The sequence below is a fragment of the Polyangium fumosum genome (assembly GCF_005144585.1).
GTDB classification, from domain to species: Bacteria; Myxococcota_A; Polyangia; order Polyangiales; family Polyangiaceae; genus Polyangium; species Polyangium fumosum.
In genome coordinates, this window is the sequence record NZ_SSMQ01000039.1 from 57672 (window position 1) to 113299 (window position 55628).

Annotated in this window: 46 protein-coding genes (1 of these 46 only partly in view); 22 read left to right on the plus strand and 24 right to left on the minus strand. The window is 68.6% G+C overall.

The genetic code is table 11. The features are described from left to right. The 4 genes from E8A74_RS30990 to E8A74_RS31005 form a co-directional block, all read right to left on the minus strand. Positions 1 to 2219: the 5' portion of a TAT-variant-translocated molybdopterin oxidoreductase gene (locus E8A74_RS30990; RefSeq protein ID WP_136932716.1), read on the minus strand. 766 nt of this gene lie to the left of the window's left edge; the window shows 2219 of its 2985 coding nt (coding positions 1-2219); it begins with the start codon at positions 2217 to 2219; the stop codon falls past the left edge of the window. Next, a complete protein-coding gene (locus E8A74_RS30995; protein ID WP_136932717.1) occupies positions 2216 to 2869 on the minus strand; it encodes a cytochrome c3 family protein in 654 nt (217 codons plus the stop codon). Before E8A74_RS30995 ends, E8A74_RS30990 begins: the two co-directional genes overlap by 4 nt. A gap of 263 nt (positions 2870 to 3132) precedes the next feature. Further along, on the minus strand, positions 3133 to 3837 hold the full coding sequence (locus tag E8A74_RS31000; protein WP_136932718.1) for an aspartyl/asparaginyl beta-hydroxylase domain-containing protein: 705 nt from the start codon (positions 3835 to 3837) through the stop codon (positions 3133 to 3135). 55 nt (positions 3838 to 3892) lie between these two features. Then, positions 3893 to 4726 carry a heme oxygenase-like domain-containing protein gene (locus E8A74_RS31005; protein ID WP_136932719.1) on the minus strand — a complete coding sequence of 278 codons (834 nt, stop codon included), beginning with the start codon at positions 4724 to 4726 and terminating at the stop codon, positions 3893 to 3895. A 95-nt stretch (positions 4727 to 4821) separates the two neighbouring features. Between E8A74_RS31005 and E8A74_RS31010 the strand changes: the two genes are divergently transcribed. Continuing rightward, a complete protein-coding gene (locus E8A74_RS31010) occupies positions 4822 to 6612 on the plus strand; it encodes an NAD(P)/FAD-dependent oxidoreductase (protein WP_136932720.1) in 1791 nt (596 codons plus the stop codon). After that, the gene (locus tag E8A74_RS31015) at positions 6609 to 8378 is read left to right on the plus strand and encodes a S53 family peptidase (protein WP_170229502.1); all 1770 of its coding nucleotides are present in this window, start codon (positions 6609 to 6611) and stop codon (positions 8376 to 8378) included. The genes E8A74_RS31010 and E8A74_RS31015 overlap by 4 nt, the downstream gene beginning before the upstream one ends. Before the next feature lie 320 nt (positions 8379 to 8698). Here E8A74_RS31015 and E8A74_RS31020 read toward each other — a convergent pair whose 3' ends face one another. Next, a complete protein-coding gene (locus E8A74_RS31020) occupies positions 8699 to 9004 on the minus strand; it encodes an NHLP leader peptide family RiPP precursor (RefSeq protein WP_136932722.1) in 306 nt (101 codons plus the stop codon). Positions 9005 to 9090: 86 nt separating this feature from the next. Then, positions 9091 to 10209 (minus strand): anthranilate phosphoribosyltransferase, encoded by a 1119-nt coding sequence (locus E8A74_RS31025; protein WP_136932723.1) that lies wholly within the window; start codon positions 10207 to 10209, stop codon positions 9091 to 9093. Positions 10210 to 10573: 364 nt separating this feature from the next. Between E8A74_RS31025 and E8A74_RS31030 the strand changes: the two genes are divergently transcribed. Both E8A74_RS31030 and E8A74_RS31035 read left to right on the plus strand, forming a co-directional pair. Continuing rightward, on the plus strand, positions 10574 to 12001 hold the full coding sequence (locus E8A74_RS31030) for a hypothetical protein (RefSeq protein WP_136932724.1): 1428 nt from the start codon (positions 10574 to 10576) through the stop codon (positions 11999 to 12001). A gap of 8 nt (positions 12002 to 12009) precedes the next feature. Beyond that, positions 12010 to 12537: a hypothetical protein gene (locus E8A74_RS31035; RefSeq protein WP_136932725.1), complete on the plus strand. Its 528-nt coding sequence runs from the start codon at positions 12010 to 12012 to the stop codon at positions 12535 to 12537. Between the two features lie 276 nt (positions 12538 to 12813). On the opposite strand, the gene E8A74_RS52895 is transcribed toward E8A74_RS31035, so the two are convergent. Next, positions 12814 to 13122 carry a hypothetical protein gene (locus E8A74_RS52895; RefSeq protein ID WP_170229503.1) on the minus strand — a complete coding sequence of 103 codons (309 nt, stop codon included), beginning with the start codon at positions 13120 to 13122 and terminating at the stop codon, positions 12814 to 12816. A 641-nt stretch (positions 13123 to 13763) separates the two neighbouring features. On the opposite strand from E8A74_RS52895, the gene E8A74_RS31045 reads away from it, so the two are divergent. The 5 genes from E8A74_RS31045 to E8A74_RS31065 all read left to right on the plus strand — a co-directional run bounded on the left by E8A74_RS31045 (position 13764) and on the right by E8A74_RS31065 (position 19735). After that, complete coding sequence (locus tag E8A74_RS31045) at positions 13764 to 14363, plus strand: hypothetical protein (protein WP_136932727.1); 600 nt, start codon at positions 13764 to 13766, stop codon at positions 14361 to 14363. 213 nt (positions 14364 to 14576) lie between these two features. After that, entirely contained in the window at positions 14577 to 15767 is a 1191-nt protein-coding gene (locus E8A74_RS54140) for a hypothetical protein (protein WP_211365481.1), read from the plus strand. 162 nt (positions 15768 to 15929) lie between these two features. Further along, positions 15930 to 17870 carry a B12-binding domain-containing radical SAM protein gene (locus E8A74_RS31055; RefSeq protein WP_136932728.1) on the plus strand — a complete coding sequence of 647 codons (1941 nt, stop codon included), beginning with the start codon at positions 15930 to 15932 and terminating at the stop codon, positions 17868 to 17870. Continuing rightward, positions 17867 to 18895, plus strand: coding sequence for a radical SAM protein (locus E8A74_RS31060; RefSeq protein ID WP_136932729.1), 1029 nt, complete (start codon positions 17867 to 17869; stop codon positions 18893 to 18895). The genes E8A74_RS31055 and E8A74_RS31060 overlap by 4 nt, the downstream gene beginning before the upstream one ends. Before the next feature lie 63 nt (positions 18896 to 18958). Next, positions 18959 to 19735: an SIMPL domain-containing protein gene (locus E8A74_RS31065; protein ID WP_136932730.1), complete on the plus strand. Its 777-nt coding sequence runs from the start codon at positions 18959 to 18961 to the stop codon at positions 19733 to 19735. A 117-nt stretch (positions 19736 to 19852) separates the two neighbouring features. Here the strand turns inward: E8A74_RS31065 and E8A74_RS31070 are convergent, their stop codons facing one another. Continuing rightward, positions 19853 to 20401, minus strand: a complete 549-nt coding sequence (locus tag E8A74_RS31070) for a hypothetical protein (protein WP_136932731.1) — start codon at positions 20399 to 20401, stop codon at positions 19853 to 19855. A 136-nt stretch (positions 20402 to 20537) separates the two neighbouring features. Further along, a complete protein-coding gene (locus E8A74_RS31075; RefSeq protein WP_136932732.1) occupies positions 20538 to 22103 on the minus strand; it encodes a sigma 54-interacting transcriptional regulator in 1566 nt (521 codons plus the stop codon). Between the two features lie 233 nt (positions 22104 to 22336). Here E8A74_RS31075 and E8A74_RS31080 point away from each other — a divergent pair, with 233 nt between their 5' ends. Next, positions 22337 to 23743: a cytochrome-c peroxidase gene (locus tag E8A74_RS31080; RefSeq protein WP_170229504.1), complete on the plus strand. Its 1407-nt coding sequence runs from the start codon at positions 22337 to 22339 to the stop codon at positions 23741 to 23743. A 3-nt stretch (positions 23744 to 23746) separates the two neighbouring features. Here the strand turns inward: E8A74_RS31080 and E8A74_RS31085 are convergent, their stop codons facing one another. Then, positions 23747 to 27943 carry a serine/threonine-protein kinase gene (locus E8A74_RS31085; RefSeq protein ID WP_136932734.1) on the minus strand — a complete coding sequence of 1399 codons (4197 nt, stop codon included), beginning with the start codon at positions 27941 to 27943 and terminating at the stop codon, positions 23747 to 23749. A gap of 118 nt (positions 27944 to 28061) precedes the next feature. Next, positions 28062 to 28646: an HPF/RaiA family ribosome-associated protein gene (locus tag E8A74_RS31090; RefSeq protein ID WP_136932735.1), complete on the minus strand. Its 585-nt coding sequence runs from the start codon at positions 28644 to 28646 to the stop codon at positions 28062 to 28064. A gap of 201 nt (positions 28647 to 28847) precedes the next feature. On the opposite strand from E8A74_RS31090, the gene udk reads away from it, so the two are divergent. Continuing rightward, positions 28848 to 29477, plus strand: a complete 630-nt coding sequence (gene udk / locus E8A74_RS31095; RefSeq protein ID WP_136932736.1) for a uridine kinase — start codon at positions 28848 to 28850, stop codon at positions 29475 to 29477. 55 nt (positions 29478 to 29532) lie between these two features. Next, entirely contained in the window at positions 29533 to 30777 is a 1245-nt protein-coding gene (locus E8A74_RS31100) for an ATP-grasp domain-containing protein (protein ID WP_211365482.1), read from the plus strand. A gap of 24 nt (positions 30778 to 30801) precedes the next feature. Here the strand turns inward: E8A74_RS31100 and E8A74_RS52900 are convergent, their stop codons facing one another. From E8A74_RS52900 to E8A74_RS31115, 4 genes are all read right to left on the minus strand, one after another. Then, positions 30802 to 30963 carry a hypothetical protein gene (locus E8A74_RS52900; protein ID WP_170229505.1) on the minus strand — a complete coding sequence of 54 codons (162 nt, stop codon included), beginning with the start codon at positions 30961 to 30963 and terminating at the stop codon, positions 30802 to 30804. A 590-nt stretch (positions 30964 to 31553) separates the two neighbouring features. Continuing rightward, entirely contained in the window at positions 31554 to 32099 is a 546-nt protein-coding gene (locus E8A74_RS31105; protein WP_136932737.1) for a cysteine hydrolase family protein, read from the minus strand. Positions 32100 to 32201: 102 nt separating this feature from the next. Continuing rightward, positions 32202 to 32519, minus strand: a complete 318-nt coding sequence (locus tag E8A74_RS54145; RefSeq protein WP_211365483.1) for an SWIM zinc finger family protein — start codon at positions 32517 to 32519, stop codon at positions 32202 to 32204. Positions 32520 to 32529: 10 nt separating this feature from the next. Then, a complete protein-coding gene (locus E8A74_RS31115; RefSeq protein ID WP_136932738.1) occupies positions 32530 to 33072 on the minus strand; it encodes a hypothetical protein in 543 nt (180 codons plus the stop codon). 406 nt (positions 33073 to 33478) lie between these two features. Between E8A74_RS31115 and E8A74_RS31120 the strand changes: the two genes are divergently transcribed. The 3 genes from E8A74_RS31120 (at position 33479) to E8A74_RS31135 (ending at position 37776) form a co-directional block, all read left to right on the plus strand. After that, positions 33479 to 35866, plus strand: a complete 2388-nt coding sequence (locus E8A74_RS31120) for a hypothetical protein (RefSeq protein WP_136932739.1) — start codon at positions 33479 to 33481, stop codon at positions 35864 to 35866. Between the two features lie 117 nt (positions 35867 to 35983). Then, the gene (locus E8A74_RS31130) at positions 35984 to 36760 is read left to right on the plus strand and encodes a B-box zinc finger protein (RefSeq protein ID WP_170229506.1); all 777 of its coding nucleotides are present in this window, start codon (positions 35984 to 35986) and stop codon (positions 36758 to 36760) included. Then, entirely contained in the window at positions 36757 to 37776 is a 1020-nt protein-coding gene (locus tag E8A74_RS31135; protein ID WP_136932742.1) for a site-2 protease family protein, read from the plus strand. Before E8A74_RS31130 ends, E8A74_RS31135 begins: the two co-directional genes overlap by 4 nt. A gap of 3 nt (positions 37777 to 37779) precedes the next feature. Here the strand turns inward: E8A74_RS31135 and E8A74_RS31140 are convergent, their stop codons facing one another. From E8A74_RS31140 to E8A74_RS31150, 3 genes are all read right to left on the minus strand, one after another. After that, positions 37780 to 40173 (minus strand): hypothetical protein, encoded by a 2394-nt coding sequence (locus E8A74_RS31140; protein WP_136932743.1) that lies wholly within the window; start codon positions 40171 to 40173, stop codon positions 37780 to 37782. Between the two features lie 166 nt (positions 40174 to 40339). Further along, complete coding sequence (locus E8A74_RS31145; RefSeq protein WP_136932744.1) at positions 40340 to 41179, minus strand: DAPG hydrolase family protein; 840 nt, start codon at positions 41177 to 41179, stop codon at positions 40340 to 40342. Next, entirely contained in the window at positions 41176 to 42525 is a 1350-nt protein-coding gene (locus E8A74_RS31150; RefSeq protein ID WP_136932745.1) for an FAD-binding oxidoreductase, read from the minus strand. Before E8A74_RS31150 ends, E8A74_RS31145 begins: the two co-directional genes overlap by 4 nt. A gap of 78 nt (positions 42526 to 42603) precedes the next feature. On the opposite strand from E8A74_RS31150, the gene E8A74_RS31155 reads away from it, so the two are divergent. Then, positions 42604 to 43491, plus strand: coding sequence for a LysR family transcriptional regulator (locus tag E8A74_RS31155; protein ID WP_136932746.1), 888 nt, complete (start codon positions 42604 to 42606; stop codon positions 43489 to 43491). 250 nt (positions 43492 to 43741) lie between these two features. Beyond that, the gene (locus E8A74_RS31160; RefSeq protein WP_136932747.1) at positions 43742 to 44068 is read left to right on the plus strand and encodes a hypothetical protein; all 327 of its coding nucleotides are present in this window, start codon (positions 43742 to 43744) and stop codon (positions 44066 to 44068) included. Here the strand turns inward: E8A74_RS31160 and E8A74_RS31165 are convergent. Both E8A74_RS31165 and E8A74_RS31170 read right to left on the minus strand, forming a co-directional pair. Next, positions 44030 to 45379 carry a nucleobase:cation symporter-2 family protein gene (locus E8A74_RS31165; protein ID WP_136932748.1) on the minus strand — a complete coding sequence of 450 codons (1350 nt, stop codon included), beginning with the start codon at positions 45377 to 45379 and terminating at the stop codon, positions 44030 to 44032. The two genes, E8A74_RS31160 and E8A74_RS31165, sit on opposite strands and share 39 nt — an antisense overlap. A 45-nt stretch (positions 45380 to 45424) precedes the next feature. Then, positions 45425 to 46876: a S28 family serine protease gene (locus E8A74_RS31170; RefSeq protein WP_170229507.1), complete on the minus strand. Its 1452-nt coding sequence runs from the start codon at positions 46874 to 46876 to the stop codon at positions 45425 to 45427. A gap of 245 nt (positions 46877 to 47121) precedes the next feature. Between E8A74_RS31170 and E8A74_RS31175 the strand changes: the two genes are divergently transcribed. Continuing rightward, entirely contained in the window at positions 47122 to 48693 is a 1572-nt protein-coding gene (locus tag E8A74_RS31175; protein ID WP_136932750.1) for a benzoate-CoA ligase family protein, read from the plus strand. 9 nt (positions 48694 to 48702) lie between these two features. On the opposite strand, the gene E8A74_RS31180 is transcribed toward E8A74_RS31175, so the two are convergent. The 3 genes from E8A74_RS31180 to E8A74_RS52905 all read right to left on the minus strand — a co-directional run bounded on the left by E8A74_RS31180 (position 48703) and on the right by E8A74_RS52905 (position 51724). After that, on the minus strand, positions 48703 to 49314 hold the full coding sequence (locus E8A74_RS31180) for a TetR/AcrR family transcriptional regulator (protein ID WP_136932751.1): 612 nt from the start codon (positions 49312 to 49314) through the stop codon (positions 48703 to 48705). After that, the gene (locus E8A74_RS31185) at positions 49311 to 50642 is read right to left on the minus strand and encodes a cytochrome P450 (RefSeq protein WP_136932752.1); all 1332 of its coding nucleotides are present in this window, start codon (positions 50640 to 50642) and stop codon (positions 49311 to 49313) included. Before E8A74_RS31185 ends, E8A74_RS31180 begins: the two co-directional genes overlap by 4 nt. A 104-nt stretch (positions 50643 to 50746) precedes the next feature. Further along, the gene (locus tag E8A74_RS52905; protein ID WP_170229508.1) at positions 50747 to 51724 is read right to left on the minus strand and encodes a hypothetical protein; all 978 of its coding nucleotides are present in this window, start codon (positions 51722 to 51724) and stop codon (positions 50747 to 50749) included. 196 nt (positions 51725 to 51920) lie between these two features. Here E8A74_RS52905 and E8A74_RS31190 point away from each other — a divergent pair, with 196 nt between their 5' ends. Continuing rightward, entirely contained in the window at positions 51921 to 52775 is an 855-nt protein-coding gene (locus E8A74_RS31190; RefSeq protein WP_136932753.1) for an AAC(3) family N-acetyltransferase, read from the plus strand. On the opposite strand, the gene E8A74_RS31195 is transcribed toward E8A74_RS31190, so the two are convergent. Next, on the minus strand, positions 52762 to 53277 hold the full coding sequence (locus E8A74_RS31195; RefSeq protein ID WP_136932754.1) for a GNAT family N-acetyltransferase: 516 nt from the start codon (positions 53275 to 53277) through the stop codon (positions 52762 to 52764). The genes E8A74_RS31190 and E8A74_RS31195 overlap by 14 nt on opposite strands. Before the next feature lie 223 nt (positions 53278 to 53500). Here E8A74_RS31195 and E8A74_RS31200 point away from each other — a divergent pair, with 223 nt between their 5' ends. The 3 genes from E8A74_RS31200 to E8A74_RS56105 form a co-directional block, all read left to right on the plus strand. Further along, positions 53501 to 54313, plus strand: a complete 813-nt coding sequence (locus E8A74_RS31200) for a hypothetical protein (protein ID WP_136932755.1) — start codon at positions 53501 to 53503, stop codon at positions 54311 to 54313. Positions 54314 to 54365: 52 nt separating this feature from the next. Next, positions 54366 to 55328 (plus strand): hypothetical protein, encoded by a 963-nt coding sequence (locus E8A74_RS31205; protein ID WP_136932756.1) that lies wholly within the window; start codon positions 54366 to 54368, stop codon positions 55326 to 55328. A gap of 53 nt (positions 55329 to 55381) precedes the next feature. Next, positions 55382 to 55628 (plus strand): transposase (locus tag E8A74_RS56105; protein ID WP_170229509.1); only part of this gene is annotated, 247 nt, incomplete at its 3' end.

Below are 55628 nucleotides of genomic sequence, written 5' to 3' on the forward strand. Positions count from 1 at the left end.
TGCGGGACGACCTGCGGGTTCGCCTGGTACTTGGCGAACGACGCCTCGAGCACGAGCGGCCGGCCCTCCGTGAGGAAGTGCTCCTGCGTCCGCGAGAGCTTCGTCGAGCCGCCCGCCTTCGTGATCGACACGCCGTCCGCGACGTGGAACGCCGCGCTCGTGCGCAACGAGCCCGTGTCGACGCCGATGTTCTTGCCGACCCGGCCGACCACGCTCCGGCCCTGACCGACCGTTACGAGGATCGTCCCGTCGGCGAGCCCCGGCGCCACGAGCGCGGGGAGCGTCACCGTCGCGCCGTTCGCGCTCACGTTGACGAGGTCCCCGTCGACCACGCCGAGCCCTCTCGCCGTCTTGGGCGAGAGCGACGCGACGTTGCCCCAGGTGAGCTTCGCCATCGGGTCCGGCATCTCCTGGAGCCAGCCGTTGTTCGCGTACCGGCCATCCCACGTGTGCGGATCCGGGTCGAAGATGACCTCGAGGTCGCCCTTGGGCGCCACGGCCTTCTGCGCCTTGATCGCCGCGCCGACCTTCGCCGCGTCGAGATCCGCCGTCTCGGCCGGGAAGGCGCTGTCCTTCCAGAGGCCGTCGTGCAGGGCGCGCCGGAAGTCACGCTCGAAGTCGGCGACGAGCGACTGCGCGCCGCGCCAGCTCGCGCGGACGAGGTCGTAGCCCTTGCGCGTGCCGCCGAGGAAGATCTCGAGGATCTCCGCGTCGGTCTTGCCGCCGTACAGCGGCGCGATGAGCGGCTGGACGATCGCGCCCGTGCCGTCCTCGGACCGGACGTCGCCCCAGCTCTCGAGCGCGTGCGCGCGGTTCAGGTGCCACGCCGCGGCCTTGCCCGTCTCGTCGACGTGCGTGCCCACGTGGACCAGCGTCTTCGCCTTCGTGATCGCGTCGCGGACGTCCGCGGGCGCGTTGAACGCAGGGTTGCCGCCGAGGACGATCAGCGTGTCGATCGTGCCTGCCTGGAGGTCCTTGCCGAGGGCCGCGATCTCCGCCGGGCCGCCCTTCACCTCGTCGAACGGGCGCACGAGCTTCACGGTCTTGCCGACCGCGCCGATCGCGCGGTGCACCGCGTGGAAGAGCGCGTGCACGGCCGCGGGCTGCTTGCGACCCACGACGATCAAGGCCGCGCCGTTGCGCTTCGCGATGTCGGCCGCGATGGCCTTGACCAGCTTCGTGGCGTCCGGATCGAGCGCGCCGGCGCCGCCGAGCGCGGACGTGATGTCCGCCGGCAGCTCCACCTTCGCGGCCGCGGCGATCTCCTGCGCGAGCGCGTACGCGAGCGCCGGGATCTTGTGGCTCTGAAGGCGCATCCGATGATCCGCGCTCGTCCCCGAGACCGAGAAGGAACTCTCGATCGCGTAGAACCGGTTCATCGGCTTGTCCTTGCGGTCCGGGTTTCGCCGGTCCGCGAAGGCGCGCACGTTCTTCACGACGCTGCCCTCGTTCAGCAGGAAGTCCGCGTCGAGCGAGACCACGACGTCGGCCTCGCCGAAGTCGTAGACGGGCACGAGCGCCTTGCCGAAGGCGATCCGCGCGGCTTCCTCCGTCACGTCACGGCCGAACGCCTCGTACCGCACGACGCGCGCTTCGGGCATCAGCTTGAGGAGCGCGTCGAGCTGCGCGGCGACCGTGGGCGAGCGGTGATCCTCGACGAGGACCGCGAGCCCCTTGCCGTTCTTCTTCTTCGCGTCGTCGCCGAGCTTGCGCAGGAAGACGCTCGCGTCGTCCCACGTCCGCGCCTCGCCCTTCTCTTGCGGGCTCTGGCTGCGGTCGGGATCGTAGAGATCGAGCACCGACGCTTGCACGAACGAGTTCGTCGCCCCGAGGCTCTCGGGGTGGCGGGGGTTGCCCTCGATCTTCGTCGGCCGACCCTCGTGCGTCTCGACGACGAGGCCGATCGCGGTGCCGAGGATCGGCATCGCGGTCGAGAAGAAGAGCGGACGGCCGGGGACGATCTCCTCCGGCGCGCGCGTGTAGGGGACGATGACCTCTTCGGGCCTGCGGCACGCCGCGAGGCCGCCAAGGGCCATCGAGGCGCCCATGATGGCGAGGAAGCCTCGACGGCTCGTCCCTTGCGGAGCCTCGGCGGCGCCCTCCGGGAACTCGCGCGTGAGGTCCTCTGCGAACGACGGCGACTTCTCGAACTCGTCGACGCTCCGCCAGTAGTTCTTTCCGGACGTATCCGGCTCGATGGGATACGGAGCTCGCTTCATCGGTGGCACCCCGAGCAATGAACGGGAGGCGAGACCTTGCGCTGGGAAGGCGGCGCCGCGAGGTTCGCGACGCTCGCCGGCACGGTCTCGTCGACCATCTTGGTGATGTCCTTCGGATCCCGGAGGTTCGGCTCGGGGTTCCGATGGCAATCGAGGCACCAGCCCATGGAGAGGGGCTGTGCTTGACTCACCTTGATCATCTGGTCGACGCGGCCGTGGCAGCTCTGACAAGCCACTCCTGCGGTCGCGTGGGCCTGGTGGTTGAAGTACGCGTAGTCGGCCAGGTTGTGGACGCGCACCCAGGGGATGGGGTTCCCCGTGGCGAAGCTCTCCCGCACGGGAAGAAGCTTTTGACTATCCGTCTTCACCTTCGAGTGGCAGTTCATGCACGTCTCGGTGGGAGGGACGGACGCTTGGGCGCTCTTGTCGACGGCCGTGTGACAGTAACGGCAGTCGATGCCGAGATCGCCGGCATGCAGCTTGTGGCTGTAGTCCACGGGTTGCGTGGGGGTGTAGCCAACTTCGACGTGCTTGTTGGTACCGTAGTACCAAAGGCCGCCCGCAGCCGCGGTGCCAAGCGGAGCAAGTACGAAGGCGGCCACCATCGGCAGCACCCGGTTGGACCACTTTGGGAATAGGTATCTCGCCATGTGGACGCTCGATCATCGGGAATTCCCGACGACGCGGGCGGGTTTTGCCGTCCCCAGCCGACGAGGGCAAGATGGCAAAGCGCCGCACACCTGCGGCAACTTGCCGCGCCCCCACCCTTACGGTCCGACCAACGGTTCGTCGGGCCACATGTAGGGGCATTTTCGGTCATAGAAGAACGTTCCGTAAGGAAACGTTTGGGGTTCGTCACGCCGGGTTTGGTCCGGACGCGAACCACGCGCCCCCCTCCCCTGCCCCGCGCGGACTACTGCTGCGCGAGCCGCCAGAGCAGATACGCGTCCGACTTCATCGTCTCGGGCAACGACTCCATCGGATCCCGCGACAAACGTGCCATCGCCTCGGGATCTTTCGCCCCTTCTTCCGGCGTGCCCGCGGCGACGAGGGCCTCGACGGACGGCACGGGCGGCAGATCCACCATGAGGTGAATGCGCGGCGATCCAAGGTTTTCCGCGCCGTGCGGCACGCTGTTGTTGAAGGCCCACGCGGTGCCCGCGGGCAGATGCAGGAAGCGGCCCGCGACGCAGAGGCGCGCGGCCGGCGTCGTGATCAGCGGGACGTGGAAGCGGTGGTGTTCGTCCCAGTGAGGCGTGTTGTCGACGTGCAGATGGATGCGCGAATCCGGCGGGCTCAAGCCGAGCCACGCCGAGACGGGGCGCGCAGGAAACGCCGTGTCGAGCAGCTCGCAGAGGCGCGGGAGAGGCGCGAGCGCAGGGGCGTCGATGCCGCCGCCGCTCGTGAGCCGACTGCCGGGCCAGCCGCGCTCCTGCCCCCCGCGCAGGATGCAAAACGACGTGCCGAGGTGCCACTTCCACTGGCTCGGCAGCCACGTGATGTCCGCCGCTTCGATCTCGGCGACGATCGGCGCGACGTCGATCACGAGCGGAAGCCGCAGGAAACGATAGGTCTTCGGAAGCGCGCGCGGGCTCGGGACGTGACGCTTCTGGTACATCCGCTCTCTCTCCTGTCGAGCGGCCGTGCATCGCAGCCGACGCGGGCCACCCGTGTCAAGCGCCGAGCTTGACGCGAAACGGCGCGAACATCACGGAGAGATCGTCGTCACTGCGAGCCGAACTCCCGCGCGCAAATCTCCCGATCCGGGTGGTCTCGTAAGCGGCCCTCGCGATCGCCTCGCGTTCGCCGTGCGAGAGGCCGGCGACGAGCGTGACGATGTCGTCGACGTGATCCGCGTCGGTGCCGGCCGCGCTGTGCACGCGCAGGCATCGCGTGGCGTCGACGCCGCTCGGCAACACGGCTTGCACGGCGCGCACCTCGGCCACGCTCCGCGTCGCGGCGAGGCGCTCGAGCGCGAACGCGTAGCCCACGCACCGCGCGGGATCTCCCGGGCCACGCACGAGCGACGTGAAGAAATCGACGAGCGCCGCCGCGGTCTCCGGCACGTGCGCGGCGACGAGCGCGGGGGCGTCGTAGCCGAGCGACGCGAGATCGCGCAGCGCGAGCGCATCGTGCCCTTGCTCGTCGCGCGACTTTTCATGCGCCCACGCCGCGAGCGCCGCGCGCCCCTCCGCTTCGAAGCGCTCGCGGGCCTCGATCATGAGCCTGGGCGTCGCGTGGGTCGTATGAAAGTACCCGGCGAGCCGGTGGATCCAGCCTGCGATCGTGAGCTCTCGCCGCGGCGGCGCGGGCCCTTCCCGTTGCGCGACGCCGAGCACGCCGTCGAGCAGGTTTCGTGTCGCTGCAAGGCTCACCGGCCCCTCCGGCGCCACCGAGAACGGCCCTCCGAAGGCCAGCGCTTCCTCGTGCAGGAAAGCCCGCGCGCTCGTCGCGACCACGATCCTTCCTTCCGCGATGCGCGCCCACGTGATGTCGGAACCCTGCACGATCGACGACGCCTCCTCGGCCTTTGGCCCCACGGATACCCCATCGGGCGCGAGGCTTCCAGGCGTGCGCGCCGCGTGATAATCGACCTCGCATCATGGGCATCGAGCGTCGCGACGTGGTCGTCCTCGGCGGGGGTCCTGCGGGCAGCACCTTCGCCGCCATCCTCAAGAAGTACGAGCCGAACCTCTCGGTCACGGTCCTCGAGAAGGCGCGCTTCCCGCGCTACCACATCGGCGAGTCCCTCATCCCCGCGTTGAACCCGGTGCTCCGCGATCTCGGGATCTACGACGATCTCGGACGCGCGGGGTTCATCCGCAAGATGGGCATCACGTTCGTGTGGGGCCGCGATCGGACGCCCTGGGACGCCGACTACCTCAAGCTCGGCGACGTCCGCGTCCACGAGGGCGCCGAGGTGCTGAACGTGCTCGGCCAGGATTTTTCGAAGCTCCTGCGCCGCCCCGAAGAGCGCGACGAAACCTTCAACGCGTTCAACGTCCGGCGCGCCGAGTTCGACCACATGATCATGAACCGCGCGCGGGACTTCGGCGCCGACGTGCGCGAGGGGACGCGTGGCAAGACGATCCACAAGGACGAACACGGCCGCGTCACGGGCGTCGACTGGGAGGATGATCAGGGCCGCGAAGGCACGATCGAGACCTCGTTCGTGCTCGACGCGAGCGGGCAAGGCACGCGCTTCACGCCCGGAGGCCGCGTCTTTGATCCGCACATGAACAACTACGCGGTCTACGGCTACTGGTCCGGCGCCGAGTGGAAGATCCTCTACCGGGGCACGCGCGACCGGACGAACGTGTTCATCTGCTCGGTCGACAAAGGCTGGATCTGGTACATCCCCGTCGCGCAGGACCTCATCAGCGTCGGCGTCGTGACGAACACGGCGCACTTCAAAGACGCGCTCCAGAGCCAGGATCCCGAGTCGTTTTACCACGAGACGATCCAGGGCTGCCCCGAGGTCCGCGGCTTGCTCTCGCACGCGACGCACCGCGACGACTTCATCGGCGGCGGCAAGCGCATCTCGGTGACCCGCGACTGGTCGTCGTGGGCGAAGAGCCCCACGGGCCCGGGCTGGGCCACGGCCGGTGACGCGGCGATCTTCGTCGATCCGATCCTCTCGTCGGGCGTGACGCTCGCGATGCAGAGCGGCCATCGCGCGGCGTACACGTACCGCACGGCCCGCGCGCGGCGAGACCTGCCCGAGGACGCGCTCTGGCGCGCCTACGCCGACTACATCCGCGGCGAGGCGGGCTCGTTCCTCCGGCTCGCGCGTTACTTCTACGGCAACAACCGCGCGGCGCCCTCGTGGTGGTGGGAGGCGCAGACGCTCGTCAACGCCTCGGGCAAGCTCGCGGTCGACGATCGGCAGGCCTTCACCATGGCGAGCGCCGGGTTCTTCCCGACGCTCCGCGCGGTCACGGACGACACGGTGATCCCGCTCGTCGCGGGCATCACGGGCCTCCAGGGCGACGTGTACAACGTCTTCTACGAGGACGGGCTGCCGCCGCCCGAGGCGCTGCCGAAGCAGGCGATGGAGCACCTCGCGCGCTTCCGGCTGGCGCTGCGCACCGAGCCCATGGCGACCGAGGGCAAACCGACGGGAGAGCTCGACGTCTTCTACGATCTCGTGAGCGACGACGCCGACTTCACGCATCGCACGCACGCGGCCCCGAGCAAGATCGCGCCTGCGCTCGGGCCCGTCGTCGAGGCGATGGGGCGCCACCACGACGTCGCGTCGCTGCTCGCCGAGGCCCCACGCCTCTTGCCCACGGGCTACGCCTCGCCCGAGGCGATCCGCGCCGCGACGCTCTCCGTCGTCCGCGCCGCCGCCAAGAAGGGTTTTGTCAGGCTCGCGCCGGGGGCGTCTGCTTGAGCGCCTACGCAAGCGACGAGCTGACGCTCGTCTTCGTCCTGCACGAGCACGATCGCGAGTCGATCCGACGCGCAGCGGAGGCGGCGAGCCACCCGGACGACACCAAGCGCGCGCCGCACCTCGAGCGCGAGGAGCTGCGCAAGTTCGTCACGCTCCCCTCGGACGAGCGCCGCGCCGTGCTCGCGTGGCTCGAAGAGCACGGCATGCCGCACATGGACGTGCGCAGCGTGTCGGGACAAACGATCTTCGTGAAGACCACGAAGGAGGCCGTGGGCCGCACGTTCGGCGCCGAGTGCCGGCGCTGGCTCGACGACAAGGAGAAGGACGAGCGCGCGCTCACGCCGATGGAGTGGCCGATCCCGCGGCAGATCGCGCAGTACGTGCAGTCCGTGAAGGTCCGACAGAGCGGCAACCGCGCGCGCAGCACGATGGTCGCCGACGCGGGCGCCGAGCACCCGATGCAGTTCCCCACGCTCGAAGGCGCGCGCGAGAGCCGCCCCGAGCCCGGCTTTGGCCTGACCCCCGCGGACGTCCGCGCGATCTACCGCTTCCCCAAGGCGACCGAGCTCGACGGATCGGGCGAGACGATCGCCCTCCTCATGCTCGGCGGCGCGCTCGACGAGAGCGATCTGCACGCGTTCTGGGACGCCCACGGGATCCCGCATCCGCCGGAGATCAAGACGTACCACGTGGGATCCCGGCCCTCGAAGGTGACGAGCGCGAACAAGCTCTACACGCTCGAGGTCGCGATGACCGTCGAGTGGGTGGGCGCGATGGCGCCGGGCGCGCGGATCCTCGTGTACTTCGTCGATCCGATGGTGATCGCCGACCCGTGGGTGACGTTCCTGCTCAAGGTCATCGGCGACCGCGAGAACACGCCGACGATCGTCTCGACGAGCTGGATCACGCCCGAGCGCAGCTACTACCGCGTGCACGGGCGCCGCGTCGTGAGCGGCCTGCTCGACCAGGCGGCGGCCATCGGCGTCACGGTGATCAGCGCAGCAGGCGACTGGGGCGCCTTCGACGGCGTGCCACGCACGATCAAGGACGGGAGGTACGTCGGGGACGCCCCCTGGCCCCACGGAGTGTTTCCAGCCGTGGAGGAACGCGTGCTCTCGGTCGGGGGCACGATGATCACGGGGCGGGCGCCGCTCACGGAGATCGCTTGGAGCGGGCCGCCGCCGCCCGGGCTCGGGCGGGTGCTTCATTTCGTGCGGCTCGCGTCGAGCGGGGGGTTCAGCCGCGAGGTGCCCATCCCGAAATGGCAAAAAGACACGTTGAAGGGCTGGTATGCGCGTGGCGAGGGCGACCCTGCGGTCGTGCCGTATGGCCGCGGCTTCCCGGACGTCGCGCTCATGGCCTCGGGTTCGGCGGTGCAACGCGCGCCGAACCAACCGCTCACGATGCAGGGCTACCAGGCCGTCGCGTGTGGGCAGTGGGTCGACTACGCGGGCGGCACGAGCGTGGCGGCGCCAATCTGGGCGGCGATCGTGGCGCTCATGAACCAGGCGCGGCGCGCAGCAGGCCTCGGCCGCGTAGGCTTCATCAACCCCATGCTCTACGCACTTCGGAAGGAAACCCCCGCGCCCTTCCGCGAAATCTCCGAGGGCAGCACGGACGTGGCCATGAACGTACTCAACGCGCACGGCAAAGCGGTGATCCACCGACTGTCGGGCTACTCGGCCGGCCCTGGCTGGGACCCGGCAACGGGCCTCGGGGTGCCCGACGTGACGCGTCTCATCGAGCTCGTCACGCGGCGGCGGTAACCCCGCGCCGGGGCGCTGCCCCGGTCCCCGCGGGGGGCTGTCCGCCCCCTCGACCCCGGACCAGCCAGGGGCTGGACCCAGGGTTGAAAAACTGCGCTACGCGCAGTTTTTCAAACAGGCCGGCGAAGAGACCGGGGGGCCAGCAGAACCCACAGCGCGGCTGTCTTGTTTGGAAGGGTCGTTGCCAGTCTTGACCGGGCCCGTTCGATGAACTGCGCACCGCGCAGTTCATCGAGCCTGGGTCCAGCCCCTGGCTGGTCCGGGTCCAGGGGTGGACAACCCCTGGTCAGGGTCCGGGGTGAAACCCCGGTGCCAACGCTTCAGAACCCGGGGTCGTAGTCGTGCAGCGGCGACGTATCGAGCGGCAGGACGCTGACATCGCCGGAGGGGGCGGAGGGCAGGACGATGTGGCGGCGTTCGGCGGTGTTTTCTACGACCACGAAGGCGACGCCGGGGGGGACTTTGAAGCCGAGATCGGAGAGGACCTTGTTCGGGTCGTCGATGAGCTTTTGGCGGAACTCGGGGTCCTGCCAGGCGCGGAGGACGACGCGATCCCAGACGGCGAGGTTTGCCATCTCGTCGGCCGACATCTCGATGTGTTTCGTATAGGTGGTCTTGTTCGTCATCGGAAATCTTCCCCGTTCACGGCGGACGACGCAATGCGCCGAGGATACCCACCGGCGGGGGCCTCGTCACGTGGTTCCGACGACTTTTAGTCCACGAGGAAAGTTTCGAGCTTGGCGCGACCTCGGGCGGGCTCGGGGTTTTGGGCGTCGATCAGCGCGCGGAGCTGCGCGATCGCGCGGCCTTCTTGGATCGCGCGGCGTGCTTGATCGACGCCTGCGGTGAGCGAGTCTGCTTTGCCCATCAGCTTCAGGCCGGCGGCGGCGTTCAGGAGAAGCACGTCGACGATGGGGCCTTCGAGCTTGCCGGCGAGGGCGCGGGCGAGGACGCGGGCGTTCTCCTCGGCCGTGCCGCGGGAGGCGATGGCTTCGAAGGGGGCTTCGCGCAGGCCGGCGTCTTCGGGGCGGATCTTGTACTCGCGGATCTCGCCGCCGGGGAGCAGCTCGGCGACGTGCGTGGGGCCGACGTTGCCGATCTCGTCGAGGTAGCGGCCGGGATGGGCCGTCGACTCGGCGCAGGGGACGAGGGCGCGCTCGTAGCCGAGATCCCGCATGACCTCGCAGACGATCCGGACGAGGCGAGGCTCGGGGACGCCGGCGATCTTGTGGCGCTCGCCGACGTGGCGGACGAGGGGGCCGCCGATGTGGAAGGAGGTGCCGATGCGGATCTGGCTAATCACGCGGGCAAATCCGCTCGTCATGAAGGCGCGACCCACGACGGAGGTGAAGCCGAGGCGGCACGTCTCGGTGCTCTTGACCTGAGCTTCCCCCGGGGCATCGAGGTCGACGCCCCAGTGCGCGAACATGTCCGCGGCGCCGCTGACGCCGGTCAGGGCAGGAGCGCCGGGTTTGTGGACGTAGAGGCCGCAGGCGGCGGCGAGGACGGCGGCGCCGCTGGAGACGTTGACGGTCTTCAAGGCGTCCATGCCGACGCCGGCGATGCTGAGCGGAGGCTCCGGCGAGCGGACGGTGTGGGGGAACCAGAGGCGCCACTCGTCCTGGAAGGCCTCGACGACGCCGGTCAGCTCGGCCTGCGACTCCCCTTTGGCACGGAGAGCAGCGATGAAGGCGCCCTGCTGAAGCTCCGGCTGCTCGTTGCGCCAGATCTGGCGGTAGGCTTCGCGTACTTCGTCCCGGGTGAGGTCCTCGCGCTGCTGGAGGCGGACCACGAGGCGGCCGAAGGCGCGGAGCTTGTCTTCGTCGAACATTGCTTCGGCGGAGCCTACCCCGATCGCGACAAACCGAGAAGGGGGACGAGGTGGGGGCGCCGCGCCGGGGTTTCACCCCGGACCCCGTCTGGTCAACGATGGGGCTACGCTCGGCAAACCGAGCTACGCCCCAAACCCCGGGGTTGTCCACCCCTGGACCCGGACCAGCGAGGCGCTGGACCCGGGGTCGAGGGGGCGGACAGCCCCCCGCGGGGACCGGGGCGGCGCCCCGGCGACGCGGCGAGGGTCGGCAAAGGGATCCGAGCCCGGACAGACAAGGTCCGAGCGATTCGTGTTTTGTCTTGCCGGACCCGTTTGTCCTCCTGCTAGATAGGCCACAGCTCATCGCAGGAGGGGTTTCCAGATGAGGCGAGGGGATTTCCTCGTCGCGGCGCTCGTCGTCGCGGCGCCGGGCGTCGTGTTGCCTGGGTGTTTGGGGTCGTTTGGGGAGGATGAAGGGAAGGGGCGTTTTTGCGCGGCGCTGCTGCGGTTCTTTCGGCTTGGGCTTCTGGTGCTCGGCGTTTTTTGCGTCTCGGCATGGCTTCTCGGGTGCGGCGCGACGCCTGCGCATACCCAGACGTGGGCGCAGGCGACGCCGAGCGGAAAGCGCTTGTTCCGTATATGCCGGCGCCATCCCCAGGTCGATCCGAATGCGCGTTATTGGTACGATCGCGGGGACGGAACGCCTCGAACGACGTCCCTGCCGCTCGACGCCCTTCTGGAGAGCCGCGAGGCCAAGGCCATCTTCATTCTTGATGCCAGCGCGCCGCCCGAGAGCCGAAAGCTTTTGGGAATTGCATTCCAGGATCTGCCCTGCGACAAACGACCGCCGCCGCCACCCGCGCCGGAGAAGCTCGCGGCAAAGGAGAAGGAGGGCGAATCAAAGAAGGACGAGGCCCGGAAGGACGAGCCGCCGAAGCCGCTGCCGCGACCGAATCCGCGCGGCGCGTCCGCGGTGGAGAGGCGTGTCGAGGCGCATCGCTGCACGGCGTACGTAGAGCCTGGCCAGACGCGAAGGCGTAGCAAAACGGGCGGGCGGACCTGCACGAGGATCCTCCTCCACCGGGGCCGGGGCGACACGGAGCCCATCGTCGCGGAGAACCAGCCGCGCCCGGTCGAGGCGCCCGTGCCCGAGCCGCGTGAGGTGCCCCGAGGTGAAGTCTGGCGGTATGACGACGGGAGCTTGCCCCCGGAGGAGATGGCTCAGCTCGAACGAGCCTACGAGTGTCTCCAGGGAGTTTGCCATGCGAGGCACAAGAACTTTCAGGAGGGAAAGACCAAGCCCGCCGGGACGCACAATGGGCAATCGTTGTCCACGGGGAGCGGTGGGGGAGCGAGCCCGCCGCAGCCCCCGCCGAAGACGAAGGTCCGGACCAAGACGCGGACCTTCGGGAAACCAAATGGCGCGAAGCCAAACGGCGCGGCGGCGGGAGAGGCGTCACCGGCGAATGCGGGCGCGGCGGCGAATGAGAGGCGTGTGCCGAATCCGGATGGCAAGAAGGGCGGCAAGGCGCATCAGGACAAGGTGAACGAGGTCGCGGAAGACATCAAGAAGCGCAACCTCGACCCGGTAAAGGAGTTTCCCGTCGAGACCCCGGGCGGTCCGAAGAAGAAGCGCTACATGGACGTCGTCGGGGTTGACAAGAACACGAAGCAGCCTGTGGAGTTCCACCAGGTCGGGAAGCAGAGGAAGGATGGGCAGCCCGTGTCGCGTGAGCGGAAGCCTCTCGACGAGGTGGAGCGCGCGAAGGGCATACGGCCCAAGTTCCATCCCTACAACGAGAAGAAGTGAGGAGAGCCATGGGACACCAGTCACGCTTTTACATGACGCCGAAGGACATGGCGGACTTCGAGCGGCGGCTTCGGGAGAAGACGGACTTCAGCATCCTCCTCTCGGAGTCGCCCACCTCCTCACCGCGCGTCGTGGACTCGCTGAACTTCTCCGAGAACGGGAAACCGTGGTACTTCAAGTACCTCGCACGGCCCGAGGACCTGGACGCGATCGTGATGCGACACCTGCCCGAGCAGGGCTATTGGTGGGTGCAGGACAGCCCTTCGCCCGTGATCGAGTGCGGTCCTTGCCCTTTCGACGGGAAGTCACTTGGGCCGAGCCGCCTGTACTACGTCGATACGTTCCTGGGTCCCGATCACGAGTGGACGGAGAAGAGCGAAGCATTCCGAAAATGGGCGAAGAGGGTGCACACGCTCCTCAAGAAATCCATGAAGTGGCGTGCTTCGTATGGCGACTACATCGGCGCGGACGCCCAGGCGTGGGTCGACGCCGGAGGACAGCTCGTGACCGACACCGGGCAGCCCGTGACCTGGTAGCGGACGGCCTGTAGACCTGAACCCGGCGCACCCTCGGGCCCGAGCGTCGCGCCGGTCGTCCGCTGCGCAAATCGCAACGACGCCGAAAACCCTCCACGACCGCCGTCGCAGCGGCAATGCTCGCAGGAACCGCGCTTCCCGCTCGCGGGTGGCGCGGGCGGCCGGGTTTTCGCCGGACGATCCGTTCGAGGATTCGCTGACGTCGTCCGAGGTGCCGTGGGTGGAGGTGCCCGATGTCTCGGGCACGGCGGGGGCGTTCGAGCCGGGGAAGGATCCTTATGCGGCGTATGCGGACGCGGTGATCGAAACGCTGTCGCAAGACGTGCAGGGCGACTGGTTCAGCGCGTGCCCTTCGCGCTTGGCTTCGTTGTGGAGCGTGCCGAGCAGCGCCTCCATGCCTTCGAGCTCCCCGGTGATCAGCCGGCGCTCGGCGTCGAGGGCGAGCAGGAAGGGCCGCAGGTACGTCGTGCGCCGCGCGAGGCGCTCCACCTCGCGAAAGACCTCCCTCGCCGGGTCGAGGCGCCCTGCGTGCACGCAGAGCAGCGCCTCCGTGAGCAGGCTGCGGCGCGCGCCGAAGAGCAGCAAGCCGTCGGGATCGGCGAGCAGGCCGGACCACTCACGACAGTGACGGGGGCGCGGCGGATCAGGGCGCCGAGGTGTCGTCTCTCGACGGCCCGGCCGATGAACAGGGGCGGCGCGTTCGGCAGGCGATGGCGCAGGGGCAGAGGGGGCGCAGCGGCGCGGTCGTCTGGGCGGAACACGCTGTGGATTCTATCATGACGTTTCCGCGGTTTTTATGGGGGGACGTCCACGCAGCCCTCCTCCCCTGCCCTGTGGTCCGCGTCCGGTGCGCAGGTTTTGGGCGTGCGAGGGTGTTCGAACGTTTGAAGGGGCGTGCGCGACGGTGACGCGCGGGTGTTCGAACGTTCAAAGGGGCGTGCGCGACGGTGACGCGCGGGTGTTCGAACGTTGGGAGACGCGCGCGTCACCGTGACGCGCAGGTGTTCGAACGCTTCGAAGGGCGACGAGCAACGATGACGCGTGGGTGTTCGAACGTTGGGAGACGCGCGCGTCACCGTGACGCGGGGGGGGTTGGGACGTTTGGAGACGCGCGCGTCACCGTGACGCGAAGGGGTTGGGACGTTTGGAGCGATGGAGACCACGATGGAAGGGAGGCGCGGTCGAGAGATGGGCCCCCCACCCCACCGTATGCGATGCTGCGCGTGATGAGCGACGCGACCCCGGAGACGACGGCACAGGCCCCCGACGGCGGGAACGGAATCCCCGGACCACGTCTCCGGCGGCTCAAGATCATCGTGTTTTTCCATTACGACGACGAAGCTTTCTCGAACCGCGAGGGCAGCGTCGCGCGACGACACTTCGCCGAGTTCCGGTGGAAGATCGAGCAGCAAATCCAAGCACGCGGCGTCGAAGGCGACGAGCTCACGCGTATCATGAGCGGCCTCATCGCCATCGAGCCGTTTTACTGCATCGAGGCGTGGACCTACCAGCACACGGAGATCGCCAAGAAGATTTGCGCCCGCGGATGCGGCAAGCACCTCGATGCCTTCGACGCCTGGGCACGGGATCGCAGCATGTTCGACGAGGTCACGAAGCCGTGGGATCCGGCAGCGCTCGACGGTTGCCTCCGCAAGGCCCATAACGTCGAACTGACAGGGCCCGGGTTCCCCGCGGAGGCGGTCTGGGGAACCGAGAAGTCGTTTTACGAGACGGTTGACCGAATGCTCACCTGTCCTGCGCTGCTCGACGCGCTCCAGCGAACCTACGCCGCGCCGGCGGCGCAGGCGGCCTCGAAACATCCCTGAGAGGGTGTTTGAATGTTCGAGGAGCGACAAGCAACGATGACACGCGGGTGTTGGGACGTTCGGAGCCATGGAGACCGTGATGGGCGCGAGACCAAGCAACCGACCCGGTCGTCCTCCCGGCGCTCGGCGCGCGCCCACCGAACGCCGATATGTCGGCGAGGATGCCTGCGCCTCGATTCCGCCCCGCCCGAAGGCCGATGCTAGGCGCTGTCCATGAGGAACGATCGACGTCGTGAGACTTCTGCGATCGCCCTCGCGCTCCTCGCACACGTCCTGCTTTTGAGGTTGTCGCTCCGCGAATCGCCCATCGCGCCCCCTGCTCCGCCTCCGCCGTCCGTCGAGGCGGATACGACGATCGATATCGAAACCGCGGCGCCGCCCACGCCCGCGACGGCGCCCACCCCCGACACCACACCCGCACGCGCATCCGCTCCCGCACGCGTCCCCGCGCCCGCTCCCGCTCCCGCTCCCGCTTCCGCTTCCGCTTCCGCTCCCGCTCCCGCGCCCGAATCCGCTCCCGCGCCCGCGCCCGCTCCCCGTGCCGCCGGCGACGAATACGGCGGCCCGCCACCCACGAATCCCGGCGCCGGCCTCCCCGGTCTCGGGACGCCCGTCTGGTCCGTTCCCGGCGCCGTCCCGGAGCCTCCCGCGAGCCAACCCGCGGCGACCACGATTGAAGCGGCTCCCGTCGATCGTGAGGCCGCGACCCGCGTCCTCGCCGGCACATTGCACACCCAGGACAAAGAAAAAGGAATCGACATCCCTGCCGCCGGCCTCGTCGCGCAGACCGTCGCCTCGGCCGTGCGTGGGTCCGCGGTCAAGGACGCGCGCGCCACGTTCGAGGTGAAGCTCAGCGCAGACGGGCGTGTCGAAGGCGTCCGGTTCGTCGGCTCCACCGACAACAACGCGAACCACTGGGTGGGCGTCGTCGAGGCCGTGCGCGCTTCCCTCGACGGCAAGGCGCTGCAAATGGGCTCCGACAAACAGGGCGTCACGGTCGTCGTGAAAGTCGAGTCGAGAATCCAGCTTCCGTCGGGCGCCAAGGCGCCGGTCGCCCTCAAGCCCATGTGCGCGAACGAGGGGATGTTGAAGGCCACCGCCAGGGCGAGGGAGGCCATGAAGACGGGCGAGACGCGCGGCCACCGGGACCCCGACGACGACGCGCCCGACGAGGACTTCCTCCGGTCCTTCTGCATCCCGATCGGCATTCGCGCGATCGGGGATCTGTCGGACATCGGCGCGCACGAGGTGAACGTCGTGAGCACCTCGTTCGAGGTGAAACGGCCAGGGGAAAAACCCTTGCCCCCCGGCGCTCCAAAGCCCATCGACCGGCGCGTGCCTTGGATGCCGGAAGATCCCCGACTCGTCAGGCCGCCGCCGGAGAAGAAAAAAAAGAAAACGTAAAAGCCGTTCCCGGCCTCCATGCCGATTCGCTCGTTCGCGCTTCGGACGCCCTCGCCCTTGCGGCGCGACGTCGAGGAGAGACGGGGCGCGAGGGAAGTGATAAGCTCGCTCCGGGACACCAGCTTGACAGCCAGCGTACCCCGCCCGCGCGACGTGCTCTTCGTGCTTCCGCCCGATTTCTCGGCCCCGGAGGCGCACCTCGTCTTTCGTTTTCCGCCGCTCGGTCCCGCGGTCGTCGCGGCGAGCATCCGCTCGCTCGGGCTCGTGGGGCGCGCGGTCGATCTCGCCCTCGATCTCTTCAAGGCGCCGCTCGACCTCGAGGTCGCGCCGCTCGCTTCGCCGGCCCTCGTCGAGCGGCACCTCGCGGGCGAACACGACGCGCGTATCGACGCCGTGATGGACCGGATCTTCGAGCGCCTCGACGAGCCCGGCCGGGGCGCGGACCTCGTCGCGGTCTCCATCGACCGCGGCAGCCAGGTGCCCTTCGTCGCGGTCCTCACCTGCGAGATGAAACGCCGCTGGGGAAAGCGGATCATCGTGGGTGGCGTCGCCGTCGAGCACCTCCGCGCCCTCCTCGAAAAGAGCGGCGCGATCGGCGCCGACATCGTCACGAAGGCCAGCACGCCCGCGCAGATCCGCCGCGCCTTCGCCGCGCTGCTGGACCTCCCGGAGCACCGGCGTGGAGGTCCCCTCGAACCAGACACGGAGATCGTAGAGCTCGTGCGGGGCGGCATGCGCAAGGCCCCCTCCGCCGCGGACTGGCCCACGCCCGATTTCTCGATTTACGATCTCGACCCGTACCGCCGCGACGTCGTTGGTGTCGAGGGGGCTGCCTACCCGGCGTATCGCGGCGAGCTCGGCGCGTCGCTCGTCCTGCCGTATTTCTTCTCCTTCGAATGCCAGTTCTCCTGCGCCTTCTGCCAGACGGGCGGCACGCAGGAGCACAAGCCGATCGACCTCGTGGTGCGGGAGCTCGCGGAGCTTTCGGAGCGCTGGCAGACGCGGGAGTTTCTCTTCTTCGACACGCAGGTGAACCTGCTCGCGGCGGATCTCTCGCGCGCCCTGCTCGCGGCGCGCCTCGATCTGCGCTGGTCCGATTCGTATCGCGTGCGCCCCTCGGAGCCGGGGGATCTCGAGCTCATGGCGCGCGCGGGCTGCGCGGGCCTGACGATCGGCGTGGAGTCGGCCTCGGCGCGGGTGCTGAAGGCCATGGTCAAAGGGCACCGCCCCGAGCAGGCGACGCAGATGATCGTCGAAGCGCACCGCCACGAGATCATGGTCCGCGTGAACCTGCTCTCCTGCTTCCCCGGCGAGACGCGCGAGGAGCTCGCGGAGACGCGCGACTGGGTCCGGCAAAACGCCTTCGCCATCGACGATCTCGCGCCCTCTTCCTTCTACCTCACGGCCGATTCGCCGATCGGCCGGAAGCCGGAGCGGTATGGCATCCGCGTCCGGGGTCCGCGCTCGCTCGAAGGGGAGACGCGCTTCCGCAAATCGCCCGACTCGCTCATGTACGATGAAATGGACGGCCTCACCTGGGAGGAGCGCGCGCCAATGCTCGAAGCGAGCGAGGGCATGTTGCGGAGCGCCTGGCTCGAAGGGCGCGCTTCACTCGACGGGCTCGGGGGTTTCTCCCCGTCGGCCATGCTCGGGCTCCGCCGCCATTTCGCGACGAAGGCCGAGATCTACGCATTCCTCGGCCGCTGCCGCGGCGGCGCGCCCCGCCTCGAAGAAGAGGCGCGCGCCCCGGAGACGAGCGCGGAGGTCCTCCCCTCGATCCTGCGCTCGTCGCTGCCCAAGCTGCTCGCGCCCCGCTGGGCCGACGCTGCCCTGGCCCGCGCGTTCGCCGCGGCCTTCCGCGCGGCGGCGCCCTCGCTCGCGGCGCGCCTGCGCGAGGGCGACACCGCGCACGTCGTGCTCTGGCCCGACGGTCGATTCCTGTTTTTCCGCGGGGCCGTGCGCCGCGGGAGCGACGATCGGGCGCGCTCGTTTCATGTCGAAGAGCCCCTCGGCGCGCCTCCCCCCGAAGAAATCGCGCAGGGGTCCTCCTTCGAGGTCCTCACCTTCCGGCTCGATCCCCGGCGGCCCAGGATGGTGCCGTGAGCGGCTTCGTGTTCTTCCGCGAAAAGCAGCTCGCGCTCCGGATCGCCGCGGCATGGCCCTTCCACAAGACCGTGGCCGGCGCCGTTCGAGCTGTGCTCGCCGAGGAGATCCAGCGCGCGGGCTCCCTCGACGAGGTGCATCTTTACTTCGAGAACCCTTGCGCCCAGGCGTGCGAGTTCTGCGAGGAGCCTCGGCGCAGGGGCCAGTTTCCGAGCCGGCACCTCGCGTCGTTGCTCCTCCGCGCGCAGGAGCTCGGCCTCGACCTCGTCGGCTCCGGCGCGCTCGCGGCGCTCGTCGACACGCTCATGGACCTCGAACCAAAGGTCCCGCTCACGATCACGGGGCATGACTGGACGCGCCACCCGCGCCGCCCGGAGATCCTCGCCGCGCTCGAGCGCCGCCCGGACGCGCGCCTCCGGCTCCAGGGGCCCTCGCTCGGCTTCTCCTCGCCCGAGCTCACGCGCCGCGTCGCGGCCTTGCCTGGGCTCGAATGGATCGCGACCACCCTGCAATCGAGTGATGCGGCGGAGCACGACGCCATGGTCGGCGCCCCGGGCGCCCACGCGGAGCTGCTCGCGGCGCTCGACAACCTGAAGGCCGCGCGGGTCCCCCTCGTGCTCACGGTGGTGCTCAGCCGGCGCGCGCTCCGCACGCTCCCGGAGACCTTGTCGTTCCTGGCTGCGCGAAGGCTTTCCGTATCGCTCCAGGCATTCATCCCGGACGAGGCCATGGGCCCGGCGTTCGACGTGCTCGCGCCGCTCGACGAGCTCCGCCGCGCCCTCGAACGGGCCCCGCGCGAGGCCCTTCTCGCCATCCATTCGGTCGTCGGGGTCCCCCCGTGCGCGGCGCCCGCACTTCTCCGCCGGAAGATCGCCCCGGCCCATCGAATGAAAGGGCGGGAAGGAGCGAGGTTCGGCGCGGGCTGCGGGACGTGCGCCGCGCGCGGCCGTTGCTCGGGTGTCCCCTCCAGTTACTTCGTGGCGCTCGGGGCGCGGGGGATGGAGCCCCTCGCATCGACCGATTGACGCGATCTTCGAGCGGATGTCGTCCGTTCGCCTTAGGTTCCCCCCAGGAGAGGGGAGGGATCGATGACGAATACGACGAAACTCTTCGCGTTGCTCGCGACCTGCATGATGTCCGTGGTCTCCACGCCCGCGTTTTCGGCGGAGCCCTCGGATGCGGCCGATACGGAGGACAAGGTTCCTACCGTGACCGTCGCCGGGCTCGGGGAGGTCATGGTGGCGCCCGATTCGCTGCGCACGAGCATCTCGATCCGGGCCCGGGCCACCACGCTGGCCGAAGCGCGCGCGGAAGCCGCGAGGAATACACGGTCGGTCATTCAAGCGCTGGAGGGTCTCCGGATTCAGGATTTGCAGGTGCGGACCGTGGAAATCACGGTGACGCCCATTCCGGAGCGCCAACCGGAGGAGCTCGGGGAAACCACGGAGCCGCGGATCATCGGCTACCAGGCGGAGAGCAGCCTCTCGGTCGCCCTGCGGGCCGTCGGGATCGAGGCGCTGCGTGTCCAGGGCCCGCGTATCCTCGATGCCGCGCTCGGCGCGGGCGCCAATGTCGTCGGCGGGCTCGATTTCTTCCTGAGTCAGCCGCGGGAGGCGCACCGCCTGGCGCTCGCGGCCGCGGTGCGCGACGCAGAGGCGAACGCCAAGGTGGTGGCCGGCGCCGCGCGCGTCGAGCTGCGCGGGCTCCGGAGCATCACGACGGAGGTCAGTCCCTTCTTCGAAGGACAACAAGCCATGTACGCCCAGGAGATGGCAGGAGGGGCAGGCGTGATCGACTTCCCGGTCGAGCCCGGGGAGATCCGGGTGACCACGCAGGTGACGGCGAGCTTCGAATTCGCAGAGTGAGCGATGCCAGAGGACGGGGTGATTCTCGGGATCACCCCGTCCTCGGTCGTTCCCACGGGCCGGCGATTCCTTGCAGGTGAGGATCCCTTGGTGCGCCGGGCAGCGGATCGCCGAGAGCTATTTACATGCCGCTTCGAGCTCCTTGGCGGCCTTGTCCCACGCGGCCTTTTCTTCCTCCGACCACGTGCCCGGCTCCTTCTGCGTGAGGGCGGTCCGCGCCGCCGCTCGTTTCTGCTCGATGGATGCGAAGGAAGCGGACGCGCCGTGCATCTTCGATTCGCCGGGCGAGATGACGAGCGTCACGACCGAGCCCACGGCGCCGAGGCCCGCGGTCACGATGCCCGTGATGCCTGTCACCGTTTTGAGGGTGTCGGGAGAATCGATCACATACGCCCCGACCCCGCCGACGGCGCCGCCCACCGTCCCGACGCCGCCCGTGATCGAGCCCATGATGGTCTTGAACTTCTGCTGTTCCTGCTTGGCTTCCTCGTAATCGTAGAGGAGCTGCGCCTGGCGCTGGCCACAGACGCGATCGGCGCGCTCCGCCTGCCGCGTCACGTCCTCCGGCCATTGCGGCTCGCCGGTGATCAGCGGCTCGCTCGGTCGCTTCAGCGGGGTCGTCGCCGTGGTGCTGGAACACCCGATCGACACCCCTGCGAGCACCATCCCCGCAAAACGCCCACCCCATCCCCCCAATGTTTCCCCATCCATTTCCCCATGGAGCCGACGGTATCACCGGCGGCGCGCGGCAAACAAGGAGGCCCGCGGAGGGCCGGCGCTGCCGAGCACCTTTTCGTCTCCGTCAAGCATTTGTCTCCCGCCGCAATCCGAGGCGCTTCATCCGGCTTTGAAGCGTCGTGGGGGGCAGGCCGAGGATCTCGGCGGCGCCGCCTTCCCCATAGATACGGCCGCCCGTCGCGCGGAGCACCCGCTGGATGTGGCGCCGCTCATTCTCGGCGAGCGATACCAGCGCCTCCGTGGCCCCGCCCTCGCTGGAGGCGGGTCGTTTGCGGCCGGGCGGCGCGAACAGGGCGAGGTCCGCCCGCTCGATCGTGCCCGCCGCCGCCCGGATCGCCCCGCGCTCGAGGATATTCGATAACTCGCGAATGTTGCCCGGGTAATCGTGCTGCCGTAGCGCCTCCTCGGCCCCCGCGGAGAGGCGAAGCGACGCCTTCCCGACCCGCGCCGAGAGCTCCTCCAGGAGGACCCGGCAAATGGCGGGGAGGTCCTCCATGCGCTCGCGCAGCGGCACGAGGCGCAGCGGGTAGACCGAGAGCCGATAATAAAGATCCCCCCGGAAGCGGCCCGCGGCGACGGCTTGTTCGAGGTCGACGTGGGTCGCCGCGAGGACCCGCACGGAGACCCGAATCGGCTGCTCCGCGCCCACGGGCAGGACCTCGCCTTCCTGCAATGCACGCAGGAGCTTGCCCTGGAGATCGAGCGGCAGCTCGCCGATCTCGTCGAGGAAAAGCGTCCCGCCGTCCGCGGCGCGAAAGAGGCCGGGGCGGGCCCGCAGGGCGCCCGAGAAGGCGCCGCGCTCATGGCCGAAGAGCTCGCTTTCGAGGGTCCCCGAGGGCAAGGCCGCGCAGTTCACGGGGACGAACGGGCGCTTGCCGCGTGGGCTTTTTTCGTGAATGAAGCGCGCCAGCCGCTCCTTGCCGGTGCCGGTCTCGCCGATGAGGAGCACGGTCGAGCTCGTCTGCGCGACGAGGACCGCCTGCCGCGCGAGCTCGCGCACCTGGGCATTGTCGCTGTCGCCGAGCACGGAGGCGTCCTCCGTGATCTCGCCGATGCGGCGCGCGAGCGCGGCGGCCCGCTCCTCGCTTTCGAGGCTCGCGCGGGCGAGCTTCTGGTTTTGACGGATGCAATGGATCGAGAGCGCGAGCAGGCGCCCGAAGACCTCGGCGAGATCCACGACGGCGCTCGGATAGTGTCCGCAGCGCGCGCGGTCGATCGACATGACGCCGAAGACCTCGGAGCCCGTCACGAGGGGCACGATCATGCACGCGTGGCCGTGCGGAAAATCCATGAATCCATCGAAGAGATCCCCGTCGCCGTGGGCGTGATCGTCCTCCGTGAAGACGCGGCAACGGCGCTCCTCGATGGCGAGGCGAAGAGAGGGGAAACGGTCGAGGTGAATACGATACTCGCGGACCTCGGGCCGGAAGAGCGAGCCGCGGCCGGCCTTCGCGCGGAGCAAGGGGCCTTCGAGCTCGAAGACGACCGCGAGATCGTAGGGCGCAATGCGGCCGAGCCATTCGAGGCCCCGCTGCAAGAGCTCGTCGAGCGCGTCGGGCGTCCCATCCGCGAGCTGCGCCAGGTCCGCGAGCTCGTGCGTGCTCGCGGCGACCCAATCGTCGAGGTTCATACGAGCCGAGACTATCCGACCCGTCCCGACGCATGCAACGACCCCTCGGTGTCCGAGCACCGACCGGTCGGTGTCGCGCAACGATATTTCGATGCGCACCGACCCGTCGGTGCGGCGGCGCGCGGCATGATCGAAGGAAATCGAGGGGTTACCGGTTTGGACACGCTGGTACGTGCTGTGCCCGTCACGCCCCGGAGGGGGGCGTAGGGCCACGAGGCGTGAGGAGGACGAGCATGAACTTATCTATGGAGAACGGACGACGGCGCATGAGCGCGTCACGGGTGCTTTTGGGTGTGGTGGCGTCGGTGGCGCTGCTCGGTGCTTGCGGCGGGGAGAATGGCGAGGGCACGGGGCCGATCGCGCCCGGCCTCGATCAAGAGCTCACGGCGCTGCTCGAGGCCGAGGGCGTGCGGCCCGTGGAGAAGCCTGCGGCGCAGGATCCGGGGCTCGTCGAGCTCGGCCAATTGCTCTTCTTCGAGAAAGAGCTGAGCGGCCGGCGGAACATCGCCTGCAGCACGTGCCATCACCCCATGCTCGGATCTGCGGACGGGCAGAGCCAATCCCGCGGCCAGGGCGCGACGGGGCTCGGCCCGCAGCGGGTGCACGGGGACAAGAGCCTGTTCTTGGCCCGCAATACGCTCTCGATCTGGAACCGAGGCGTCAAGGGCTGGGATACGATGTTCTGGGACGGCCGGCTCGGCGGCAATCCGACGGACGGGTACATCTCCCCCGCGGGCGACGACACGCCGCAAGACTTCTCGAATGCGCTCGCGGCCTTCTTCATCATCCCGATCACGCCGGACGAGGAGATGCGCGGCTTCCCGGGCGAGCTCGACGTGAAGGGAAACATGAACGAAATGGCCGACCTCACGAACGACGATTTCGCGAAGATCTGGCCGCTCGTCGTGGCGCGCGCGATGGCCATCCCGTTCTACAAGGACGCGCTGCTCGCGGCCTTCCCGGGCAAGACGGAGGCCGATATCAACGTGGTGCACCTGGCCGAGGCGACGGCCGCGTTCATGACCGACGCATTCACGGCGCTCGATACGCCGTTCGATCGTTATCTCGCAGGCAACCACGGCGCGATGTCGGACGCGCAGAAGCGCGGCGCGCTGCTCTTCTACGGGCGCGCGAACTGCGGTTCGTGCCACACCGGCGCGCTGCAGACCGATTTCGGCTTCCACAACGTCGCGGCGCCGCAGGTGGGCACGGGCAAGGGCGACGAGGCGCCGCTCGATTACGGGCGCGGGCGGATCACGCTCAAAGAGGAGGATCGGTTCAAGTTCCGGACGCCCTCGCTGCGCAACATCGAGCTCGAAGGGCCGTGGATGCACAACGGCGCGTACGCCAACCTCGAAGACACGGTCCGGCACCACCTCGACCCCGAGGCGTATTTGAAGGCGTATGACGACAAGCAGGTCGAGCCCGAGCTCTGGGGCACGTACCAGAGCAGCGAGGAGACGCGGAAGCTCTTGCTCGCGTCGATCGATCCGCTGCTCAAGGTGGAAGGCGCGCGCCTCACGGACGCCGAGGTCTCCGATCTGATGGCCTTCCTCTCGGCGCTGACCGATCCCGCGACGTTGAACCAGCTCTACCTGATCCCGGACAGCCTGCCGAGCGGCCTCTCCCTCGACGATTGACGCTCACCCCCGAGCGAAGATCGCCGCCACCCGCTGCCGGAGCGAAGCATCCGCGGACGACCCGAGGCTCGCCTCGGTGTCGGCCGCGAGCGACGTGAGCCGATCCACGCGCCCACGCGCCTGAAGCAGCCCCGCGAGGCGCTCCACCACGTCGATCCAAGGATCCCCGCCCATCGGCCGCGCCAGCCGCTCGGCCTCCTCCGTGTGCTCCAGCGCCTCGCCCCCGCGGCCCGTCTTCTCCGCGAGGTCCGCGAGCAAGAGCCGACACTTCACGGCGCGCCCCGAGAGCCCGAGCTCGGTGCACAACGTGAGCGCGCGGAGCGCTTGCACCTCGGCTTCGAACAGCTCCCCTTTTTCACGCAGGTGATGCGCCAGGTGAAACCCCGAGTGCGCCTGCGCCAGCACGTTGCCCTCGCGCACCGCGAGCGCGTGCACGGCCTTCTGATCCTCGATCGCCTCGTCGAGCCGCCCCATCGCGGCGAACGTCATCGCCCGGCCGCTACGCGCCGCGACCTGGCCCCACACGGCCGCGAGCGGATCGCCCTCCAGGGCGAGCTGCTCGCCGGCGCGGATCGCCGCCTCGAACACCTCGATCGCCGCGTCATACCGCCGCACGTCGCGCAGCAAATTGCCGAGGTCGTGGCCCGCCCGCACGACCGCGGGCAGGTTGTCCGACCCCCGGAGCGTCTCCCAGCCCTTCTCGGCGAGCGCGAGGCCTTCTTCGATCTTGCCCTGGCTGCGGAGCTGAAAGCCACGCGTGCAGAGCGCCTGCGCCGCGTCGAAGGGCCGGCCCGCGCGGCGGAAAAGCTCCTCGGCCCGCTCGAGCTGCGCGACGGCCTCGGGCCAGCGAGCGCGCTGGTGTGCGGTCTCGGCGCGAAGGAGATGGCAACGCGCGCGCACCGTGAGCGCCTCCTCACGCGTGTCGTCGCTGAGGAGCGCGAGGCTCTGCTCGACACGCTCGCCCGCCTCGTCGAAGCGGCCGAGCCAGAAGAGCGCGATGCCGAGATCAAAGAGCGCGCGGGCCGCCGCGAGCGGATCGTCGTCGCGCAGGCGGCTGCGCAAGGTCTCCGCGGTCATGAGCGCCTCGACCGCGTCAGCGAACGCGCCGAGGGCCACGGCGCGGCGGCCCGTGAGGCGCGCGTACTGCACGATGCGCTCGACCTCGTCGGTCTGGCTGTAGTGATGGAAGAGCGCGGGCAGGTGCGGCGCGAGCTTGCCGGCGTGCAGGCGCTCGATGGCCGCAGCGGCCAGGTGGTGCAGTACGCGCTTGTTGTCCATGAGCACCGTGCCGTAGATGGCGTCCCGCGCGAGCACCTGCCGGAAGGCGAACGTCTCCTCGCCTCGCTCCTTGCGATGCGAGAGGATACCGCGACGGACGAGCTCGTGGAGATGACGTTGCGAGGTCCGCTCGTCGCCGAGCGCAGATGCAACGGCGTCGAAAAGATCCGCGCTGAACTCGACGCCGAGGATGCTCGCGTATTGCAGCGTGGTGCGAAGCTCGGGCTCCAGCCGATCGAGGCGCGCGAGGAGCATGCCGACGAGCGAGGAGGGCACGGTGAAGCGCCGCAGGGCCGTGGCGTCGGCCGTGACCATGCACTGCTCGCGGAGCGAGAGCGAAAGCTCCTCGGCGAAGAGAGGGTTTCCCGCGGCTCGCTCGACGAGCAGGCGCACGACGTCCGCGGAGGGCTCCTCGCCCGCGAGGAACAGGGAGATCTCGCGGATCTCGCCGTCGGTCAGCGGCGCGAGCGGGACACGCGTCACGGCGACGTGCTCGGGGAGCGTCGCGATCTCGCCGTCGCGGCTCGTGACGAGGAACACGACGGGGAGCATGGAGCGGTAGCCGCCGAGGACACGGCCGAGCAGGTCGAGGCTCGTCGCGTCGGCGCGGTGCATGTCGTCGAGCACGCAGAGGACGGGCCTGCCCGGCCTTGACGCGCTGGCCCTCCGCGCGAGGGCTTCGAGCAGGAGCGTGAGCGTCTGCTGGACGCGGCTCTGGAAGCCCTCGGGTCCGTACTGCTCGACGAGGTCGTGTCCGCCGAGGCCGAGGAGAAAATCGACGACGGGCGCCTTGGCGATGAGCTCGCTCCGACGGGCGTCCTCGAGCGCGGCGGCGAGGGCGCCGATCTCGGTCGTCGTCTGGAGCGCGTCGATCATGGTCGCGCCGGGCGGGAAAAAGACGCGGCGGAGGAAGGCGACCCAGGCGCCGTAGGGCGCGGCGGAGGCGGGGTGCGCGCGCACGACGAGGGTGCATCGCGCGTCGTCGGCCTCGACGCGCCGCAGGAGCTCGTGCACGAGGCGCGACTTGCCAACGCCGGGCCCGCCCGTGACGAGCCCGAGGTGCAAACCGCCACGCGCGCCCGCTTCGGCGAGCAGGCCTTCGAGCGTGGTGAGCTCGGCGTCGCGCCCGACGAAGGGCCGATCCTCGACCGCGCCGGCGCGGCTCTTGCGCGGGCCCTCGACCTCGGAGGGGCCGAGGATCTCGTAGGCCTCGCTCGGGCGCGCGCGGCCCTTCATCGAGATCGGCCCGAAGTGCCGCTCGGTGAACCTGCCGCCGAGGAGATCGACCGTCTCGCGGCTGACCACGACGGCGTTGAGCGGCGCCGAGCGCTGGAGCATCTCGGCGAGGTTGATGCTCTCGCCCGTGAGCATGGCGTCGCCGCCGCGCGTGACGAAGCCCGTATGGATGCCGATGCGCATGGAGAGCGCGCAGCCGATCTCGGTGAGGGTCGCGTTGATCTCGTGGCGCTGATCGAGCGCGGCGAACGCGGCGGTGACGGCGCGCTCGGCGTCGTCCTCGCTCGACGCGTGGTAGCCGAAGACGGCCATCAAGGACTCGCCCGGGGGCCTGTCGACGCGCGCGCCGGCCGTCTCGAAGGCGCGGCCGACGACCTCGGAGATCTGCGTGGCGATCTGCTCGATGTCCTCGGCGCCGAGCGTGCTCTCGCGGGGCTCGTCGAGCGCGAGGCCGACCATCGCGATCGTCAGGTGCCTGCGTTCGCCCTTGCGCAGGCTCGGCCGCGGCATGTCGGCCGCCGAAGCCGCCGCCCCGACCCGCACACGACCGAGCCCCGCGAGCTTCGACTGGATGCCCGCGAGCTTGGGGACGGGCGGCGGCGGCGGGATCGTGACCGTCTTGCTGCGCGTGATCGCGACGGTCGCCTCGTTTTCGAGGCTCGCGCGGCGCGTCGGCACGCTCGACCGTTGCCCCCCGCGGCGCAGATCGTAGAGCACGGCGCGATCGGCGGCGAAGGGCTCGAGGGCGCGCGCGAAGGCCGCGGCGTCGGGGAAACGTTCGATCGGCTCGATGCGGATGGCGCGCATGACGGCCTCGGCGAGGCCGGGCGGGACGTTCGGCGCGGCGGCGGCGAGGGAGCGCGGCGGTTGTCGCTCGGCGAGGGCCGTGAGGTAGCCGATGAGGCTCGATCCGGGCCACGGGCGCACGCCCGCGACGAGCTCGTAGAGCACGACGCCCGCGGCGAAGACGTCGGTCCACGGCCCGATCGCGCCGTGATCCCGGACCTGCTCGATCGCCATGTAAAACGGCGAGCCCACGAGCTCGCCGGGGCGCGTGTTCGGATCGTCGACGAAGTGGGCGACGCCGAAGTCGAGGAGCTTCGGGATCTCGCCGAGCACCTCGCTCCGCGCGAGGAAGATGTTTCGCGGCGTGATGTCGCGGTGGATGACGCCGAGCTTGTGGACCTTGTGCAGGACCTCGAGGACCTCGAAGAGCACGCGCGTCGCGTACGCCGGCGTGAGCGGCCCGTCGGAGAGCCGCTGCTGGAGATCCTCGCCTTCGAGGTACTCCATCACCATGTACTGCGTGTTGTCGTCGAGACGATCGATGTCGAAAATCTGCGGCAGGCGATCGTCGCGGATGCGGCTCGCGGCGAGCGCCTCGTTGCGGAAGCGCTCGGCCATCGCGGCCTTGCCGACCATCTCGGGGCGCACGGTCTTGATGACGACGCGCGAGCCGAGCACGGGGTGCATCGCCTCGTAGATGATCCCCATCCCGCCCGTGCTCATGACGCGGACGATCGGGAACTTGCCGATGCGCGCTCCCTTCTCGAAGGCGCGCAGCGCGGGCCCGATCCCGTCGGGCAAGGGGCCGGGCAAGGTCGAGCCCACGCGCGGCGTCCCTGAAAAGCCGCCGGCCAGCGTGTCGTGCTCACGTATGGGGAAGCGCCCCGAAGGGTCCGCCACGCCGTCCTCCGCCAAGACCCGGATCGCCGCACCGGGCGACTGCCCGGGCCGCGCGTCCGCAGCGGGCGTTCGTACCCAGTTTGACGGGGCTCCGCAAGAGGCGGCCGATTTTGATGGTCTAGGCGGCGCGGTGTCCGTGTCCGCCCTTGCCGACGATGGCGACGGTGCTCGCCTGCGGCCCCTTCTCTCCGGGCTCCTCCTCGTAGCGGACCTCGGTGCCCACGGCGAGCCGCGTGAAGCCGTTGTTGAGGACGCTGTTCTTGTGGAAGTACACGTCGTAGCCGTCCTCGGCCTCCAGGAAACCGTAGCCGCTCTCCGGGAAGATCCGCGCGACCTTTCCGTGCGGCGGCCCGACGCGGGTCTTCACGTCGCCCCGCTGCTTGGCCACATACTCCCGGAGCAGCCGGCGCGCGCCGTCGAACGCCTCGTGCACCGCGACGTACACGTCCTCGTGCGCGCGCATGTGCTGCTCCTCGGCGGACTCGCCGCCGACGACGATCTCCTCGCCGGGCACGGTCATGTCGATCCGCACGCGGTAGACGTTGCCCTGGTGACGCCGGCGGGACTCCGGCTCGATCGCCACGCGGCACCCCATGATCCCTTCGTAGACCTCGTCGAGCTTCTCGGCCTTCTCGCGCACCTCGCGCGCCACGGACTCCGACGGTGGCATGTCGCGGAACGTGATCTGGAGCGGTAACTTCATGGAACCTCCATGGCGCGAGTCCGTCGGGTCGCCTTCGAGCGCCCACCGGCCATCGACCCTTCTCCCCCTCACATTCGGCTCCGTCCGCGCTGCGGCAAGACCCGGCGCGCCCGTCAAGGTGTGGCGCGGCATGCTTGTTCGCTCCACGGTCGACCAGGCCGTCGAATCGAAGTATGGTGCCGCCGGGACGAACGAGCTCTGATGCGACCGCTCATCATTGGAGTTGCTGGCGGCAGCGGCTCCGGCAAGACGACCGTGGCCCGCCGTATCGTCGAGGCGCTGCCTCCCGCCGGCGTGAACATCCTCGAGCACGACGCGTATTACCGCGACCGCGGCGACATCTCCTACGAGGAGCGCTGCGGCCTCAACTTCGATCACCCGGAGTCGCTGGAGACGGAACTCCTGGTCGAGCACCTCGCGGCCCTGCGAGAAGGCGCCGCCATCGACGTGCCTCGGTACGACTTCAAGACGCACCGCCGCGCGCCCGATTCGCGCCGCGTCGCGCCGACGCCGGTGGTCATCGTCGAGGGCATCCTGGTGTTCGTCGAGGCGAAACTGCGCGATCAGCTCGACATCAAGATCTACGTCGACACGGACGCCGACATCCGGGCCTTCCGGCGCATCCGCCGCGACATCGAGCACCGCGGCCGGACGTTCGACTCCATCCGGGAGCAGTACTACCGGACCGTGCGGCCGATGCACCTCATGTTCGTCGAACCCTCGAAACGCTGGGCCGACGTGATCATCCCCGAGGGGGGTGACAACAAGATTGGCATCGATCTCGTGATCGCGTTGATCCGCCAGATGCGCGGGGCCGAGATGGCCGGCTGAGTTTGGCGCGACGGCCAGATGACATCCCGGCCCGAGTTGGAGTAATGGAGGCCCCGTGATCAACATCGACCACGATCCGACGAGGCCCGCCTCCCTGCCCCCGCCGCCGACCACGATCCTCTGCGTGTCGAGCTACTTCAAGGGCAACGACTTCCTGAAGCAGGCGGGGCGCGAGGGTTGCCGGGTGATCCTGTTGACGCTCGAGTCCTTGCTCGGCAAACCCTGGGCACGCGACGAGATCGACGAGATCTTCGGCATGCCGACGTTGAACGATCGGCGCGCCGTGGTGAACGCGGTCAGTTACCTCGCCCGGACGCGCGAGATCGAGCGCGTCGCGCCGCTCGACGACTACGACGTGGAGCTCGCCGCGCACCTGCGCGAGCACCTGCGCATCCCGGGCATGGGCGAGACGACGGCGCGGTACTTCCGCGACAAGCTGGCGATGCGCGCCCGCGCGAAGGATCGCAGCATCCCGGTGCCAGACTTCGTGCACGTGCTGAACGACGAGCGCGTGCGCCGCTTCCTGCGCACGGTGCCGGCGCCGTGGCTGCTCAAGCCCCGCTCGGAGGCCGCATCGCTCGGCATCAAGAAGCTCGACCGCGAGGAGGACGCGCTGCGCGTCATCGAGGAGCTCGGCGACGATCGCTCGCGCTACCTGCTCGAGCGGATGATCCCGGGCCAGTTCTTCCACGTGGACGCGATCGTCTCCGAGAAGCGCATCGTGTTCGCCGAAGCGCACCAGTACAGGACGTCGCTCTTCGAGGTGGTGAACCAAGGAGGCCCCTCGGCGACGCAGACGATCGACCGAGCGAGTGATCTGTGGCGCGAGCTCATCGACCTGAACGAGCGGGTGATCGAGCACATGGGCCTCGTGCGCGGCGTGACGCACATCGAGTACGTGCGCTCGAACGAGGACGGCCGGATCTACTTCATCGAGGCCGCCGCGCGCGTGGGCGGGAGCCACACGTCGGACGTGGTGGAGGCAGCGACAGGGATCAACCTGTGGCGCGAATGGGCGAAGGTCGAGATCGCGCAAGGCGAACGCCCGTACGTGCTGCCGCCGCGGCGCTACGACTACGGCGGTCTCGTGCTCTCGCTGTCGCGGCAGGAGCACCCGGACATGTCGGCGTACACGGACCCGGAGATCGTCTGGCGCACGCCAGAGAAGCCGCACCACGCAGGGCTCATCGTCCGCGCAGACAACCCGGCCCGCGTGCGCGAGCTGGTCGAGAACTACGCAGAGCGGTTCGTCCAGGACTTCACGGCCGTCCTGCCGCCCCCCACCGCGCCCGTGGCTTGAGGCGCGAGCGCCTCGGCACCTTCCTCACGGCCCGCCTCCGATCATCGTCGTCACCGCAGACTCGTCCACAGCGCCGTCAGGCGCAGCAGGCGCGTCTTTCCCGGGCCCACGGGAGAGGAGAACGCCCGCGCTGATCAGGCACAATACCACCACGATGACCGCGATCATCTCGAGGACCTTCTTCATGCTCCTCCACTGCGATATCGCCACCGCGACGCCGCAGCCTCCTCGCCGAAACGGGGATTGAACTTCAATCCAATACGCGCGCATGGAGCCATTCCACGGCGGAACGATCCGCCTGCTCGGCCCGAATGCGCAGCCGATCGTCGAGCGCGGCGTAGATTGCCCGTCGAAGGCCCCCTCGTCCAGAGGGAAGAGCCCACGTTATGGACATTGATTGTCCGATCTAGCGTCGCTCGGGCCGCCGCGCCGGGGCGCTGCCCCGGACCCCGCGGGGGGCTGTCCGCCCCCTCGACCCCGGACCAGGCACGGCCTGGACCGAAGGGGAAGAACTGCGCAATGCGCAGTTCTTCCCACGGGCCGGTGGCAAGACTTCTGAGGTGGGTTTCAAGCAGGCGGCGGTAGCGTCGCCAGTTCCACCTGCAACGCTACCGCCTTGGCTGGCAGGTTCGCCTGGGGTCTTGAACCTGGCTGTTCGAGGAACTGCGCACCGCGCAGTTCCTCGACCCCGGGTCCAGCGCCTCGCTGGTCCGGGTGCAGGGGCGGACAGCCCCTGCTGGGGCCTGGGGCAAAGCCCCAGCGCTGCGCCTTCGAGCTCAGCCGAGGAACTCGTCGGTCGATCGCATTTTTGCGTAGGCGAAGCCGAGTGCTGCCATGAATGCTGCGTGGGCATGGGCTGCGGGGACCCGCACGCCGTTGAACTCCAGGTCGCGCGAGGCGCAGGCGTCGTGAATGACCGTGACGGCGTAGCCGAAGTCGGCGGATGCGCGCGTCACGGCATCGACGCACATGTGGCTCATGTTGCCGCAGATCACGACTTCGGTGATGCCATTGCGGTCGAGCACCGCCTTGAGGTCGGTGTCCCGGAATGAGTTGATCTGGTGCTTCAGCACCACATGCTCATCGGCACGGTTCTGCACCTTCGGGTGAATTTGCGCGCCTTCCGAGCCGGGGGCGAAGAAGGGGGCGTCGGCGGTCGGAAATTCGTGGCGGATGTGGACGACCAGATCGCCCTTGCTGCGGGCGGCGGCGAGCAGTCGCGCCGCATTGTCGGCGGCGGCCTCGACCCCGCTGAGCGTCCACTTCCCTCCAGGGAAGTAGTCATTCTGGATATCGACGACGATGAGAGCGCGCGTGGCCATGGTTTGATCCTTTCCGAGCCGCAGCCGGGGATGACTGCGGCGTGTCTACCACGAGGCGCTGGATTTGGAAAGGGCGCGAGCAGCCTGGCGAGCGTGCTCCGTTCAAGTATATCGATGACCCGCCGGCAATGCTTCCTCCACGAACGCATGCCCGTTCGCGACGAGGAGGAGCAGCCCCAATGCGTGCTTGCATGGCCGCTTGCGGCTCGGGCAGCTACAGCGCGCATCTTCCGCCGAACGCGCGAAGACCGCATAGGCGTCGCCTTTCGAGCCGAGCGCCACGCCCCACACGGCATCTCCCTCACGACCGAGCCTCCGCCAGGCCGAGGCCTTCGCGAGCTTCTTGGCATCTGCCAAAGCGCGGGCATCCGGCGCCAGCGCTTGGACGAAAGCGACCGTCAGCGAGCCGAACCAGGTCATTGCCGCACCTCTATCCTTGGAAAATCGTGAAGAGCCCGTGACCCGACGAGGAGCCCACGTCGAGCGCCTCCTTCGCCTCGCGCAGCGTCGCCTCGGGGCTGTATCGCTCGTTGAAGCTCCGCGACGAGAGCGCTTGTGCGATCGAGCTCGCGAGGCGCCTGCACGTGTCGGGGCTACGCCAGGCGATCGCGGGAATGCCGGAGGGAGACGACGGCAAGTCGAGCCATTCTGCTTCGCATGCCCGATACGAGAGCTCCCAGAGGGGAGATTCGCTCTCGTCGGGGTAATATTCGAGGCTCCATTTCCGCTGTGCGAAGCTCGCGAGAAGAACCTCCACGGCGCGCCCATACATGGCCCCGTCGGGGTGCTCCGCGCGCTTGGGCAAAAAGACGAACGTGCCCCGCGCCATCACCTCGAACGCAGGACGCAAGCGCTCGTCGGGCGGCTCGGCTGCGCGGTAGACGGCGTCGACGAGGTCGGCGACGTCGCCACGGATGCGCGCCTGCAACGGCGCAGGGTCCACGAGGAGAAGATCGAGGAACTGGCTTCCCATGCGGCCCGGAGTCTCGGCGGAGGCGCGCGTCGGTGTCAACAAGCGCCCGCACACGTCGAACCGTCTCCGCGCCCCTCCCAAGCCTCTCTCGGCGCACGTCGAACCGTCTCCCGCGACCCTTCCAAGCCTCTCTCGGCGCTCGCCGAACCGTCTCCGCGACCCTCCCAAGCCTCTCCCGGCGCTCGCCGAACCGTCTCCGCGACCCTCCCAAGCCTCTCCCGGCGAATGCGCGACAAGGCGGGCGCGCCGACGGCCGAGCCGCCGCGAGCGAGATAGGGTTTCATGCCCGCAGGCACGGCGGTCATCACCGCTGCGCTTCTGCTTCCCACCTGTGTCGAGTTGTTGTCCGATCAAACGCCATCGTGAGACCGTCTTGGCAATCCCTCCCACGACCAGGAAGGCAACGATGTTATCGTCATCCGCTCTTCGCATCGAAGCGCGCGGACGCTCGACGCGCCGCCGCATATCGGTCTGGACCAGCCTCTTCGTGGCTCTGACCGGCTCCCTCTTCGCATGCCGCGCCGCGGCAGCGTGCACCTATGACGTCGCTCCCGAGGACGCCGGCGATCTGATCACCGCCATTCAATGGGCCAACGACAACACGACGGCCGCCACTTTGTGTATTCATGGAACGTATGAGATCGACGCAACGCTTCCCGCCATCCGTACCGAGATCACCATCGTCGGCACGGATCCCTTGACAGATTCCATCCATCTCCAGGATGGCGCCTCGGGGCCCACGCCGCGCGTCTTTGATGTCGACCCCGAAGGCCACCTCGTGCTGAAGTCGCTGAAGCTCGGGTGCCTTGGCTCCTTCGTACCGATCGACGAGGGCGGCGCAATTCACAACCGTGGAAGCCTGGATCTCGACACGGTCACCATCGAGGGGTTCTACGCCGTGAACGGGGGCGCGATCTATAACGACGGCGGCTCGGTCGTCGCCCTCGATAGCATCCTCTATCGGTGCGGCACCTACGAAGGAGATGTTCCGTGCAGGTTGGGCAACCAGGCATCTCCGCTGCAGGGCAACGGCGGCAGCATCTACAACAACGCCGGCGCGGTCCAGCTCGTCGGCAGCTCGATCGAGCAGGGGGAGTTTTGCCGCGGGGCCATTTACAACGCCCAGGGTGACGTCCAGATCCTCGATGAGAGTAAAATCTACGGGGCTTGGGCGTTCGACAACGGCGGAGGCATTTACAATGCGTCCGGGACCGTCACCGTGGATCATAGCAAGATCAGCGGCAATGTGGCACTCGACAATGTCCTCGAAGGAGGCAATGACGACCGGGGTGGCGGCATCTTCAACGATACCAAGGGAACGGTGAACCTCGTCGAGGCCGACCTATCCTACAATTGGGCAGGCTACGGCGGAGCCATTTTCAATCGCGGGTCGCTCGAGATCCACGGAGGCACGCTATCGGCGAACTTGGCCCCCGATGACTTGCACACGCTCGGGGGTGCCGAGGAAGTCGCGGGGGGCGCCCTGTACCTCGATACGGGCGTCGTCACCATCACCGGCGCGACCCTTGCGCGGAACCGACCCAACGCGCTCCACGTGCAGGGAGGCGCCCTGTCCATCCATGACAGTGTCATCACGGAAAACGGCGCCAATTACGGACAGGTCGCAGGGGGAGAAGCGTTCGCGTTGTTGGGCCAGTGGGGCAAGGCCCCGACCATGGAGGTGCACCAGACCTGCATCGTGCGCAATGGTCGGCCCCCCGTCTTCGGCGCAGTGTTCATCGGCAGCATCCCCTCGCTAGCCCATTTCGAGGACAACTGGTGGGGTGAACCCGCTGGCCCCCACGAGGGCGACATGCTGCAGGGTATCTCCATTCCCTCCTTCCTCGTCAAGCCGCCCGCGCACTGCGAAGGTCTCTACAACTCCGGCGGCGTATGGATCCAGGACACGCCGTCGGACACCGGGCTGGAGCCCGATCCGGCCACCGCAGGCCAGCCCATGTGGCAAAGCGAAGACATCTGGATCCGTCACACGAAGGACGGCAAGCACCAGCATCTCAACCCGAAGTTCGGGCAGGTCAACTACGCCTATGTGCGCCTGCGCAATCAAAGGAGTGTGGCCGTGCCCGGCACGTTGCGCGTGTATTACGCGCATGCCTCCTCGGGGCTCGCCTGGCCGTCGAACTGGACGGAGTTCGCGACGCTCCCCTACGTGGTCCCGGGCGGCGTCGGCAAGGTGCACGATGTCGTCGCGCCCTGGAACCCTCCGGGCACCGGTCATTACTGCATGCTCGCGCGCTGGGTGTCCGACGAAGATCCCATGTTCCACGCCGAGACCGCGGAGGTCGAGAAGAACACACGCAACAACAACAACATCGCGTGGCGGAACATGAACGTGGTCGACGAGTGGAAGCTCACCGGCACCAAAAAATGGCAAAGCACGGTCTCGTTCCTGGTGCGTGATCCGTTCGAGCAGGTGGGTACCCCCAAAAAGACCGACTTCGCCTTCATCGCGCTGAATCCCGGCAATGGCGGTTTCCTTTCGTATGGCACGGTCGAGATCGATCTCGGGCCCACGCTGCTCCAGCGCTGGATCCAGGCAGGCTCCGTCGGCCAGGGCGTCGCGCTGCTCGCCAACGGCAAGATCGGGATCACCTCGAAAGAAAATGCCCGCATCGGCGGCATCACGCTGGGGCCCGCCGAGGCGTACGAGGTAAAGCTCACCTTCATCACCGACAAGCCTCTGCCCGGCAACACCCCCCGGCTCTTCCAGGTGCACCAATCAAATTCCGGCAAGGTCGTCGGCGGGATGAGCTACCAGATCCATTCGCCCTGAGAGCGGTCGTCCTCCCCGCGGAGGCACCACGAACGGTCCCCCTCCTCCGCACCTCGCCTCGGCATGATTGACTTCGCTCGCCCGTGACGCTCAACTCCCGCCGATGGAGATCGGGGGATGAGCCAAGCCACACTCGACACCAAGCCTGCCGAACCCGAAGCGCCGCCCGCCGCGACCGAAGCGCTCGCCGCGCCCACCGCGCCCGAAGCGCCTGCCGCGCCCGAAGCATCGGCCCAACTCGACTTCGAGCGCGCCGAGTTTGGCGAGCCCGCCGCCAGGCACGTGCAGTGCTCGATCTGCCAGTCGGCCATCACGACCGCGTACTACCAGCTCCTCGACAAGGTCCTGTGCAGCTCGTGTCGCGACGCCGTCCATCGCTCGTCGGACGATGCCCGCAGCGCCTCGGCCTTCGGAAAAGCCTTCCTCCAGGCCGGCGGCGTCGCCCTCGGCTGCGGCGTCGTGTACGCGCTCTTCGTCCACTTCACCCACATCCAGCTCGCGCTCGCGACCATCGGGATCGGCGTGCTCGTCGGCCGCGTCATCCAGAGCGTCACGCGTGGATTCGGCAGCACGAAACATCAGGTGCTCGCGGTCGTGCTCACGTACCTCGCGTCCGCGATGGGGTACCTCCCCTCGATCCTCGCCGCGATGAACGCGGGCGACGACACGCAGAGCTTGGGGCTCATCGGCAGCATCGTCTACGTCGTGCTCGTCTCGGCGTTCACGCTGATCGCGCCGATCCTCGACGTCACGAGCGGCTTCAGCGGCGTGATCGGCGCGCTGATCATCTTCTTCGGCCTGCGCACCGCGTGGCAGGCGTCGAGGGGCGTCGGCGGCCCGGTCGCCATCAGCGGCCCGTACCAGGTGAACACGAGCGCGAGCCCGACCCCTTGAACCACGTCGTCTCGCGCTGCGCGGCCTGCGGGGTCGAGCTCGCCCCGGGCATGCTCGCCTGCCCCGCCTGCCGCAAGCTCGTGCACGGCGCGCGCCTCGCGGCCCTCGCGGCAGACGGCGAGGCCGCAGAGCGCGAAGGACGCATCACCGACGCCCTCACGCACTGGCGCGAGGCGCTCGGCCTCTTGCCCCCGGGCAGCACGCAGCATCGCGTCGTCGGCGAGACGATCCGCCGCCTCAGCCTGGCCCTCGAACAAGTCGGAAATACGCCGAAGCCGCAGGGCGGACGCGCGAAGACGGTGGCAGGCCTCGGCGCCGTCGCGCTCGTCGCGTGGAACCTCAAGTACTTCCTGCTCTCGCTGCTCGGGAAGGCAAAGCTGCTCGTCTCGGGGCTCGCTTCGCTGCCCACGCTCCTCTCGATGTTCGCGTGGCTCGCGCTCGATCGATCCCGCGGGCTCACCTTCGCGCTCGGGCTCGTGGCTTCGATCTACGTGCACGAGATGGGGCACGTCTCGGCGCTTCGGCTGTACGGCATCCAGGCGACCGCGCCGATGTTCGTGCCGGGCCTCGGCGCGCTCGTGCGGATGAAGCAGTATCCGATCGACGCCCGCGAGGACGCGCGGGTCGGGCTCGCGGGGCCCGTGTGGGGGTGCGCCGCGGCGGCGATCGCGCTCGCGGCGGGGCTCGTCCTGAAGGATCGCACGATGCTCGCGGTGGCGAGCGTCGGCGCGACGCTCAACGTCTTCAACCTGGTCCCCGTCTGGCAGCTCGACGGCGCGCGGGGCTTTCGGGCGCTCGATACGCGGCAGCGGGGAATCGTGCTGACGATCGCCGCGCTCGCCGCGCTGCTCTCGGGGGACGTGATGGGCTGGATCGTGTGCGCGGCGGGGAGCTTGCGGCTCAAACAAGATCTGCCGGCGGAGGGGGATTCCCGTGCGTTCCGCACGTTCGCCGGGCTCGTCGTCGCCTTGTCGGCCATCGCGTGGGCGGCCGGGAAGGCCGCCCCGCCGGGGTGAGGATCAGAAGCAGAACACCTTGCAGAGGACCTCGCCCACGTCATCCACGACGTCCTCGACCTCGCTGCCCACGTCCTCCGCGAGGTCCTCGAGATCCGACACGCCGCCCTCGAACCAGCCCAGGGTCGAGTCGAGCGTCGAATTCACGACCGACCCGGCCGTCGAGGTCCAGTTCGTGACCTCGGCGGCTGCATTCTCGGTCGTGGAGAGGAGCGCGGTGCTGGCCGTCCCGGCGACACCATTGAGCTTCGAGCCGATCTCCTCGGTGGTTCCATGCAGCCAAACCGTCGACTCCCGCGCGGCCTCCCGCGTCCACACCACCGCGACGCCCGCGTGATGGCTGATCACGATACGACCGTCGTTCACCGCGTCGACGAGGCCGACGCGGACGTCGTGGCTCCAGTCGATGCCCCACGCGTGGAGGTTGTAGGCCATGATGTGGAGCGGAGTGCCGAAGCCGACGACCCAGCCCCGCACGTGGTTGTATGCGGTCACAGCATCGCTGCCCTTGACGTACACCGACACGCCCACGGGGACGACGACGAGCGGGACGCTGAAGCCGTATTGCCCATCCTTGCCGTACTTGAGCTCGCCATAGAGGCCCACGCCGGCCGACAGGTTGAGCGACGCGGTCGTGCCGGAGGGATCACCCACGCCCGTCGTGAGGACGAAGAGGTTCGATTCGAAGCCCATGGCGAGCCCGCTGTCCGTGAACATCGCGCCGGCATTGCCCTGGCCGATCTCGACCGTCGTGTACCCGAGCGCGTTCTGCGACGTGCTCGACATCATCGAGCCCGAGAAGGTCATCCCGTAACGCGATTGCTCGAAATCGCCGTTGAAGAAGGCGACCGAATAGGTGCGTCCCTCGGGCAGGTCCGTACGGGCCGCTTCGAGCTCGGTCGCGTCGACCGTCGTGCCCACGTTCCCCACGAGATCGGAGACCGTCGCGAGCAAGCTCGCCTGTTGCGTGACGCTGAGCGTCTCCCAGAAATCCGTGCCGGCGCCGAAGTTGTATCCCGACGTGCGCAGCGCCTCGGCGATCACGAAGGGATCGGCCACGACGAACCCATTGCCGCCGGGCAACTCGACCACGAGCAGAAGCTCCTGGGCGCCGTCGCCGTTGATGTCCTGGTAGACGAACTTCAGGGTCGGCGCGGGCACGTCGTCGAGGGCGTGGGTGATGGCGAGGCGCGGGCCTTCGAGGCTCGTGTTCTCTTTCGAGGCGAACGCGAAGTTGAGGTACGGCGTGTACTTGGCGCGGACGAGGACGAGCGTGATCTTGCCGTTCCCATCCGCGTTGACGAAATCGACGAGCGCGTCGCTGGTGAACGAGACGGTCTTGCCCACGTCGGTGCGCTTCACCGTGAATTGCCCGAGCGCATCGACCTCCGAGTTCCGCACGCCGTCGGACGAGCTGTCGATTTCGTTCGAGAACGTCGCGTCGTTCGCCGTCGCCTCGTCGAAGCTCTCGGACGCCGCGCCGTCGCGGATGCCGAAGACGGCGAAGTTCAAGCTCTCCGGGACCGTGCCGACGTCCTGGAAGTAATTCGCGACGTCGAGGCTCATCGTGGCCTTCTCGACCTTCGTGCCCGGCGCCATCTCGAAACGAACCACGCCCTTGCGTGTATTGGCGTGCGTGCCGCCGTTGTTCTTCACGAGGATGTCGCTCTCGGCCCCGTGGACCGTCGAGTCCCCATACCGAGCATAGGTGTCCGCGGCGGCGCCGAGCGTCTCCTCGGCCTGGATGAAGAGGCGCGGCCCGCTCAGCGTCGTGTGCTCCTTCGAGGCGAACGCCGTGTCGAAGCTGTTGCTCCGGAGGACACGCGTGACGATGAGCGTGATCACGCCGTCGTTGTCGTTGTTGATGAAATCGACGAGCGCCTGGCTCGAGAACCGCACGGTCTTGTGGAGGTCGGCCTGCGTCAGCGTGATCGTCGCGAGCGGGTCCCGGTCGGGCGTGGCGGGGTTTCCATCGAAGAGGATGGGCCAGAGCGGCGACGTGTTCACGCCCACGGCGCTATTGTTGATGATGGAATTGAACGTCGACCAGTTCGCGGTCTCCTCCTCGAAGGTCTCCGCGGCGAGTGTCGTCTCCCGGATGCCCCAGATCCGGAAATCGCAGGAGAGCGCCTCGTCGAACCTGGCGAGGTCGAGGTAAAGCGCCGCGTCCGTGGCCTTGTCCGTCGGGTTGATCTGGAACCGCATGACGGTCGCCACGGAGTTGTACGACTGGTCCGTGCTGGTGTTCCGCGAAAGCTTGACGACGAGCTCGGTCGAGCTGCCGTGGGGTCCCGATCCGTCGAGGTTCACGTGGGTATCGTCGGTCGGCGTGACGACGGTGGCCTTCGCGATCGCCACGTTCCCGAGGAACGCGAGCGCGAATCCCATCAATCTCAAGAAAAAGGTCCTAAAGTGTTCGTGGCGGTGGTTCACGGTGCCCTCCGAAGGTCGACGAGGCGGCGTCGGCGCCTCACGAATCGAAGGTAGCTCCGTTCGATGTCCCCACAATGGCCACGGTTCGCCATGGGATGTCCACGCGTGGACATCCTCGAAACGGCCGTGATCAGGGCACTTCGTGGAGCTCGGCGTAAAGCTTCGGGAGGAACGAGGCGAGGTGCGACATTTCCTGGGAGCAATGCACGAGGAGCGCGCGTGCTTCCTCCAGGCTCGGCGAAGCCACGCGCCGCGCGAAACGCGACGCGACGGCGCCGACGAACCCCGGCGCACGCACGACGCCGTGGGGCCCGCCGAGCCAGAAGCGGGATCGCATTTCGGCGCCGCCCGGGACACGCCGGACGTGATGCACGAGCCACCCGGCCTCCACGGGCAGCCCGAGGAGGCCAATCCGCGCGCAAACCACGGTGGCCTGCGCAGGATCCGCGAGCGCCGCCTCGTCGAATCCGAGTTCTGCGGGCCGGACGAACCGGATGGTGACCTGCTGCAATCGGCTGCCGATGTACTCGTCGACGAACGAAACGCGGCCGACGTAACGCGCGCGCCCCTTGGCGCCCGGCGGATCCGCGTCTCCCCAGCACGCATGCACGTGCGCGCGGGGATGCCAGAGCTTGTAACGTTGCGGCTCTTGGCCATGCCAGCCGAACCACCAATCGACCATGGCCGGCGACACGTCGGGCATGGCCGTGCGCACCGCGAGGAAGAGCGCGCCGTCGTCGCGAACGCCGTGCCCATTCTCGACCTCGTGATCTCCCGCGTCGAGGAGCCGCGGCGCCTCGTCGAGCCCGGGGAGCAGGGGCGCGGCAAGCGGACCCCAAAGAAGCGCCTCCCGCGCATGCTCCACGAGCGGCGCGATGCGCGGATTCCAGAACGTTGCATAAGGCTTGTCGCGTAGCTCGCCTTCCTGCATCCCGAGGTGGAGTGAGCGCGAAGGAATCGGGTGGCTCATGGTCGTCCCATCCAGGCGTGAAAGGAGTGCTTCGGATCGCGGTCTCCTCGAATTCGATCGAGCCGCGCGAGGTTCTCCGACGTGACGAAGCGCGCCGGGCGTTTTCCGAGGTTCTCGTCGGCGAGCTGGCACCCGCTCGCGAGCGGCTGCATCTCCCGCATGCGATCCCCGGCCCAGGACGCGTAGAGGTCGTCGTCCTTTTCTCGTCTCCACCCTGCATACAGGGCGATGTAGATGTCGTCCTCCACGGAGAACGCCATGTCGGGGCGGTCCGGCGGCGGCGCCCAGTTGAGCCACAACACGTGCGAGGGCGGCGGCGGGAGCGTCTCGGCGATCTTGCGCAGGCCCGGGAGCAGATCGTCGATGGGGGCGTGGGTCCACATGTTGTCGACCGCATAACGATGATCGTCCGGGTAATGGTGCATGACGGCGCTGTAGAGGAGCGGCAGCGTCGCGGGGATGAAGTCGGCCTTGAGCGCGGCGCTCGGGCCGAGGGCGCTCTCGTTCATGAAGGCGAGCGCGTCGAACGTCTCGCGCGCGGTGCCCGCGAAGACGGGCGCAAAGACCTCGATGCCCGGCCCGCCCACGCCGGTCGCATTCCGCGTCATGACGAGCTGCAGCTCGACCGAGGCGGGCACGGAAGGCCCCACGGCGCGCGCCCAGCGGAAGACGTCTTCCATCCGGGACATGGGAAAACTCTGGAACGCGAACCCCGTGACCTCGGGCTTTTCGTACACACGAAGATGAAAGCGCGTCACGACGCAGAAAAACCCGGGGCCCGAGCCACGGGCGGCCCAGTAGAGATCGGCGTTCTCCTCGGCGCTCGCGTAGACCCGCTCGCCGTCGGCGGTCACGAGATCGAGCCCGATCACGCTCATGCACGCCGGGCCCAGCGCGCGGCCGTGCCAGCCGAAGCCGCCCTGGAGCAGGTAGCCGCCGACGCACACGCCCTTGCAATGTCCCGTCGGGAAAAACAGCGAGTGCCGCCCGAGCATTTCGGCGAGCTCGTTGCCAGCGCGGCCCGGCCCCGTCGTCGCGCGCCTCGCCTTCCGGTCGATCGTGACCTCGTCGAGGCCGGAGACGTCGAGCAAGAGCCCGCCGTCCCGCAGGTGATTGCCCGCCCAGCTATGGCCCCCCGAGCGCACGCCGATGCGCAGGCCCTCCCGCCGCGCGAGCTTCACGGCCGCGACCACGTCGCGCTCGGTCCTCGCTTGCACGATCACCTCCGGGTATCGATCGGGCACACGCGCATTCCACATCGTGGCCCGCCGTCGCTCTTCATAACCGGGAGCGCCGCGCCGGAAGGTTCGTCCCTCGTGCGGCACATCGAGATGGCTGGTCAGCATCGTTCGATGGTATGCTCGGCCGAGCGGCGGGCGTATGGCCAATCTCGGCCACCCGGTGTTCAGAAAACGACCATCCCCATGGATCTCGAAGAGCTCCGAGCCTTTCTCGCGGTGGCCGAGGCCGGCTCGTTCCTGGCCGCGGCGACGTCCCTCCACATGCCGCGCGCCACGTTACGCCGGAGGATCGATCAGCTCGAAGCGCGCGCCGGCGTGCTGCTCGTGGATCGGACGCGGGACGGCGTCAGCCTCACCGAAGCCGGAAAACTCCTGGCGGCGCGCGGGCGGCTCATGGTGCAGGAGTCGAACGCGCTCTTGCAATCGGTCCGGGAGGCGGGATCCGAGCCGGCCGGCGTGCTTCGTGTCCTCTTGCCCGTGGGGTTGCCCCCGCACGTCCTCATTCACGTGCTCGGCATCGCGCGCAAGCACCCGCGCCTCGCCTTCCAGCTCCATTTCAGCGACGATCCGATCGCGGGGCTCATGGAGAGCGTGGACCTCGCCTTTCATTTCGGCGAAACGAGCCCCGCGGGGCCGTGGGTCTCACGCGAGCTCATGCGCATTCGCGTGTGGCTCGTCGCGTCGCGTGAATACCTGGCCCGGCGCGGGACACCACGATCCGTCGAGGAGCTTTCGCGGCACGATCTGCTCGCGTGGGAGAGCCCGGGCGAGGACGGGCGCTCCTGGCCGCTGCTCCGCGGCGGCACGTTCCCGGTCTCGCCCCTCGTCACGGCCCAAGACATTCACGTGATCCGTCAGCTCGCGCTCGCGGGGCACGGAATCGCGCTCCTGCCCGATCCCGGGATCCCGGACGAAGGGCTGCCCGAGGGCACGATCGTCCCGGTCCTGCCCGACCTCGTGGGCCGCGAGCTCGGGTTCCGTGTGGTCGTGCCGGCCGTCCTGTCCGAGATCCCGCGCATCAAGGCGATGCTCGATCTGCTGGAGCCATTCCTGGGAAAACTGGGCTTGTAATTCGAATAGGTGGAAACGATGATCTCGCTCCGACGCCGAACCCTCGCGAAGGCTTGTGTCGCGCTCTCGGCCGCCGCCCTCACCTTCACCCTGGCCCCGGAGGCGCGCGCCGACTCCTTCCGCGATCTCGCAGAGGGGCTCGCGACGATCTTCTTTACCGGGACGTCGATCCTCGTCACCGGCACGGTCTTCACGATTCACGACGCCGCGATCGTGTCGCCAGGCGAGCCCCCGGCGCTCGGCTGGTCGATTGCAGAGAGCGCACTCGTTCGAGATCGTCGAAATGCTGGGCACGACGCCGACGATCCTCGTGGGCGCGGCGCAGCTCCTCGATCCCGCAGGCCGGGATCGTGGGGCCTGGACAGCGCTGACGGCGTGGTCGGGCGCATTGTTCGTGCACGGGGGGATCACGCTTGCCACGGCGATCGTGCGCGCGCGCGAGGACGACAAGGACGCTCCGACCATGGACGCGGAGAAGTCCCGGGGCGGGTTTGCCCCGCGATGGCACTTCGCGCCGACCCTCGTCAGCGATGGAGTTTTAAGGGCTCCCGGGATCGGCGTGAGCGGCGTCTTTTGAGCCATCGCTCCCGCGAGCGAACATCGCGTGCAAGAGAATGCCGGTCACGCTGCCGGCGGTGATGCCGCTTTGTAGGATCACCTGGAGCCACGGGGGCAAGCTTCGCCAGAAATTCGGAGCGCCGAGCGGAATGAGGCCCACGGCCAAAGTCGCCGCGACGATCAACCCGTTCATGCGCCCCCGCTCGCTGTCGAAATCGACCCGCGACAGCGTACGCAGCCCGCTCGCGGCCACCTGCCCGAACATGAGCAGCCCCGCCCCGCCGAGCACGGGCGCTGGAATCGCCGCGACGAGCGCCGAGAGCTTCGGCAAGAGGCCAAGCACGACGAGGATCACGCCCGCCGCCGCGACGACCCAGCGGCTCCGCACCCGCGAGAGCGCTACGAGGCCCACGTTCTGCGCATAGGCGGTGTACGGAAATGCATTCAGCACGCCGCCCAGCATCGTGGACAAACCGTCGGCGCGTAAGCCGCGCGCGAGCGCCTCTGGCGTCAAGGGCCTGCCCGTGAGCTCGCCGAGCGCCACGAAATCCCCCGTCGATTCCACCATGACGACCAGCATGACGAGGGCCATCGAGGCCACCGCCCCCGGATCGAAATGAGGCAGCCCGAATGCGAACGGCGTGGTCACGGCAATAAAGCGCCCCTCGCGCACGCCCGCGAGATCGAACATGCCGAGAGCCGCCGAGATCACGGTGCCCGACACGAGCCCGAGCAACACGGCCACGCTCTGCCAGAAGCCCGTGAGCACGCGTTTGTAAAGGAGAACCAGCGCGAACGTGGTGAACGCGAGGCCGAGCGCGGCCGGCGCGCCAAAATCGGGGGACGACGGGTCCCCGCCGCCCGCCCAGCGCACCGCGACGGGCAACAAGGAAATGCCGATGAGCGTGATGATGCTGCCCGTCACGACCGGCGGAAAAAACCGGAGCAATCGTGCGAAATAGGGCGCGACGAGCAAGGTCAGCGCGCCAGCCGCGATGACGGCACCGTACACGGAGGGCAGTCCGCCCGTCTTGCCAATGAGGATCATCGGGCCGACGGCGGCGAACGTACACCCCTGGATGACCGGTAGACGCACGCCGAAGCCGGGAAACCCCACGGTTTGCACGAGCGTCGCGAGGCCGCAGGTGAAGAGGTCGGCGCCGATGAGGGAAACGAGCTCTTCCCGCGAGAGGCCGAGCGCGCCGGCGACGATGAGCGGCACCGCGACGGCGCCGGCGTACATGGCGAGCACGTGCTGGAGGCCATACGCGAGGAGGCGCGGCAACGGCAGCCACGCGTCGACGGGATCGGGGGCGCTTTGCGAGGCCATGGCCGAGGATCGCCCCGCGCAGGCGCGAACGCAAGATCCTGCGAATCAGCGGAGCGGCAAGCGGAAGCGTGGCCCCGGAGCCTCGTCGTCCTCGACCGCCGGCGCGAGCGGCGCCGCCGTCCGGGCGGCCGACGGGTCGAAGGGCACGTCGGCCCAATCGAAGATGCGGCTCATCGCGTGCAATCGTTCCTCCTCGGGGAGGTCTTCGATCCCCACGCCGTGGTGCCCGTCGGGCACGAAGTACCGGAATGCGTCGTTCTTCGCTCGGACATCAAACGGGCTCGTGCTCCAAGGATCGTTCTCCCCATAAATGAAAAGCATCCGCTCGCCATGTGCCCACGTCCGCGCTTCGATCAGCGGCATGAGTCCGTAATCGAAGGGGATCGTCACCGGCACGGGCGTGAGGTTCTCCGCCCTGTCCTGCCCCGGATACCGCAGCAGATCCCGCAAGGGGGCCTCGTCGAAGCGCGGGTGGCCGAGCTGGGTGGCCGACTGGTAGAAATAGGGCCCGTAGTGCACGTTGATGGTCTCGTCGTCGTAGTTGAACGGGGCGCCGAGGTAGTTGATGTAGAAGGAGAGCAGCTCCTCGTCGCTCGCGCCCGGCGCCGGGAGATGAGGCTCGCAGAATTGCACGGGGCAAAACTGCCAGTAGAAAAACGAGGCCTCGAGGACGCCGAATTCGAAGGCGCGATCGGCCCCCACGATATCGAACGTGAGGCCCCAGTCTTCGCCCAGCTCCGCCACCATCATCGGCACGATCTGGTCGCGCCGCGCCAAGAGAGCGCGCTGATAGGCGATGAGCCTCGACCGCATCGCCGCGTCCCCCACCTTCCGGAGGAACGTGACGTACCGCGGATCGCTCGGTGAATAGGTGGACGGCGACACGAACGCGACCGTGCCGTCCACGTCGTCCGGGTAGTAGTAGCGATGATAGATCGAGGTCATGCCGCCCTTGCTGCTGGCGCCGGAGATCCAGCGGCCTGTATAGACAGGCCTGAACGCCTGCACGATCCGGTGGTGATCGCCGGCGGACTGCTCGATGTCGAGGTGCTCGTACGTCGGGCCCGGGGGTACGGATTCGCCATAGTAGCGATGCTCGGCGTAGAGCTGATTGGCCTCGAGCATGGCCGTCACCTCGCCCTGGATCACCCTCCGCGTGTTCACGGCATACCCGCTGGGGAGGAACGAGGTGGGTGCGTCGAAGGAGCGATGCAGGAGGGCGATTTTCTGGGTGAAGCGCGGACCATCCGGGTCATGGTGGTCCACGGGCTGCTCGAATCGGAGCACGAAGAAGCGGGTGCCCGGAATGGTCGAGGGATTTTCGCTGACGACCGTGAGCCCAGGGATTGCGTTGAGCTCGGCGAGGACCTCGTCGGTCACGGCCGCCTGCGCAGCGGCGACCGCCTCGTCCGGAGCAGAGCCCTCGCCGGTGCCGCACGCGGCGACGCCGAACGCGAGGACGATCGAAGTCACGGGAAAGTTACGAATCTGCCGCATGTTCATGCTTTTCATTTTGGCAATCGCCATGCCTGGCGTCCTGCCGCGCCGCGCCTCGGCGAAACGCCCAACATGCGGGAGGCACACGGTCCACGTGCACCTATCGAGCAACCGGCTTGCACGAATTGCGCAAGCCACCCCCGTTCTCGTCGCGCGATTCGTGCAATCGAGGGCGCGTGTGGTTCCGACGCGGCGCACAAACCGCCGCGCATACGTGCCGCGACCTGTGGTACGCTCCTGCCACGATGTCCGCGCCCTCCCCTGCCCTCTCCTTCCCCCGCGAGTACAACGCCGCCGGCCATTTCATCGATCGGCACCTCGCCGAGGGGCGCGGCGAGAGGATCGCCGTCATCGACCCTGAGGGCGCCGTCACGTATGCGGAGCTCGCCGAGCGCGTGAACCGGGCGGGAAACGCGCTCCGCGGGCTCGGCGTCCGGATGGAGGAGCGGGTCCTTGTATGCCTGCTCGATGGCCGTGATTTCCCGACCGTCTTCTTCGGAGCGATGAAGATCGGCGCCGTCCCGGTGCCCGTGAACACGCTGCTCCAGCCCGACGATTACGCGTACCTGCTCGAGGACAGCCGCGCCCGCGTGCTCGTTCTTTCCTCGCTCCTCTACCCGAAATTCGCGTCGATCCTCGAAAAGGCGCGCTTCGTCGAGCACGTCGTGCTCGTCGGCGGCGAAGGCACGAGCCCCGGGAGGCATGCGCACCTGGGTGAGCTGCTCCGCGCCGCCGCGCCCACGCTCGCAGCCGCGCCGACGACGCCGGACGACGTGGCCTTCTGGTTGTACTCGTCCGGGTCGACCGGCCGGCCGAAAGGCGCGGTGCACCTGCATTCCCACCTGCAGCAGACCGCCGTGCTTTATGGGGAGCGGGTCCTCGGGATCCAGCCGGACGACGTGGTCTTCTCCGCGGCGAAATCGTTTTTCGCGTACGGACTCGGCAATGGGATCACGTTTCCCTTTCACGTCGGCGCCACGGCCGTCTACCAGCCCGCTCGGGCGACACCCGACACCGTGATGCGCGTGCTCCGCGAAAAACGTCCCACCATCTTCTACGGCGTCCCCACGCTGTACGCCTCGATCCTCGCCGATCCCAAGAACAGCCGCGAGACCGGCTCCGATCGCCTCCGCGTCTGCGTCTCCGCGGGGGAGGCCTTGCCCAAGGAGATCGGCGAGACATGGTTCGAGCGCTTCGGGGCGCACATCCTCGACGGGATCGGCTCCACGGAGATGTTGCATATTTTCATGAGCAATCGGCCCGGTGACGTGCGGTACGGGACCTCGGGCCGCCCTGTCGCTGGTTATGACGTAAAGCTCGTCGACGACGCGGGCGAACCCGTGCCCGACGGCGAGGACGGCTCCTTGTGGGTGCGCGGGCCGTCGAGCTGCGTTTCGTACTGGAACCAGCGGCAAAAGAGCCTCGACACGTTCCACGGCGCCTGGACCCGCACGGGCGACCGGTACGTGCGTGACGCGGAAGGGTATTTTACGTACGCAGGGCGCAGCGACGACATGCTCAAGGTCTCGGGGATCTGGGTCTCGCCCTTCGAGGTCGAGAGCGCCCTCACCGCCCACGAGGCCGTGCTCGAAGCCGCCGTCGTGGGCCACACCGACGAGGCCAAGCTCATCAAGCCGAAGGCCTTCGTCGTGCTGAAGCGGCCGGACGAAGCCTCGCCAGCGCTCGCGGACGCGTTGAAAGATTTCGTGAAGGGGCGGCTCGCGCCCTACAAATACCCGCGCTGGCTCGAGTTCGTGCGCGAGCTGCCGAAGACCGCGACGGGGAAGATCCAGCGCTTCAAGCTACGCGAGGGGTGAGAAGACGATTCACGGGGCCGCGCTGCGCCCGCCGCCCTCGGGTCTGGCGCGGATCCCATCGAGGAGCAGCGCCTTGCAATGGGCGAACGCCTCGGGAAAGCTCATCCCGAGCGCGGTGAGGACGTCCGGGCGGAGAATGTTCTGCACATTGTTGAGGACGATGCGCACGACAAAGTCCTCGGGCACGTCGGGCCGGAAGACCCCCGCGTGTTTGCCCGCGGCGAAGAGGGCACGCGTGCGCGTGTGGACGACCTTGCTCCGCCATTGATCGACGCGCGCCCATAACGACGGCGCGTCGCGCTGCAGATCGGTGAGGAGCGGCCCGCGCGCCGCTTCGTAGCCGCCCGCGACGAGGCGCATGAAGCGCTCGAGTTTGTCCTCGAAGCCGAGGGCAGCGTCGTCGAGCACGGCCGCGAGCTCGGCGTCGATCGTGGTGAACGTGGCGTCGATGACGGCTTCGCAGAGCACCTCCTTGCTCGCGAAATGGCGGTAGAGCGTCTTTTTGCTCATGGCGAGCTCGGAGGCGATCTCGTCCATGGTGACGCGGCCGAACCCGTGCGCGTAAAACAGCCGCCGCGCAACGGCGAGGATGCGGCCGCGCGCCTCCGCCTCGGCCGTCACGCGACGGCCCGCTGCACGGGCCCGAGGTACCGGAGCGGCGCGCCCTCGGACGGACCCAGGGTGACATTGCGGCGCACGACGCGCGGCGGCTCGGCGGAGAGCACCTGGAAGCGGTGCGCCGAAAGCAGCGTCCCGAGCACGATCTTCATTTCGTAAAGCGCGAACGCCGCCCCGAGGCAACGCCGCGCGCCGCCGCCGAAGGGCAGATACTCGAACGGCGTGAATTTGCGCTCCAGGAATCGCTCGGGCCGGAACACATCGGCGTCGGGATACACGGCGGGGTTGTGATGCACGAGCACGATCGCCGCCATCACGGCGGCCCCGGGCGGGAGCTCGACGCCGCGGAACGTGAACGGCGCGAGGAGCTTGCGCGAGACCATGCCGACCACGGGATGCAGCCGGAGCGCCTCGTCGCAGACGGCCGAGAGATAAGGCAATTTCACGAGCGCCTCGGGCGAGGGAGCCGGGCCGAGCTCGCGGATCTCGGAGAGGAGCCGCTCACGGATGCGCGAACTCCTGTGGATCCCGTCGAGCGCCCAGGCCATGCCAATGGCCGTGGTCTCGTGGCCAGCGATCAACATGGTGCGCAATTCATCGTCGATCTCCTCATTGGACATGGGCCTTCCCTCCTCGTCGCGCACGGAGAGCAGGAGGCTCAAGATGTCGTCGCGCACCTCGCCGTTCTTGCGCCGGGCCTCGATCTCCTCGGCGAGGAGGGCGTGAAAACGCTCGGAAAAACGCTGGAATCGCGCCCAGGGCCCAAGGCCGCCGAAGGAGCGGCGCAGGGGCTCGATCATCATGAGCGGCGGCGTGTACGCCTCGATGTAACCGACGATCACCTCGCGAAAGAGCGCCACACGCGCCGGATCCCGCACGCCGAAGACGGCCTCGATAATGACTTCGAGCGAAATCTCCTGGGTGAGATCTTGCGCCTTGAACTTCGCGCCCGCCGAGAGCTCGGCCGCCTTGCGGAGCGTGATGGCCGCCATGAGGTCGCCATAGGCGCGCATGCGATCGCCGTGAAAAGGCGGGGTGAGCAGCTTGCGCTCGCGGCGGTGGGGCGCGCCGTCGAGCAGGAGCACGGAATGCCGGCCGACCACCGGTTCGAGCGGGAGGACCGCGTACGGGGTGAACAGGGAGGGATCCGCGGTGAAGATCTCCCGGATCCCCTCGGGATCCCCCGTGACGACGACGTCCCCCGGAGGAAGCGGGAGCGTGAACGGGTCACCGTATCGACCGACGGCATCGAGAAAAAAACGCTTCGTGTCCCGAGCGAGCTTGAGCGCTTGGAGCGCAGGGAAGCGAGGACCGGCAGGCAGGGTGTGCATCGTGGCCTCCGTGGGAACCAAGGAAACTGTACCGGTTTCCTCAGTTTCCTGCAACGCCCAAAACGTGCTCTCGGTCACGCGCTACCGCAAGGGATCTGCCTGCGTCAGTGCTCGCTCGTGGCCCCGATCCAGGTCGCGAGCTCGGCCGGTGACAGATCGAGCACGGCGTCTCCGACCCGGTCCGGGCCCTGCTTGCGGAGCAGCTCCACGAGGGACGAGCGCTCGGCCGAGGTCATCGCGCGGCCGAGCCGGCGCTCGACCATGTGCACGAGCGGTCGGAGGCCTTCTTCCCGACCTTCTTCGCGGCCTTCCTCGCGGCCTTCCTCGCGGCCTTCCTCGCGGCCTTCCTCGCGGCCTTCCTCGCGGCCCTTGGCGACCATCTCCCGGCCGAACTCGCTCTGATATTCATAATTTCGCATGGCCACCAGCCTCTCGAGCGCCTTGCGCGCGGCCTCGCCCACCGAAAATAGCACGAGATCCGCGTACAGCGCCTTCCGCTCGTCGTCCTCGACCCCGGTGGTCGCCGCGAGCGCCGCCACGGCCACGTCGAGCGCGACCTCCGTTTGTCCGTGCGCCAGCGCCGAAAGCACGGCCAGCTCGGGCCGCCTCGCCGCCTCCGCGAGGTCCGTCACCACGGGAACCCCCTGCGGGCCGAGCACGAGCGGCACGACGGATCCTCGTCCCGGTCCCAGCTCGATGGGTTTGGCCAGGCGGGACGCGAGCGCCGCGTCTGGGGTCACGACCAACAGGCAAGCGGGGCAGCGGTATCGCGCCCTCGCTCCGGCGACGTAGGCCGGCCAGGCAAACGGTTTGTCGGAGTCCCACTGGAGCTGAACCTCGACGATGATGACGAGCACGGGCCGCTCCTCAAGCAGGAGCACGAGGAGATCAGCCCTCATTTCTCGGGGCACGATGTCCGTCAGATCGGCCGCTTCGATGCGGGCCTCGGTGAAGCGCGGCAGCGGCACGGAGAGCGCCTCGGCGAGCAGCTCCGCAGCCAGCACGGGCCGATTGCGGAACAACTCGACGAGAGCTTCGTGGAGCAAGGAGGGCACGAGTGTGCGGTAGGTCGGTTCGTCCACGGGGTCAAGGACAAACTTTTCCCCGGACCGACGCCCCTCTCCCCGTCTGGTTCCGGTTTGCCATTCCTCCTCTGCCATCCATTTCCACGGGAGGGACATGCGGCGAGATCACGTCGGCGCTTCCTCGTCGGCCGCGCGGTCGTTCCTCATGTCCGCCTTTACGGTGTAGGATGCGCCTCCTCCAACGGCTCCATCCATGTCCCCCAAGCCTCCGCCGCTCCACCCCACCGACCTCGCGCGCGACCTGAAGCAGCTCGGCGTCCGCGCGGGCGACACTTTGATGATCCACGCTTCGCTCCGCGCCCTCGGGCCGGTCGAAGGCGGCGCGGGCGGCGTCCTCGACGCCCTCGATCACGCCGTCGGCGAGGGCGGAACGTGGATGATGGTGCTCGGCGCGCGGGACGACTGGGCCTGGGTGAACGACCTGCCCGAGGACGAACGCGCCCTGCATCTCGAAGGCGCCGACCCCTTCGACAGCCTGCGTACGCCTGCGGATCCGGACGTCGGGTACCTCGCCGAAGCGTTCCGGCAGCGCCCCGGGACGCTCGTGACGAACCATCCGGAGGGGCGATTCGGCGCCCGCGGCGCGCGGGCCGTCGAGCTCGTCCGGGATCCACCGTGGCACGACTATTTTGGTATCGGCTCGCCACTCGAACGGCTTTGCCAGGTGGGCGGGCGCGTGCTCCGCCTCGGCGCCGACCTCAATACCACCACCGTGCTGCACTGGGCCGAATATCTCGTCGACCTGCCCGAGAAACGCCGGGTACGTCGATACCGTCGGATCACCGGGAACCCGGCGCCGGAGATCCGGTATGTCGATGGCCTCGACGACAGCGACGGGATCGTCGAATGGCCCGGCGAGGATTATTTCGCGCTCATCTTGCAAGACTACCTGGCCACCGGCCGCGCGGCCCAAGGGACCGTGGGCCGCGCGCGGAGCGAGCTCGTCGAAGCCGCGGATCTCGTGCGCTTCGGCGTGGACTGGATGAACGAACGGTTCACGTCGCTCGCGCGCGGAGACGCGGGCCGCCGCGCCTTCACACGAGCGTGAGGCGCATATGAACGCGGGAACTCCAATCGATGCCCATTTCGTGTTGCGCGTCGGTCAGGACGCGCATCTCCGGGGACCATTCTTCCGGCGGGACGACGACGAACCCGTGGCGCGCGTACCAGGGCATGTTCCACGCGACATCCGATTGCGTGTTCAGCACGAGGGTCCGCTCCCCCGCCGCGCGCGCTCGTTCGATGAGATCCCGCAAAAGCGCCGTGCCCATGCCGAGCCGCCCGTGCGAGGGGAGCACGCTCACTTGCCCGAGGCACAGCTCCGCGCCCAAACGCGTGACGAAGAGCCAGCCGACGACCTCGCCGTCCACCTCGGCGACCGTGATGCGCCCGGCCGCGACGGCCCGCTGCGCGACGTCGAGCGGGATGGTCTCCCCATCCAGGAACGACGCGTAGCGGGTCGCTCGATAACGCTCGTCCGCGGCGCGCTCGATCGCCCCGAGCAAGGGAATGTCTTCGACGCGCGCCGAACGCAGGACGAACGAGATCACCGCCGGACCTTATCACGCCTCCCCACACCTACGGTCTTGGTTCCGAGCCTCCACGGCAGGTGCCGCATTCCCTCCAACCGCGCCACCATTCCTTCCCGTTGGGACAGAGGTACAGCTCGTTGCAGAATTTCACGCGCACATAGCACTTCGTCAGCGTGCGCTGGTAGACGCAGCCTGGTGGCGGCGTGACCGGCGGCTGGGCGTCCTCGCCCGAGGCGGCGCCATGACCCGTCGTGTTCGTATCTTGCGCGGCAGCCGAGAAACCGAGCCCGAGCACGGCGACCAGGGCCGCAACGAGGGCGGACGGCCCCTTCTTGTTCATACGACCTCCGCGCTGGATCTGAGGACCCGAGGCGCGCGTCGCAAGCACGCGCGGGAACTCCGCGCGCCCCGCGGCATCCATGCCCCCATGGTTCGTGTCCTCGCCCGCGCCGCTTCGATGATGCTCTCGGCCCTGGGGCTCGCTTGCAGTCCGACGCGCCCGCCCGCGGTCGAGCCTCCGCCAGCGGCCTCCGCGGCGCCTTCCCCGGCCGAAGACCTCGCCCCGCCCGTGACGCCACGCGCGCCGGTCTCGACGGCCGGTTGCCCCTTCCGGTGGACGCCTCGCGAGATCGGCGCGAGCGTGCTCCGGCTGCCCGCCGCGTACGCCGGTCGGTTCATGAACCCGCTCTACGACGTGGCCTGCGCCTGCGTGCGCCCGGGGGAACACGTGTACATGGTCGCCCGCATCGTCCCCGAGCGAGGGACGATCGAGGCCGTGACGGCCGATCGCAACGACCCCTCGACGCGCGCCGACCCGAGCATCGACGCCTGTTTCGCCGCCGTGCTCGGGACGACGACGTTCGAGCCGTTCGAGGTCGGCAGCGACGTCGTTTGTCCCGACGATCCGCCGCCCACGAAGGGCCCGCCATTCTTCCGCCCGCCGCGCCCGGCGAATTGCCCCGCGCGCGGCCAACAAGCCTCGAAAATCATCTACCCGCTCCTCGTGGACCGCCGGGGCGAGGCGCCCGCGTCTGCCCCCGCCGAGGGTTCGTAAAAAACTCCACTTTGTCGTCGGCCGAGCCCGCACGGACTGCTAGAAGTCGCGTGTGGCCTCGGTTGCGCGTTTCGTTACGCTGGTGAAGGTCGCCGCGTGGTCGGTGTTCCTCCTCGTCTTCCCGCCGATCGCGTTCGCGAACGGGATGTACGCGGCGACCGTCCTCTTGTCGGTGCTGGGCCTCCTCCTCGATCTGACGGCGTTCGAGAGCCTGCTCCCCGAATCGACGCCGCTGAAGGTACGGCGCGGCGTCGTCGTGAGCCTCGCGCTCCTCCACGTGTCGCTGCTCGCCCTGTCCGTCGTTCGCCTCGTGTCCCCGCGCTATGGCGCGTGGCAACGTATCGCCGGCACCGAGGACTGGAACAATCCCGCGCTCGTACGCGCCGAGCACGGGCCGCTGCTCGCCGTCGGGGGCGGAGACATCTTTTCGCTCGGGAAAGACGGCGCGTTCGTACCGGTCCCCGGCATCGATATCCCGGTACACGTGCTCGGCGCGGGAGCGCATCGGGCGTGGTTTGTCGACGTCGAGGGACAATTCGCGTGGGGCTACGACGGGGCCTCCCTCGAAAAAATCCCGCTCGGGTGGGGCGCCGAAACGCGCGTGCCCGACGGCGCCGCGCTCGACGATGCGTTGTTCGTCGCGCATCCCCGCGCGCTCGTACGCGTGGAGCGGAGCGGCCACCAGAGCAAGGTGATCGACGACGTCTCCATCACCGGCGTCGCCACGGATGGAGACCGCGTCGTGGCCGTGGGCGAGCGCGTCTTCGTGAGCGAGGACGGGGGAACACGTTTTCAGGATCGCGGGCCCCTGGAGCTACCGGCCCCCTCGGTCTTCGCGGGCGGAGGCTCCTATTACGTGGTGCAAGGCGGTTTCATGTCGTCGCGGCTCTTCGTGAGCGAAGCGGACGGGCGCCTGGAAGAGCGCGAGGTGCCGATGCGCGACATTCGAAGTCATCCCATAAACCATCCGGTAGGACCATCGGCTCCAACATCCCACTTTGTGGGATCAATTTAACCAGCGTCGGTCCAGCCGTCGGTACATTTTCACGGCTGGCGACATATGCAGGTGTGGACCTGACAGACCCTCAGTGGGCACTCCTCGAGCCGCTCATCCCCTCGCCGCCCGTGCGAGCAGATCGCCGCGGGAGGCCGTGGAAGGACGCGCGCGCGGTACTCAACGGCATCCTATGGATCATGCGCACCGGCGCTCGATGGGCCGACTTGCCCGAGAGATATCCGCCCTACCAGACGTGCCATCGGCGGTTCCAGCAGTGGTCGAAGGACGGCACGCTCGAACGGATCCTGTACGCGTTGG

Bases quoted from the DNA above. Each gene is read 5' to 3' on its own strand.
- E8A74_RS30995 (WP_136932717.1), bottom strand. From the start codon at position 2,869: ATGGCGAGATACCTATTCCCAAAGTGGTCCAACCGGGTGCTGCCGATG.
- E8A74_RS31000 (WP_136932718.1), bottom strand. From the start codon at position 3,837: ATGTACCAGAAGCGTCACGTCCCGAGCCCGCGCGCGCTTCCGAAGACC.
- E8A74_RS31010 (WP_136932720.1), top strand. From the start codon at position 4,822: ATGGGCATCGAGCGTCGCGACGTGGTCGTCCTCGGCGGGGGTCCTGCG.
- E8A74_RS31020 (WP_136932722.1), bottom strand. From the start codon at position 9,004: ATGACGAACAAGACCACCTATACGAAACACATCGAGATGTCGGCCGAC.
- E8A74_RS31025 (WP_136932723.1), bottom strand. From the start codon at position 10,209: ATGTTCGACGAAGACAAGCTCCGCGCCTTCGGCCGCCTCGTGGTCCGC.
- E8A74_RS31030 (WP_136932724.1), top strand. From the start codon at position 10,574: ATGAGGCGAGGGGATTTCCTCGTCGCGGCGCTCGTCGTCGCGGCGCCG.
- E8A74_RS31035 (WP_136932725.1), top strand. From the start codon at position 12,010: ATGGGACACCAGTCACGCTTTTACATGACGCCGAAGGACATGGCGGAC.
- E8A74_RS31045 (WP_136932727.1), top strand. From the start codon at position 13,764: ATGAGCGACGCGACCCCGGAGACGACGGCACAGGCCCCCGACGGCGGG.
- E8A74_RS54140 (WP_211365481.1), top strand. From the start codon at position 14,577: ATGAGGAACGATCGACGTCGTGAGACTTCTGCGATCGCCCTCGCGCTC.
- E8A74_RS31065 (WP_136932730.1), top strand. From the start codon at position 18,959: ATGACGAATACGACGAAACTCTTCGCGTTGCTCGCGACCTGCATGATG.
- E8A74_RS31070 (WP_136932731.1), bottom strand. From the start codon at position 20,401: ATGGTGCTCGCAGGGGTGTCGATCGGGTGTTCCAGCACCACGGCGACG.
- E8A74_RS31075 (WP_136932732.1), bottom strand. From the start codon at position 22,103: ATGAACCTCGACGATTGGGTCGCCGCGAGCACGCACGAGCTCGCGGAC.
- E8A74_RS31080 (WP_170229504.1), top strand. From the start codon at position 22,337: ATGAACTTATCTATGGAGAACGGACGACGGCGCATGAGCGCGTCACGG.
- E8A74_RS31090 (WP_136932735.1), bottom strand. From the start codon at position 28,646: ATGAAGTTACCGCTCCAGATCACGTTCCGCGACATGCCACCGTCGGAG.
- udk (WP_136932736.1), top strand. From the start codon at position 28,848: ATGCGACCGCTCATCATTGGAGTTGCTGGCGGCAGCGGCTCCGGCAAG.
- E8A74_RS52900 (WP_170229505.1), bottom strand. From the start codon at position 30,963: ATGAAGAAGGTCCTCGAGATGATCGCGGTCATCGTGGTGGTATTGTGC.
- E8A74_RS31105 (WP_136932737.1), bottom strand. From the start codon at position 32,099: ATGGCCACGCGCGCTCTCATCGTCGTCGATATCCAGAATGACTACTTC.
- E8A74_RS54145 (WP_211365483.1), bottom strand. From the start codon at position 32,519: ATGACCTGGTTCGGCTCGCTGACGGTCGCTTTCGTCCAAGCGCTGGCG.
- E8A74_RS31115 (WP_136932738.1), bottom strand. From the start codon at position 33,072: ATGGGAAGCCAGTTCCTCGATCTTCTCCTCGTGGACCCTGCGCCGTTG.
- E8A74_RS31120 (WP_136932739.1), top strand. From the start codon at position 33,479: ATGTTATCGTCATCCGCTCTTCGCATCGAAGCGCGCGGACGCTCGACG.
- E8A74_RS31130 (WP_170229506.1), top strand. From the start codon at position 35,984: ATGAGCCAAGCCACACTCGACACCAAGCCTGCCGAACCCGAAGCGCCG.
- E8A74_RS31145 (WP_136932744.1), bottom strand. From the start codon at position 41,179: ATGAGCCACCCGATTCCTTCGCGCTCACTCCACCTCGGGATGCAGGAA.
- E8A74_RS31150 (WP_136932745.1), bottom strand. From the start codon at position 42,525: ATGCTGACCAGCCATCTCGATGTGCCGCACGAGGGACGAACCTTCCGG.
- E8A74_RS31155 (WP_136932746.1), top strand. From the start codon at position 42,604: ATGGATCTCGAAGAGCTCCGAGCCTTTCTCGCGGTGGCCGAGGCCGGC.
- E8A74_RS31165 (WP_136932748.1), bottom strand. From the start codon at position 45,379: ATGGCCTCGCAAAGCGCCCCCGATCCCGTCGACGCGTGGCTGCCGTTG.
- E8A74_RS31170 (WP_170229507.1), bottom strand. From the start codon at position 46,876: ATGCGGCAGATTCGTAACTTTCCCGTGACTTCGATCGTCCTCGCGTTC.
- E8A74_RS31175 (WP_136932750.1), top strand. From the start codon at position 47,122: ATGTCCGCGCCCTCCCCTGCCCTCTCCTTCCCCCGCGAGTACAACGCC.
- E8A74_RS31185 (WP_136932752.1), bottom strand. From the start codon at position 50,642: ATGCACACCCTGCCTGCCGGTCCTCGCTTCCCTGCGCTCCAAGCGCTC.
- E8A74_RS31190 (WP_136932753.1), top strand. From the start codon at position 51,921: ATGTCCCCCAAGCCTCCGCCGCTCCACCCCACCGACCTCGCGCGCGAC.
- E8A74_RS31200 (WP_136932755.1), top strand. From the start codon at position 53,501: ATGACCCGTCGTGTTCGTATCTTGCGCGGCAGCCGAGAAACCGAGCCC.